Consider the following 56276-nt stretch of genomic DNA (forward strand, 5'->3'; position numbering starts at 1 on the left):
GGCGACATTCACCTCGATCTCGCGCACCAGTTGCCGCTCCGAGCGAATGCCAAACAGGTAGCCAAGGAACAGCGCCTTGAACATTAAGGTCGGATCCAGCGGTGGCCGCCCATTATCCGGGCAGTAGAGCCCGGCCACCAGATCATGGATGAACGTAAAATCAATCACAGCGTCGATCTTGCGCAGCAGGTGGTCCGCCGGGACCAGGCTGTCCAATGTAACAATCTCAAGCGCCGTCTGCGGCGAGGATGGTTTCTTCAGCATCACAACAATGAATCAAAAACCCCCGGCTTGCGCCAGGGGTTTGTCAGCAGTCTGAGGCGGCTTCCTTCGGGAAGCCGCTTTTTTCTTGCCTTACTCCACCAGGCTGACGGTCATGCCGGATGCGCGCAATTCCGCCTCATACTGGCGAACGTAGCGCTTGGCGAGGACGGCGCAGACCATCAGCTGCATCTGATGAAAAATTATAAGTGGAAGCACCACCAATCCCACCGTTGAAGCGCCAAACAGCACATTCGCCATCGGCACGCCGGTCGCCGCACTTTTCTTGGAGCCGCAGAACACGATGGCGATTTCCTCCGGTCTCTCAAATCCCAGCAGGCGGCTGCCATAGGTGGTGATGGTCAACACCACCGCCAGCAGCACGGCATTGGCAAGAATAATCTCTGCAAAGCCAGAAAGCGGCAATTGATGCCAAAGCCCGCGCATCACCGCGGCGCTGAAGGCGGTGTAAACCACCAGAATCACCGAGCCGCGATCCGTGAATTTCAGGATATGCTTGTTGCGCGCCGCCCAACCGCCAATCCAGGGGCGCAAAAGCTGTCCCACCACGAAAGGCAGCAGCAGTTCCGCGAAAATCGCTCCCACACCCCGGAAACCCTCACCGCCTGTGCTGCCCACATGAGTGTTCAGCAACAGCCCCACCGCGATCGGCGTGGCGATTACTCCCAGCAAGGTAGAGAATGTCGCGGAGCAAATCGCCGCCGGAATATTGCCGTGCGCGATGGAGGTGAACGCGATGGATGATTGCACCGTGGAAGGCAGCAGCGAGATGTATAACAGCCCCAGCATCACCACCGGGCTCAGCAGATGCGGAAACAGCGCACTGAACCCGAAAGCCAGCAGCGGAAACAGCAAAAACGTGCAGGCCAGAATGGTCAGATGCAGCCGCCAATGGGCCAGCCCAGCCACCACCGCCTCCCGCGAAAGCCGCGCCCCCTGCATGAAGAACATTGTGGCGATCGCCAAAGTCGTCAAATGGCCGAAAATCACGGCGCCGACGCCATAACAAGGGACGATGGAGGCCACCACCACCATCGCCACAATGGCCAGCGTGAACCCGTCCGGGAGGAATTGCAGGAGCTTTTTCATGCGCGCCATATAATTACCGCATCCAGGCTGCGGAAGGCAGTTTCATCCCAGATTTTGGCGGGTGAAATCCACATACTGAATTTCATCGCCAAAGCGCACCTCCGCCTCCCGCGGCACGCTGCGGGCAAGAACCTGCCCGCGCCTGATCACGAACAGCCTTTCTGCCCGCAAACGAATCGCCTCCATTTCATCCGCCGCCTGCAATATCACCAGGTCCGCCTGGCAACCTGGCGCCAGCCCGTACCCGTTCAAATTCATGATTCGCGCGGGCACTTGCGTGACCGCGTCAAAACAGGCCGCGATCTCCCGCAGGCTAGTCAGCTGCCCCACATGCAACCCCATGCTCGCCACCTCCAGCATGTCGTGGCTACCCAGGCTGTACCAAGGGTCCATCACGCAATCATGGCCAAACCCCACCAGCACCCCCGCCGCCATCAGCTCCTTCACCCGGGTCAGGCCCCTACGTTTGGGGTAGGTGTCATGCCGCCCCTGGAGGGTGATGTTGATCAGCGGATTCGCGATCGCCGCGATTCCCGCCTCGGCCATCAGCGGAATCAACTTGCTCACATAATAACTATCCATCGAATGCATGGAGGTCAGATGCGACCCTGCCACACGCCCGCCCATGCGATACCGGTAGGTCTCAGCCGTCAGCGTCTCGATATGGCGGGAACTGGGGTCGTCCGTCTCGTCGCAATGCATATCGACCATCCGCCCTTCATCGGCCGCCAGCTTCATCAGCGCCTGCACGGAAAGGCGCCCATCCTCCATCGTGCGTTCAAAATGCGGAATGCCACCCACTACATCCAGCCCCATTTTCAATGCCTTGCGGAGATTCTCCTCGGACTTGCCGTAGCGATAGAAACCGTCCTGAGGAAACGCCACTAGCTGCAGGTCGATCCAGGGGGCGATATCGCGCTTCAGTTGCACCAGCGCCTCCACCGCCAGCAGCCGGTCATCGCACACATCCACATGCGAGCGGATCGCCAGCGTGCCCCGCGCGGCGGACCAGACGCACAGCTTCCGCGCCCGCTCATAAATCGCCTCCTGCGTGAGCCGTGGCTTCAGCTCCCCCCAGAGGGCGATACCTTCCAGCAGCGTACCGGATTCATTCATGCGCGGCTGCCCTAGCGACAAGGCGGAATCCATATGCACATGCGAATCAACAAAAGGCGGCGTCACCAGCCGGTTCGTGGCGTCAATCTCCTGCCCGGCCTGCCCGTCCAAGTGCGGCTCGATGGCGGCAATCCGCCCGGCCTGCACGGCAATATCTACCGCGCGCAGCCCGCCCGGCAGATTGGCGTTACGGATGACTAGATCAAACATGAGCCACACCTCCTTTATCCGCCGAGCCAACATGGCGGCGTGCTTGTTGCCGCGCAAGCAGGCTGCGACTACATGAAACCCATGCGCCGCGCCCTTTTTCTGCTTCCCGCTCTTGCTTTGGCCTCCTGCGCCCCGCCAGGCCGCCAAAGCTTCGCCGCCAGCCCTGAGGGCGCGGATACGCAAACCATTGCCGCCGCAACGGCGTTTCAGGGCCGCATCCCACTGGTAAGCATCCAGCCCGGCACGCGGGACTTCGCCGCCCCGCTGCAACAAGCCGTGAAACAGGCCCTGGCCATCAAGCCCGACGCGGTGTTTCAGGTGATGTCCGCCACCCCCGCCAGCGGCAATCCGGACGCGGACACCAAAATCCTTGCCGCTTTAATGCCCCAGGCCGAAGCCGTCGTCGCCGCCATCATCGCCGATGGCATACCCGCCGCGCGCATCACCACCGGCGCCAAAACCGCTGGGCAGACCCCGCAAATTCTCGTTTACGTCAAATGATCCTCGCTCCGCCCTTCCTGATGCCCACCTTGCGGCGGCTGGACCCTGAACGTGCCCATAATTTGTCCCTGAAGGCCCTGCGCCTGGGGCTGGTGGGGCGCGACACCACGCCGGACGACCCGATTCTCGCCACCCGGGCTTTCGGCCGGTCTTTAAGCAACCCCATCGGCCTCGCAGCGGGGTTCGACAAAAACGCCTGTGCCGTCAACGCCTTAGGACGGCTGGGCTTTGGCTTTGTGGAAACCGGCACCGTCACCCCGCGCCCGCAGCCTGGAAACCCGCGCCCACGCCTATTCCGCCTCACGGAGGACAAAGCGGTCATCAACCGCATGGGCTTCAATAATGAAGGGCTGGACGCTTACATCGCCAACCTGAAACACGCGAACCGCAAGGCGCTGGTGCTGGGGGCGAACGTAGGCATCAACAAGGACGGTGCGGACCCGGAGCGTGACTACCCCTCTTTGGTCAAGGCCGTGGCGCCTTATGCGGACTATATCACCATCAATATTTCCTCCCCCAACACGCCCGGCCTGCGGGATTTGCAGTCAGAGGAGCGCCTAGCCGCGATTCTCTCCGGCATCGCCAGCCCGAAGCCGGTTTACGTGAAGATCGCGCCGGACCTCTCCGAGGACGGGCTGGAGGCGGTGATCTCCGTAGTCTTGCAGCATAATGTCACCGGAGTGATCGTCTCCAATACCACCATCGCCCGGCCGGAAACACTGAAAAGCCCTCTGAAGCGTGAAACCGGCGGCCTCTCCGGCGCGCCGCTTTTCGCGCCATCCACCGCCATGCTGGCCCGGGCTTACAGGCTGGCGGGCAAAAGGCTCGCCTTCATCGGCGCCGGGGGCGTGTTCACGGCGGAGGACGCGCTGGCCAAGCTGCTGGCTGGGGCGTCTCTGGTGCAGCTTTATTCCGGCTTTGCCTATCAGGGCCCGGCGATGCTGCCAAAGCTGAAAACAGAACTGGCGGCACTGCTGCGCGCGCGCGGCTTTTCCTCAATCTCCGACGCGGTGGGAGCAGGTATATGAGCGGTTTCGGCGCGCTGGCGCAGAATTATGACGGCTTCATCGTCGATCTCTGGGGCGTGGTGCATGACGGCTTCGCCCCCTATCCCGGTGTGTTGGACTGCCTGAAGCGACTGAAGGAGGCGGGCAAGCGCGTGGTGTTTCTCTCCAACGCTCCGCGCCGTTCAGCGGGCATTACCCAGTTTCTCGCCAGCATGGGCGTGACGCCGCACCTGCATGACGGCGTGATGTCTAGCGGTGAGGCGGTATATCTTGGCCTCAAGAACCGCACGGAGGAATTCGCAACCCTCGGCAAGCGCCTCTACCATCTCGGCCCGCCCCGCGACCGGGACGTGTTTGACACACTGGATTACGAGGAAGCTGCCGACCCCGCCGTGGCGGATTTCGTGCTGAATACCGGGCCGGACGATAATCTCGGCCCTCACAACGCAGACCTCTACCGCCCGGCCCTGGATGCCTGCCTGAAAGCCAGGTTGCCGATGATCTGCGCCAACCCGGACCTGGAAGTCATGAAGGGCGGCGACCGGATCATCTGCGCCGGTTATCTCGCCCAATTGTACGAGGGCGACGGCGGCACGGTCATTCAACGCGGCAAGCCGGACGCGGCGATTTATAAGCCGACCCTCGCCTTGCTCGGCACCAGCGCGGCCCGCACCATGGCGGTTGGCGACTCGCTGCGCACGGACATTACCGGCGCCAAGGCCGCAGGAATTGACAGCTGCTGGGTGCTGTCGGGCATCCATGCCCTTCACCCTGAACAAGCCCCCGCTGAGGCAGAAGCCTCCGGCCTGAACCCCACCGCCATCCTGCCGGGCTTCGCCTGGTAGCAGCCGACAAAGGAGACAGGACCATGAAGACCATTCTCGTGACCGGTGCCACTGCCGGATTCGGCGCCGCCTTCGCCCGGCGCTTCATTAAAGACGGCCACCGTGTCATCGCCACCGGCCGCCGGGTTGAGCGACTGGATGCGCTGAGACAGGAGTTGGGCGACAATCTCCTCACCGCCCGACTGGACGTGACGGACAAAGCCGCCATTGAAGGCTTCCTGCCCTCTCTTTCCGATTCCTGGCACAAGATCGACGTGCTGGTAAACAATGCTGGGCTAGCGCTGGGCCTCTCCCCCGCTTGGGAAGCTGATCTGGAGGATTGGGACACGATGGTGGCCACCAACATCACCGGCCTCATCCACATGACCCGCGCCGTGCTGCCGCAGATGGTGGAACGCGATGACGGGCAAATTCTCAATCTCGGCTCGGTCGCGGGCGAGTATCCTTACCCTGGCGGGCATGTTTATGGCGCCACCAAAGCATTCGTGCGACAATTCTCACTGAATCTGCGCGCTGATCTCGTGGGCAAGAATGTCCGCGTGACGGATATCGAGCCCGGCATGGTTGATGGCTCAGAGTTCTCCCAGGTGCGCTTTGGCGGTGATGAATCCAGAGCCCGTGCGGTTTATCAAGGCACCAAATCCCTGAACCCGGACGATATCGCGGAAACCGCCTCCTGGCTGATCTCCCTGCCGCCGCATATGAACATCAACCGCGTTGAAATGATGCCCACCTGCCAAGCCAGTGGCGCCTTCGCGGTGAAGCGCAGCTAAAAAACGTAAGGGCTATGCTCATGACGCAGCCACACTCAAGGGTGGAAAGGTTTTAGGCATCGTGCTCGTCAGTTCCTCCGCTTTTTCCGGTATCGAGGAGTAAGCCGTCAAAATACAGGTGCAGACCGCGTCCGGTCTGCCCACTTCTCTGGTGATCGCCATCCCCGGCGGCGGCAAATCCACGCCAACCGTCTACCTTCCCCGGCAAGCAATGCTGGAAAAACAAGCTAAACCGCCAGCAGCGCCTTCACGCAGCCGCAACCATAAGGCCCCATCCTGATAAAGCCGCGCGGGAAACCCCGTCCCCCGCCGCCAGTGCGGCGGCACGGTAAAAGGACGCGGCGAGCAGAAAATGCCCAATTCGCTGCTCTCTCTGCTCGGACGGCAAATAACGGTCATAACACCCGTAACAGCCGTCGAGTGCCAGAATCTTCAGCGTCATGTCGTCATAACGCTCGGCATAGAGCGCTTCGTTGAACAGCTCGTGCGGCGAAGCGCCGCGCCAGCCATGCTCGCAAAAATGATCAAAGCCCGCCCCATATTGCACGGCCCCTACTAGTTCCGCCACATCCAGGTTGCGGTCCAGATAATAAGGCTCGTCGAACAAGGCTGATGGGCTATGCCCGAGCCGCCGCCCCCCGCAGATAATCATTCAGCGCCGCTTCAGGGGCTGCTCCACGCACCACGGGCGGGCATCGGCGTAATAGTGCAGATACCAGCCCCGATCAAACACCGCCCGGGCGGGTTTAGCGGGGCAATCGGGGGCGCAGAAGCTCATAAGCTGGAAGGGACGTTTGCCTGCGAAAGTTGCGTTTTATTCACATAAATAAAATATACAACTTTTGCTTGCCGTCATTCCTTGGCCAAAACTGTCTGCATCGCCCCGGTCAGTCGTGACAATTCCTCCGGCGTGATGGTCAAAGCCGGGGTCAGATACACAATATCGCGGAAGGGCCGGATCCATACACCTTCTTTCAGCAGCTTCTGCCGCAGGCCAGGCGGGTCTTTGATGTTGTGCATCTGCACCACGCCAATCGCGCCCATCACCCGCACATCCTTCACCCCCGGCAGGCTCCGGCAGGGTTCCAGCTCTCGGGCCAGCTGCGCGGAAATGGCCGCCGCCTGCGTTAGACGCGGCTCGGTCTCGAACAAATCCAGAGCCGCATTGGCAGCCGCACAGCCCAACGCATGAGCCATATAGGTCGGCCCGTGCATCAAAGCGGTCATCGGGCTGTCTGAGAGAAACGTCTCGAACAGCCGGTCGGTAGCGATGGTCGCGGCAAGTGGGCTGGTACCCCCAGTCAGCGCCTTGGAGAGCGTGACGATATCAGGCACCACCCGCGCCTGTTCAAACGCGAACATTGTGCCGGTGCGGCCGAAGCCGGTGAAAATCTCGTCGAAAATCAGCGTCAGCCCATAATGGTCCGCCGCCGCGCGCAGGCGTTGCAGCACCTCTGGGCCATGAAAGACCATGCCGCCCGCGCCCTGCACCAGCGGCTCCACGATAATCGCGGCAAGGTTTTTATGTTCGCGCTCCAGAAAAGCCTCGAACGAGGCGACGCTTGCCGCATCCTTCGGCAACGGCACAACGGGGTTTTCCGGCAGCAGCCCGGTGAACAGGCTGTGCATCCCCTCCTCCGGGTCGCAAATCGCCATCGTGCCGATTGTGTCGCCGTGATAGCCGCCGGAAAAAGCCAGGATCTTCGTGCGCCCGCGCACGCCCTGATTAAGCCTGGATTGCACGGCGATCTTAATCGCCACCTCCACCGCCACGGAGCCGGAATCGGTGAAGAACACTCGGTTCAAATCCCCTGGCATTAGCGCCGCCAGCCGGGTGGAGAGCCGGTAGGCCGGCTCATGCGCCAGCCCGCCGAACATCACATGCGGCATGGCCTCAAGCTGCTTTGCGACAGCTTCGCTGATATGCGGGTGATTATAGCCATGGCATGCCGTCCACCAACTCGCTATGCCGTCAATCAGTTCGCGCCCATCCTCCAGAATAATCCGCGCGCCTTGCGTGCGGGCCACGGGCATCGGCAGGGGCGCGGTTTGCATCTGTGCGTAAGGCAGCCAGACATGGCGCCAGCCTTCTTCCAGCCACGTCATCAGCTATGAGCCGGTTGCAGCCCCAGCTTGCCGAATAGCGCCTCATCATGCGGCACGGTGGCATTCTTGGTCGTCAGCAGCTTCTCGCCATGGAAGATGGAATTCGCCCCAGCCAGGAAGCATAGCGCCTGGGCCTCATCGGTCATCTGTTCACGCCCGGCGGAAAGCCGCACATAGCTCCTGGGCATGGTGATACGCGCCGCCGCCACCACCCGCACGAAATCAATCGGGTCGATCTTCTCGGAGCGTCCCAGCGGCGTGCCTTCCACCGCCACCAACGCGTTGATAGGCACGGATTCCGGAGGGGTGGGCAGGCTGGCCAGCGTAGCGATCAGCCCGGCGCGGTCGCTTTCATCCTCCCCCATGCCAACAATGCCGCCGCAGCAAATATTGATCCCCGCATCGCGCACGGCATCCAGGGTGTCCAGCCGGTCCTGATAGGTGCGAGTGGTGATCACCTTACCGTAATATTCGGGCGAGGTATCCAGGTTGTGGTTGTAATAATCCAGCCCAGCCTGCTTCAGCTTCTGGCTCTGGAAGGGGTCGAGCATACCCAGCGTCACGCAGGTTTCCATACCCAGCGCCTTCACGCCCTCAATCATCTGGCAAACGGTATCGAGGTCATGCTCCTTCGGGCTGCGCCAAGCCGCCCCCATGCAGAACCGCCCGGCACCTTTTTCCTTGGCGGCGCGGGCCTCGGCCAGCACGGCCTCCACCGCCATCAGCTTCGAAGCCTTGGTGCCGGTTTCATACTCGGCGGCCTGGGGGCAATAGCCACAATCCTCCGGGCAGCCGCCGGTCTTGATGGAAAGCAGGGTAGAAATCTGTACCCTGGTCGGGTCGAAATGCTCCCGATGCACGCTCATCGCCCGGAACATCAATTCCGGGAACGGCAGCTCCAGCAGGGCCGCCACATCGGCGCGGGTCCAGCTTGGGCGAATTTCGATATGGCTTTCAGGCACCTTGGCAAACTCCAAACGCGGCAATATCGGCCAGACTACCGCCAAGGTCCTGCGGATGGAAGGGCGGCACAATCCGCCCTACATAGCGTGGCATGAATAGCTATTTCGTCACCGCCACCGGCACGGATACCGGCAAAACCTTCTGCACTACCGGGCTGCTGCGCGCCAACCCGTCCTTAAAGGCCATCAAGCCCCTGCTCTCCGGCTATTCCCTAGGGCAGGAGGCTGCGTCGGATTCCGGCCAGTTGCTCGCCGCCATGGGAAAAACGGTCACGCCGGAAGCCATCGCCGCCATCACACCCTGGCGCTACCGCGCCCCTTTATCACCGGACATGGCCGCCGCGCGGGAGGGCCAGAACATCTCTTATAATGACCTGCTTGCCTTCTGCCGGGCGGAGCTCGCCAAGGGGCCAACGCTGATCGAAGGCGCTGGCGGCGCCGCCGTGCCGTTGACGCAAACCAAAATGACCGCGGACTGGATCGCCGATCTCGGCCTGCCCGTGCTGCTGGTCACCGGCAGCTATCTGGGGAGCATCAGCCATTGCATCACCACGGCCACGTTCCTGCTGAACCGGAATATCCCCATCCACGCCATTCTGCTGAACCAAAGCCCCAACGCCCCGGTGCCGGAAGCGGAAACCAAGGCCGCCTTGGAACGCTATCTGCCCTGCCGGATTTTCCCCATCTCGCGCGACGCGGCGGCAGAGGATTTCAAAGGGCTGGCACTGTAGGGCTACTGGCTCCACCCCGCCTTGCCCGGCTGTCGCGGAAACTTCATGCAAACAGCCTTGCCGCCTTGCGCGGCATGTCTAAAGGGGGTAGCCAAGCTGGCTAAAACTGGCAGAAAATCTTGTCTTTCATAAAAATCAGATGATTGCAGTCCCGTCTGAGCCGTGAGGAATCCGTTTGTCCTTGAATAAATCCGCCGGAAGCGCAGCCATAACCAATCTGCCACTCAATATGTTGCGAGCCTATCAGGCCCCCATTTTCAGCACCGCCCTGCTTCAGGCCCTCTCGACATTCGGGCTCTACATCGCCTGCATGGTGGCGATGTATCTCAGCCTGAAACTCTCGGTCTGGATCACCCTGGCCCTGTCCATCCCGGCCAGCGGACTGATCGTGCGCATTTTCATGCTCCAGCATGATTGCGGGCATAATTCCTTTTTCCGGTCCCGGCGGCTGAACAGCATGGTTGGCCATTTGTGCAGCCTCATCACCTTCACGCCGTTTTTTTACTGGCGCCGGCTGCATGCCCGGCATCATCAAAGCTGGAACAATCTCGACAACCGGGGCATCGCCGCAGATTTTTTCTCAGACTGCGCTACCGTGGCGGAATATCAGGCCATGACGCCTTGGCAGAAGCGGCTCTACCGCCTGAGCCACCACCCGTTGCTGGTTCACTTTCTGCTGCCGCCGGTAGTATTTCTGGTGCTCTACCGCCTCCCGTTCGACATGCCACGTACCCAGAAGCGCGAGCGCCGGAGCGTGTATCTGCTCGATCTGGCACTTGTGGTGCTGTTTGGCGGGCTGATCATGGCCTTTGGCCTCAAGAGCGTCCTGCTCGTGCATCTGCCCAGCATCGTATTGGCGGCGATTATCGGTATCTGGCTGTTCTCAGTCCAGCACCGGTTTGAGGACGCGCACTGGGCCCGCAAGGCTGAATGGAATTCCGCCAAAGCCTCCCTGCAAGGAGCCTCTTATCTGAAGCTCCCGGTCGTGCTGCAATGGTTCAGCGGCAATATCGGCTTGCATCACGTGCATCATCTGCGCCCCGGCATCCCGAATTACCGGCTGCAAGCCTGTCATGATGAATGCCCAGAAGTGACCAACGGGGTCACGGTGCTGACATTAAAAGAAGCACTGAAAGCCCCCAGCTACACGCTGTGGGACGAGACCCTGAACCGCATGGTTCCCCTGCCCGCCTGAACCACGGCGCAAATAAAAAAGCGGCCTTGCAGCCGCCTTTTTATCTGGCCTGAAGCTCGCGTTTACGCGGCCTCAAGATTATCGGCAGCACTCTTGCCGCTGCGGCGGTCCTGAACCACGTCGAACTTCACCTTCTGGCCTTCATTCAGGGAGCGCATCCCTGCGCGCTCAACGGCGGAAATGTGCACAAACACATCCTGCCCGCCTTCTTCAGGGCTGATGAAACCATAACCTTTGGTGGCATTGAAAAACTTAACAGTTCCGATAGACATACAACGAATTCCTAATCACTTCCAACTTGCCTATCACAGAAAACCGCTTCTGCAACGCAAGCATTTCGATTTTTCCCGGTGGGACCGCCAGCGCGCGCCGCGCGCAAAACCGTTACAGCAGCAAGATCGATCATTGAGCCATAGAGCAGATTAGCGCTGGGCGCAAATTTATGGGCGCGAAACCGCCTTATTTACGCAGCGCCATCTGAATCGGCCCATGGGCGCGGCCATGGGTGAACTGGTCCACTACCGGGTCCGTGCTGGTGAGCAGCGCGCTAGCCGGGCCGGTCCAGGTGATCCGGCCTTGATAAAGCATCGCTGCCTTATCACCGATCCGCTGGGCGGAGGCCATGTCATGCGTAATGGCGATTGAGGTGCTGCCAAGCTTTTTCACGCAATCTACGATCAATTCATCGATCACCGCGCCCATGATCGGGTCCAGACCGGTGGTCGGCTCGTCGAAAAACATAATAACCGGGCGCGCGGCTATCGCACGGGCAAGGCCCACGCGCTTCTGCATACCGCCGGACAGTTCCGACGGAGAGAGCCTCGCCACATCCGCCCCCAGCCCCACCTGGGCCAGAACCTCCACCGCCACATCCCGCGCCTTGGCACGGCTTACCTTGTTCTGTGCCAACAGCCCGAAGGCGACATTTTCCCAAACCGGCAAAGAGTCGAACAAGGCGCCGTTCTGGAACAGCATGCCGATCTGCTGGCGCAGGGAGCGCGCCTCACGCGGGTGGGCTTTCAGCACATCCACCCCGTCAATTTCGATGCTGCCCTCATCCGGCGTGACGAGGCCAAGGATGGATTTCAGCAGCACGGATTTCCCCGTTCCCGAACCGCCAATGACCACCATGCCAGTGCCGGTTTCAATATCAAGATCGATGCCGTCCAGCACCTTTTTGGAGCCAAAATGCTTCTTCAGCCCCCGAATGCGGATTTTCACATCGCTCATTTGACGAACAGCACCTGAGTGAGAACATAATCCAGTGCCAGGATCAGGATGGAAGCCGAGACCACCGCCGAAGTGGTGGCCGAGCCCACGCCCTGCGCCCCGCCGCGCGAACGGTAGCCGTTAAAGCAGCCCATCAGCGCGATGATAAAACCGAACACCGCCGCCTTGATGAGGCCGGAGATCACATCCTGCGTCTCAAGGTTCGTGAAGGTGCTGGTGAGATACCCGCCGGAGGAAAAACCCAGCTTCTGGGTCGCCACCAGATACCCGCCCATCACGCCCAGAATATCCGCCAGCACCACCAGTAAAGGCAACGCGATGGTGGCCGCCAGCAGGCGCGGCGCCACCAGATATTTCATCGGATCGGTCGAAAGAGTGGAGAGCGCGTCGATCTGGTCTGTCACCCGCATGGTGCCCAGCTCCGCGGCCATGGCGGCCCCGGCGCGGCCGGAGACCATCAACCCCGCCAGCACCGGCCCCAGCTCACGTGCGACCGAAAGCACCACCACCGAGGCAATGGCACCCTCTGCCCCGAAGCGGGAGAAGCCGGTGTAAGACTGCAAGGCCAGCACCATGCCGGTGAACAAGGCCGTGAGCGCCACCACGGGAAGGGAGAAATAGCCGATCTCCATGAACGCCCGGCCGATCTGGCGCGGGTAATAAGGCGGGCGGAAAATGGCCAGTACGCCGGAGACCGCGAAGATCCCGAGCTCTCCCAGATATTCCACCAAACCCAGCACCGCGGCGCCAAGCCACGCTACCGCATCCAGAAAAGCCTTCATGCGCCGATATATCGCCGCTGGTAACGGCGCCCCAGAGATGTCAGGATTTCATAACCGATGGTCCCGCCTTCCCGCGCCAAATCATCCGCGCCGTGGCGGGAATCGAGCAGAACCAGCATGTCGCCGGGGTTGGCCGGTATATCGGTCACATCGAACGTGGCGAGATCCATCGAGACCCGGCCTACCAGGGGAACCGGGCAATCGTCAAAATAGGCGTTACCGTTATTGGAGAGCGCGCGTAGCAGGCCGTCTCCATAGCCAACACCAACAGTGGCGATGCGGCTGGGGCGTTGGGCCACCCAGCTGCCGCCATAGCCAACCCCCTCCCCCTGCTGAATCTCGCGAATTTGCAGCACCGGCGCGCTAAGCCGCACCACCGGGCGCATGGGCGCGGGCTGGGCCGGGCTGGTGTTCAACCCATATAACGCCGCGCCGGGTCGGGTGAGGTCGAAATGATAATCCGGCCCCAGAAACATGCCGGGCGAATTGCACAGGCTGCGCCGCGCACCGGGGAAGTGGGCCGCCATATCCAGCAGCGCGGCGCGCTGGCGGGGGTTGCGGTCATCCTCCGGGGTTTCAGCGGTGATCAGATGGGTCATCACCGTGCTGATGGTGATGCCTTCAAGCAGGGTTGGATCCTCCCGCAGGGAGGCGAACTCACGTTGCGGCAGCGCCAAGCGGTTGAGCCCGGTTTCCACATGCAAAAAGGCCGGCAGCAGGCGCTCCAGCCCGCGCGCCTCGGCCCGCCAGAGCATGATCTCTTTCAGGGAGCTTAAAATCGGAGTGATGCCATGCGCCACGAAATCCGCCGCCGCATGGGGTACCAGCCCGTTCAGCGCCAAAATCCGCGCCTGGGGCAACACCGCCCGCAGGGCTACCGCCTCGGCCAGATGGGCGGTGAAGAATGTTTTGCACCCCGCCGCTTCCAAAACTGGCGCCACCCGCGCGGCCCCCAGCCCGTATGCATCGGCCTTCACCACGGCGGCGGTCTCGCCTTTATTCATCGCCGCCAGTGTGCGCCAGTTGGCAGCCAGCGCGGTGAGGTCGATGTCGAGATGGCCAGTCAAAACGTCACATCACTCATGCAAGGTATCCAAATCAGCGAAGCGGGTGAATTCACCCTCGAAGAACAGGTCAATCTTGCCGGTGGGACCGTGACGCTGCTTGGCGATGATCAGCTCCGCTTTCTGGTAGACAGACTGCATGTCCGCCTGCCATTTCTCGTGCGCTTCTTGGAACTTATCATCGCGGTCGAAATTGGTGATCTTGGGCTCGCGCTGGGCCAGGTAATATTCATCTCGGTAGATGAACATCACCATATCGGCGTCCTGCTCAATCGAACCTGATTCACGCAGATCCGACAGCTGCGGACGCTTGTCGTCACGCGATTCGACACTACGGGACAGCTGGGACAGCGCAATGACCGGCACCGCCAGCTCCTTGGCGATGGCCTTGAGCCCCTGGGTGATCTGGCTGATTTCCAGCACGCGGCTTTCCGGCTTGGTGCCCAGAGCGGGGCGCATGAGCTGGAGATAGTCAACAATCACCAGCCCCAGCCCCTGGGTGCGCTGCAAGCGACGGCAGCGTGTGCGCAGGGCGGAGAGGGTGATGGCAGGGGTGTCGTCGATCACCAGCGGCACGTCCGCGATCTCGCGGCTGACGCGCACGAAGGTGTCGAAATCCTTGGTGGAGATTTCACCACGGCGGATCTTGTCGCCCGAGACCATCGCCTGCTCGGCCAGCAAACGGGTGGCGAGCTGGTCGGCGCTCATTTCCAGTGAGAAGATGACCACGCATTCCTTAGCCATAGCGTTCGGGTTCTCAGCCCGCGCATTGTTCAGCATGGCCTTCGCCGCGCCAAAGGCAACCTTGGTCACCAGCGCCGTTTTGCCCATGCCGGGGCGCCCGGCGAGGATGATAAGATCGGACTTATGCAAGCCGCCGGTACGTTTATTGAGGTCGCGCAGGCCGGTATCCAGCCCCGAGACAGAGCCCTGGTTGCGGAAGGCTTTTTCCGCCAGTTCGATCGCCGCGACCAGCGCGTCATGAAAGGAGACGCCTTTGCCCTCGCTGCCGCCCTTGGTGGCAAGGTTGAACAGTGACTGCTCGGATTTTTCGATCTGCGCCCGGCCATCCAACTCGGCCTCCGAGGCGTAGGCATCGTTCACCATCAGCTCACCGATATCGATGAGCTGACGGCGCAGCCAGGCGTCATGGATCAGCCGCCCATAATCCCCGGCATTAATGATGCCGACCATGGCGGAAAGCAGCTGCGCCAGATAGGCAGTGCCGCCCACCTCCTCTAGCACGCCCGCATGTTCAAGCTCGGCCCGCAGGGTGATGGGGTCGGCCACCTGATTTTGCTCGCACCGGCGGGCAATGGCCTGATAGATACGGCCATGGATCGGGTCGGCGAAATGCTCGGGCGCCAGAAAGTCAGAGACGCGCTCAAAGGCCTTGTTATTGGCCAGCAGCGCGCCCAGCAGGGCTTGCTCCGCCTGGGTGTTGCTAGGCGGCAGGCGCCGGGGAAGGCCAGATGGCGTTTGGTCGATAGAGTCCATGCGCGGGCTTCATACCCCAAAGAACCGGACCGCCGCCAGGGTATGGATCATGGAAGCAGCTCCGCGCCCGGATATATATGCAAACGGACTTGAGGAGAGACAGCATGACCACGGCGGCAAAGCGGCGATTCGACCCGGCACGCATTTTCCACCCTGACTCCATCTGCCTCAGCGGCAGCTTGACCCGGCTGGGGCAGAAGGTGCTGAGCCATCTGCGCGCCGGGGGATTTGCCGGGGTCATCGGCACCGCCGAACACGACCCGGTGCTGAATGCCGACCTCGCCTTGGTGGCGGATGACGCGCCGGATATTCCCGCCGCCCTCACGGGCCATGCGGCGCGCGGCGCGCGGGGGGCAATTGTACTGTCTTTCATGCAAGGGCCGGGACTGGCAGCGATGGCGGACGCGGCTGGCATCCGCACATTGGGGCCGCATAGTTTCGGCATGGTGCTGCCGGGACTGGGGCTGAATGCCAGCCCTTTCCCGCTAATTCCCAGCAAGGGGCGAGTGGCGCTTGTGGGGCAGTCCTCCTCCATCGCGCGCACGGTCATTGACTGGGCGGTGCCGAACAGGGTGGGGTTCAGCCATCTCATCGGCGTGGGCGGCAATGACGCGACGCTGGGGTTTGGGCTGGTACTGGACCATCTGGGCCGCGACCCGGACACTGCGGCGATCATGGTGGAGATTGACCGACTGCGCGACCCGCGAGCGTTTTTCTCGGCCGCACGCATGGCCGCAAGGCTGCGTCCGGTTGTGGCCATTGCCCCAGGGCTACGGCTGAAAGATCCGACCGGCGCCACCTATGCCGCCATGGAGGCGGCCCTGGGCCGCGCGGGCGTATTGCTGACGGCCTCGGTGGGGGAGTTTCTGGCCGCCGCCGAGACGCTGACCCGCGTGAAGCCCGCCCGCAACGAGCGCCTTGCCATTGTCACCAACTCCGTCTCTCTGGGGCGCATGGCCGCGGATGAGGTGTTGCGCAGCGGGATGAGCCTTGCCACGCTTTCACCCGAGACCGCCCAGGTGCTCAGCCTCACCACCAGCCGCCCGCCGCCGTCGACCGGGCCGATTTTTTCCGGCAAGCGCAGCCCCACCGCACTGGCGGATATTGCGGCCCTGCTCTCCTCCGCGCCGGAGGTGGGGGGAATTTTGGTGATTCACGCGCCCTCCGGCGAGGATGACGGAGCGGCCATCGCGGCGCTGACCGCCTGCGCCAAGACCGTGAAGATCCCCCTGCTGATCGCCGCCATGGGCGAGGCCACTGGGCTTGAACACCGGCATATCCTCAGCCAAGCGCGCCTCGCCTGTTTCGACAGCCCGGAAGCGGCGATCGGCGGGTTCCGGCATTTGCTGGAAAACCGCCGCAACCGCGCCCAGGCCCGGGAATTGCCCAGCAGCGCGGTGTTGAGCGTACTGCCCAACAAAGCCAGCGTGATCGGGAGGATTGAGGCGGCACGCGCCGAGGAGCACAGCCAGATGGTGCAGGATGAGGCACTGGCCGTGATCAGCGCGTACCATATCCCCGCGCTGGAGAGCCGTCATGTCTCTACCCCCGCCGAGGCCGCCGCGGCCGCCGCCACGCTGGGGTTTCCGGCGGTACTGAAACTCTCCCACCCGGATGTGCCGACGCATCTGCTCACTGGCTCGGTGGTGCTGAACCTGCCGGATCCGGGCGCGGTACTGCATGCGGGGCGGGCGATTTTAGCGCAGCTCAGCCAGCTGGGGGCGGACCCGGCCAAAGCGGGGTTTGTGGTGCAGGCCCAGGCGCCGCACGGCACCATGCTGCGAATCCGCGTAGCGGACGACCCCAGGCTAGGGCCGGTGATCGGCTTTGGCGAAGGCGGCGGGGACCCGGAGGATGTATCGCGCCTAGCCGCCGGGCTGCCGCCGCTCAACCTGCCGCTGGCCCACGCGCTGATCCACCGCGCGGGAGTAGAACGCTATCTCACCGCGCATCGCGGCCAAGCGGCGGCGGATGAGGATGCCATTGCCGCCACGCTGGTGCGGGTGTCGCAGCTGATTATCGACACGCCGGAGATTCTGGCGCTGGATATCGACCCGCTTTTTGCCTCCCCGCAAGGAGTGGCGGCGGCCAGCGCGCGTATCTGGCTGCGGCCGGAAGGGCAGACCCGCCCGCCTTTGGTGATTCCGCCCTACCCCAGCGAACTCACCCAACATTACACCGCGCGCGGGCAGAATTTTTTGCTGCGCCCTATCCGCCCGGAAGATGCGGACGCGCACGCTGCCATGCTCTCGCGCTTTACCCAGGAGGATATGCGCTACCGTTTCTTCTCCCCCATGAAGCGCCTGCCGCTTGAGCAGATCGTGCGTCTGGCGGATGTGGATTACACGCGGGAGATGGCGATCATCGCCGTGCATGAAGCCACCGGCGAGACAGCGGGCGTGGCCCGACTGGTGCGCAATGACACAGACGGCACCAGCGCCGAATTCGCCGTGGCGGTGGACCCCAGCTACAAGAAGTTCGGCCTGGGCACGGCGCTGATGCAAAGCGTGATCGAGTGGGGCAAGGCCAGGGCAGTGAAGGAGATTGTCGGGCAGATCCTTGCCGATAACACGCCGATGCTGACCTTTATCAAGCGGTTGGGCTTCAGCCTCAGCCGTATGCCGGACGAGCCGGACATCATGGAGGCGAAGCTGGAGCTGCAATCCGGCCCGTCCTCATGAAAAATCCGATTGGTACCCGGCTTTCCTCTTGAAATCCAGCGTCCAGCGTGCTTAAGCCGCGCCTTCCCTGCCGGGTGCGTGGCATCGCGCCCGGATATGCTCGCCCCAATCCCGGGGTGGTCCCGACCAGGACCGGAGCTGATCTAGCCATAGGGGGGACATATGCCGCTTTATGAAACCGTGGTGATCGCGCGCAGCGAGATCACCCAGGCGCAGGCTGACGCTGTCGCCGACGCCGCTACCCAGACCCTCGAAACCGACGGCGGTGCCGTCAAGAAGCGCGAATATTGGGGCCTGCGCCCGCTCGCGTACCGCATCAAGAAGAACCGCAAGGGCCACTACATCCTGTTGGGTCTCGATGCGCCGTCCGCCGCCGTGCAGGAAATGGAGCGTCAACTCACCCTGCATGAAGACGTGCTGCGCTTCATGACTGTGCGCGTTGAAGAGATCAACGAGGAGCCCTCCGCCATTCTGTCCCGCAAGGCTGATGAGCGTGAGCGCAACTTCCGTGGTCCGAAGCCATCTGGCCGCTTCGAGTCCGGCCGCAAACGCGGCTTCGACGAGCGTGAGGAATTCCGCGCGCGCGACGAGTACCGCGCCGATCGCGACGATTACAGCTCTGAGGAGGACGTGTAATGTCCGAAACCACCGAACCGACCCCCAGCCTGCGCCGCCCCGCTGTTGGCGCGCGTCGCCCGTTCTTCCGCCGGAAGAAGTCCTGCCCGTTCTCCGGCCCCAACGCGCCGGTGATCGACTATAAGGACGTGCGCCTGCTTTCGCGCTTCTTGTCCGAGCGCGGCAAAATCGTTCCGTCCCGCATCACCGCCGTGTCCGGTAAGAAGCAGCGCGAGCTGGCCAAGGCCATCAAGCGCGCCCGCTTCCTGGCGCTGCTCCCCTACGTGCTGAACTGAGAGGAACGGAACAATGGCAAACATTGAACTGATCCTGCTCCAGCGCGTTGAGAAGCTGGGCCAGATGGGTGAGCTGGTGAAGGTGAAGCCGGGCTATGCCCGTAACTTCCTGCTGCCCAAGGCCAAGGCCGTGCGCGCCACCAAGGCGAACAAGGAGCGCTTTGAGAAGGAGCGCGCCCAGCTTGAGGCGCAGAACCTAAAGCGCCGCGAGGAAGCGGAGCGCGTGGCGGAGCGCGTGGACGGGCTGACCGTCACCCTCATCCGTCAGGCTTCCGAGTCCGGCGCGCTGTACGGCTCCGTCTCCAGCCGCGACATCGCCGAAGCGGCGTCCGAAGCGGGCCTGGGCATCGACCGTAACCAGGTGCTGCTGGTTCACCCGATCAAGAGCCTCGGCGTTTCCGGCGTGCGCGTTGAGCTGCACCCGGAAGTGCATATCGAGATCAAGGTGAACACCGCCCGCTCTCTGGAAGAAGCGGAGAAGCAGGCCCGTGGCGAGACCATCGCGCCGGAAGAAGACGAGCAGCCGGATCTCGGCCCGCTCTTCGGACAGGAGGAAGAGCCGGCGGCCTGATAAGCCCCCTGCTTTCTCTGCCAAAAAGGAGCCCTCGCGTTTTTCGCGGGGGCTTTTTTTCTTGCACGACTACTTTTTTCAGTGATTAGTAACCAGTTATGTCCGGTCTTACGACAAGGAGACTGACATGATCTGGCTGTATCGAAAGCTGTTGGATCGCTGCCTGGTCACTCTAGTGCGGCGCGGTTCATTTCTGGTTCTCTGGCCCGACGGGTCACGAAGCGAGTATGGCGGAACTCCTGGATTCAAAGCTGGGATCCATCTTAAAACCGACGAGGCGGTTAAGAGGCTGGCTTTGAACCCCAGCCTTGCCCTTGGCGAATCCTATATGGATGAGAGCCTAACGCCGGTTGATTGCACAATCCATGACGTGCTCAGCGTGTTGATGGATAACCAAAACGACGTCTCCCTGCCGATTATAGCCATAGCCGCGAAAACCGCGCGGCTGCTGCGGCCGGTTCTTCAGGCAAACGACGCCATCCGCTCCAAAAGCAATGTCGCGCACCATTATGACCTTAATGGGCGGCTTTACTCCCTTTTTCTCGACCGTGACCGGCAATATAGCTGCGCGTATTTTGAGTCCGATGATGTGTCTCTGGACGATGCCCAACTTGCCAAGAAACGCCATATCGCCGCCAAACTGAAGTTGGACAGGCCCGGCCTGGAAGTGCTGGATATCGGCTGCGGCTGGGGCGGAATGGCCTTGACGCTGGCCAAGGAGTTTGGCGCCAAGGTCACCGGCATTACCCTCTCTGAGGAGCAGCTTGCCGCCGCCCGCGCCCGCGCGGACCAGGAAGGACTCTCTGGCCGCGTGAGTTTTGAGCTGGTGGATTACCGGGCCATGCACCGGCAGTTCGACCGGATTGTTTCGGTGGGCATGTTTGAGCATGTCGGCGCGCCGAACTACACGACTTTCTTCAAGACCGTGAAATCCTGCCTGAAGCCGGATGGTGTCGCTCTAATCCATTCCATCGGCCGGTTTGACGGACCGGGCGCCACCAACCCCTGGATTGCCAAATATATCTTCCCCGGCGGCTATTCCCCGTCTCTGTCCGAAGTGCTGGGGCCGGTGGAAAAATCCGGCCTCAAGACGACCGACATTGAAATTCTGCGGCTGCATTACGCGAAAACGCTAGCCCATTGGCGCCGCCGGTTCGCCGCCAACCGTGATGCCATCGCCTCGCTCTACGATGAGCGGTTCTGCCGGATGTTTGAGTTTTATCTCTCCGGGTCCGAGCTCGCGTTCCGGGTTTCAGACCATATGAACTTCCAGATCCAGCTTGTGCGTCAGCAAGAGGCGTTGCCGCTGACGCGTGATTATATATTCGAGGCCGAACGGAACGCCTCGCAATTTGCCTCCGCCAGTGAATGACGGCTAACTGGCGTCCATGAAGCTCCCATTTTCGCGGCCTAAGATCCCCGTTATCCAACTGCGCGGCATTATTGCCGCGCGGCCTGGCATGTTGAGCGTTGAAAGCTGCGCGCCCATGTTGGAGCGTGGCTTTGCCATGGCCAAGAAAAGTCGCAAGCTGGTGCTATCCATTGAGAGCCCCGGTGGCTCGGCCTCGCAATCGGACCTGATCGGCCAGATGATCCGCCGCAAGGCGGAGAAAGATAAGATTGAACTCACGGCGGTGATTGGCGATGTGGGAGCCTCTGGTGGGTATTGGCTGGCCTGCGCGGCAGATAAAATCTTTGCCAGCCGGTTATCCATCGTCGGCTCTATCGGCGTGGTGACGGGCGGATTTGGGCTGGACGAGTTTATCGCCCGGCACGGGATTGAGCGCCGGACCATGACGGCGGGCGTGCATAAGCGCCGGAACGATATGTTCGCCCCGCGTAAGCCGGAGGATGAAGCTTTCACCCAGGCGCTGCTGGATGAAGTGCATGAAATGTTTAAAGGGTGGGTGCGCGAACGGCGCGGCACCCGCCTGACCCAGGATGAAGCCCGGATTTTTGAAGGGGATTTCATGCTGGGTGAACGTGCCAGGACTCTGGGGCTGATTGATGGCTTCGGGGATGTAGAGCAAATCGTGAAAGAGCTGGGGGGTGAGAAGGCCAAAGCGGTCTGGCTGCGCCCGCGCCCGCCGCGCGGGCTGCTGCGGCTGATCCTGCGCAACGCCGCCGAAGCCACACTGGATGTGGCCGAGGAACGCGCCGCAACGCCAATATTGAGATAAAAATGTCCGAGACCAAAACACTTACTTCCCGGCGCGTGACCCCAGCCGACGCCCCCCTGCTGCTACAAATGAGTCGGGATTTTCATATTGAGGACGGCTCCCCGCTGGATGCGGCGGGCGAGGCCACCATTACCCATGTCTGCGAGGGTGAGCCTCTGGCCCCCGGCTATCTGCTGGAATATGACGGCAAACCGGCCGGGTTTTTTCTGCTGACGCTGGGGTACAGCATAGAGAATGGTGGCACTGACGGGTTTATCGACGACATTTACCTCCTGCCTGAGCTGCGTGGGATGGGGCTGGGCCGCACGGCCGTGCAACTGGCCATGGAGGCGGCGCGAGAAGTGGGTATCCGCGTGTTGCTGCTGGAGGTCGAGGAGCCGAATGAGCGGGCCTATAACCTTTATTTAAAAATGGGGTTCGAGGACACCAAGCGCCGTTTGCTGCGGCAGGTGATCGCGGAGGATTAACGCCAGACGGTCACGCTGGCGATCAACAGCAGAATAAACGCCGCCGCGGCCACGTTCATAAACAAGAATTTCGAGAAAAACCCCCAGCCTTTCTGGGCGTGGGTATCGAAATCCACCTCGGGCGGTGCAGGCTCTACCATATGCTCAGACTGTGCCGACATATCGTTCCCCCTCATTCTTGTTTGATGCGGGAACGATAAAAGCGAGCCTAGCCGGCTGGCAAGCTGATTTTTTGGGCCAGCGCTGCCAGCATGGCGGGGTAGAGCTTATGTTCCTGCTCCAGCACGCGGGTGGCCAGGCTATCTGGCGTGTCGCCGGGCAGCAGCTTCACGCGGGCCTGCCCCAGTACTGGGCCTTCATCCATGCCCTCTGTCACTAGATGCACGGTGCAGCCATGCTCGCTCTCACCCGCCGCAATGGCGCGCTCATGCGTATCCAGCCCCGGGAATTTCGGCAGCAGGCTGGGGTGGATATTCAGCATCCGCCCGGCCCAGCGCCCCACCAACCAGGGGGTGAGCAGGCGCATATAGCCCGCCAGGCAGACAATCTGCACGCCCCGGGCCTGGAGTTCCGCGTCGATGGCGCGCTCATGCGCCTCGCGGTCCTTGCCAAAGGGCTTGACTGGCACCGCGATGGCCTCAATACCCATGCCTCGCGCAACCTCCAGCCCCGCCGCTTCGGGCTTGTTGGACAGCACCAGAACCACCTCCGCCGGGAAATCCGATGCTTGCGCGGCCTTGACCAGCGAAACCATGTTGGAGCCGCGGCCGGAGATGAGGATGGCGACGCGGGGCTTCATCAGGCGAACAGCTTGTCCAGATTCTCGATGACGATGCCCGGCTGGTCGGTGACCTTACCCAGCAGGAAGGGCTGCTCACCCGCCGCGCGGAGGGCTTCCATCGCCTGTGCCGCGTCGCTCACGATCAGCGTCATGCCGACGCCGCAATTAAACACGCGGAGCATCTCCTCTGGCGTGACATTGGCGGTGCGGGCCAGGAAAGGGAATATCTCTGGCATGGTCCAAGGGCCGCTGAGCTTGGCACCGCATGTTTTAGGCAGGGCGCGGGGCAGGTTTCCGGGCAGGCCACCGCCGGTTATGTGGGCAGCGCCTTTCAGCAAATTCTTCTGATGCAAATCGAGCATCGGCTTCACATAGATGCGGGTCGGGGTCACCAGCACATCAGCGGCGCGCTGGCCGAAGATCTGCGAATCCCAGTTCAACCCGGCATCCTTGAAGATGCGGCGGACCAGTGAGAAGCCGTTGGAATGCACGCCAGAGGACGGCAGGCCCAGAATGGCATCGCCAGGCGCCACATCAACCGGCAGCAGGGCGGCGCGCTCGGCCGCGCCCACGGAGAAGCCCGCCAGATCGTAGTCGCCGCCAGCATACATGCCGGGCATCTCAGCAGTTTCTCCGCCAACCAGGGCACAACCGGCTTGCTGGCACCCTTCGGCAATGCCGGCGATGATGCGCTTGGCAGATTCAACCTCCAGCGCGCCAGTGGCGAAGTAATCCAGGAAGAAGAGCGGGGCAGCACCCTGCACCACCAGATCGTTCACGCACATCGCCACCAGGTCGATGCCGACATAGTCGTGAATCCCGGTTTCGATCGCAATTTTTAGCTTGGTGCCGACGCCGTCCGTGGTGGAGACCAGAACCGGGTCGACAAAGCCCGCCGCCTTCAGGTCAAACAGCGCGCCGAAACCACCCAGGCCGCCCATGACACCGGCGCGGTTGGTCGCTTTGGCAAGCGGTTTGATCGCCTCAACCAGCGCATCTCCCGCCTCGATATCAACCCCGGCATCCCGGTACGTCACGCTAGTCATGTCAGCCTCCGATGCGCTAAGCCAGCGCCATGGCGCTGCTTCAATTTTCCGGCAAAATTCTGCCGCCTTTCAACACAGGCGGCGAGGCCGCGCAATCTTCAGCGGAGGCCCGATGAACGAAAACAAGGCCGATATGCAACATTACAAGCGCGTTCAATGGCAAAGACTCACCCTTGTGGTGGTTGTGCTGCTGTTGCTGTGGCTGAGCTTCAGACTGTTTTCCTCCATCATGATGCCCTTTGTGGTGGCGGCTGGGCTGGCTTATTTCCTGGACCCGATGGTGGTGTGGATGGAGCGCTGGCGGATTCCTCGCGCCTTTGGCACGCTTCTGGTGCTGCTGGCCTTTGGCGTGGCCGTGATTTTATTCATTCTGCTCCTCTACCCGGTGATCGCGGCACAGGCAGCTGCCTTCATTATCAATCTGCCAACTTACATTCAAACCATCCAGACAGATATCACGCAACTTCTAAAGAACTTGCAGCAAAGCCTACCCACCAATCTGCGGCTCAAACTGCAGGACCTTGCCTCCAATCAGGCGGGGACCATCGTCTCTTACGCGGGCAAGGCGGCAACTAATATCATTGGTAGCGGGTTCGCGGTGGTGAATGTGCTGACCCTGCTGGTGGTGACGCCGATTGTCACCTTCTATTTTCTGCGGGACTGGCCAACCATCATCCGGCATGTGGATAACTGGCTGCCACGACCTTATGAGGGGCTGATCCGCGCGCAGGCAGTGGAGATCAATAAGATCCTCTCCGCCTGGATTCGCGGACAGGCGATTTGCTGCTTGGCGCTGGCGGCGATTTATGCGGTGGGGCTGACGATTATCGGGCTGGATCTGGGCCTGATTGTGGGCCTTACCGCCGGGCTGCTCTCATTTATTCCTTATGTCGGCACGGTACTGGGCGGCGTGGCGGGGATTTTACTGGCGCTGAGCCAGAATGCGGGCTGGCACGGGGTGATTGCGGTGCTGATCGTGTTTGCCATCGGCCAGGGGCTGAATGATTATGTCATCCAGCCCCGCTTTCTGGGCGACCGGGTGGGGCTTTCCGCTGTATGGGTAATCTTCGCATTGTTCGCGGGCGGGGCAGCGTTTGGGTTTCTGGGCATTATGCTGGCCGTGCCCGTTACTGCGACGCTGGGTGTGATTACCCGGTTCTGGTTGCGGCGGTACCTACAATCTCCGCTTTATCTGGACTCCCCGCCTGAATGAAACAGCTTGCCCTTCCATTTCTGGAATTGGCGCAGCTTTACAGCGCCGAGGATTTCTGCCCCGCCCCATCCAACGCTGCGGCGCGAGAGTGGCTGGCGCGACCGGAAGCCTGGAGCAATGGGCGGCTGGTCCTGTGGGGCGAGGCCGGATGCGGCAAGACGCATCTGCTGCACGTCTGGGCGCAGACGCATGGCGCGCGGGTAATCGAGGGCGCGGCGCTGCGCGGGCTGGTACGCCCGCTCGGGCCGGTGGCGGTGGATGATGCCGACTTGGCTCCCGAGCCCACCGCGTTGCTGCATCTGCTGAACGCCGCGGCCGAGGCCGGTGTGCCGGTGTTGTTGGCCGCGCGCCAACCGCCAATCCGCATGGGGTATAAGCTGGCGGACCTGACCAGCCGCCTGCGAGCCTCGGCCAGCGTTGAAATTCGCGCGCCGGAGGATGAACTGCTGGAGGCACTCCTCACCCGGCTGGCGGCGGCACGCCAGCTGAGCCTGCCGCTGCCGGTGCAAAATCTGCTGCTGCTCTATTTGCCCCGCGCGCCAGCCTATTACCGCGAGGCCATCGCCCGGCTGGACCGGCTGGCCATGGACCGGGGGGTGCGAATCACCCGCGCCATGGCGGCGGAGATTTTGGAAGAAATGGCCGAAGAGGCATAAATTTTACTTAATCATAACGTACGTGACCTCAAGCTGTTATTATAGTTGATTTCATGGATCAGCAGACACCCCTTCCCGACGTTCCAACAGGTCAAAAAATTGCGCTGGACGACCCGGCGCGTTTTATCAACCGGGAGCTTTCCTGGCTGGATTTCAATTTCCGCGTGGTAGAAGAAGCGCGTAATCCGCGCCATCCACTGCTGGAGCGGCTGCGGTTTGTGTCCATCAGCGCCTCCAACCTTGATGAGTTCTACTCCGTGCGCGTGGCCGGACTGATCGGCCAGGCCAGGGCGGGGGTGCGGGAGCGCTCCGCCGATGGGCTGACCCCGGCCCAGCAGCTGAATGCTATTAAAGTCCGCGCGCGGGAGCTGATTACCGCGCAACAGGCCGCATTTAAGGAAGTGCGTGCCTTGCTGGCCACGGCCGGGCTGGTAGTGCTGAATGCGGGAGAACTGACCTCCGATGATGCTGCATTCCTGGACGCCTATTTCATGGAGCATGTGTTTCCGGTGCTGACGCCACTGGCGGTGGACCCGGCGCATCCCTTCCCGTTCATCCCGAATATGGGGCTGGTGATGGCACTCTCTCTGTCGCGGGAGGAAGACCGGGGACAGATGTCCGCGCTGATCCCTCTGCCGAATCAGATCGAGCGGTTTATCCGTCTGCCCTCCGATGACGGGCCGATTCGCTTTATTATGCTTGAAGAGCTTGTGGCGATGAACATGAATCGGCTGTTCCCCGGCTTCTCGGTGCAAAGCGTCGGGCTGTTCCGGCTGATCCGCGATACGGATGTGGAGTTTGAGGAAGAGGCAGAGGATCTCGTCCGCTCTTACGAAAGCGCTTTGAAACGTCGCCGTCGGGGGGTGGCGATTAAGCTGACCATTCAGGCGGACATGCCGGCTGACCTGCGCGAGTTAGTAATCGATGCTGTGGAGGCTCCGGCAGAGGAGGTTTACCTCGAATCCGGGCTGGTGGGGCTGGTGGATGTGAAGCAGCTGATTGTCGATGACCGACCGGATCTGCTGTTTCCACCTTATACGCCGCGTTTTCCCGAGCGTATCAGAGATTTCGCAGGGGATTGCTTCGCGGCCATCCGTGCCAAGGATATTCTGGTGCATCACCCCTTCGAGAGCTTTGATGTGGTAGTGCAGTTTCTGCGTCAGGCGGCGATTGACCCGAATGTGGTCGCGATTAAGCAGACGCTTTACCGCACCAGCCGAGACAGCCCCGTCGTCAAGGCTCTGATTGAGGCCGCGGAGGCGGGCAAAAGCGTGACTGCCATGGTTGAGCTAAAGGCGCGCTTTGATGAGGAGGCGAATATCCGGCTCTCCCGCGCGCTGGAGGCTGCGGGCGTGCAGGTCGTATTTGGCTTTGTGGGGCTGAAGACCCATGCCAAGTTATCCTATGTGGTGCGGCGCGAAAGCGGCAGCTTGCGGGCCTATGCGCATTTTGGCACCGGCAATTACCATCCGATCACGGCGCGGATTTATACCGACCTGTCTTTCTTCACTTGCGACCAGTCGCTGACGCGCGACGCGGCGCGGCTGTTCAACTACATGACCGGCTATGCCACACCGGAGACGATGGAGCAGCTGGCTTTCTCCCCGCTGACCACGCGCAAGACAATTGATACCCTGATCGACACCGAGATTGCCAATGCCAAGGCAGGCAAGCCGTCAGGGATCTGGCTGAAGCTTAACTCTCTGGTGGATGCCAAGCTGATCGACCATCTTTACGATGCCAGCCGTGCCGGAGTGCCGGTACAGGCGGTGGTGCGTGGCATTTGCTGCCTGCGGCCGGGTGTACCGGGGCTCTCCGAGACGATTAAAGTGAAATCCATCGTCGGACGGTTTCTGGAACATGCGCGGATCTGCGTGTTCGCCGACGGGCACGAAATGCCATCGCGCCAGAACAAGGTGTTTATCTCCAGCGCGGACTGGATGGAGCGGAACATGGATTTCCGGGTGGAGACTTTTGTGCCCATCCATAACCCTACCGTCCATGCACAAATTCTGGACCAGATCATGGTAGTCAATTTGCGTGATGACGCGCAAAGCTCGGTGTTGCAAGCGGACGGTCATTGGGAACGAGTGATGCCCGGCGACCCACATGCCTCGGCGCATGAGTATTTCATGACCAACCCGTCGCTTTCGGGCCGTGGCTCCGCATTGCACGGCGGACTGACGACCGAGCGGGCCAAGCCAAAATATAAGCGCCGGGTGGACTAACCTTAGGCCCTGGGAAGGGCGCGAAAATTCATGCACAAGGAAGGCTGGATTTTTGTAAACCCCTATGCCATACGCGCGTCTGCCCGAGAGGCTTATGCCGTCCTAGCTCAGTTGGTAGAGCAACTGATTCGTAATCAGTAGGTCGCCGGTTCGATTCCGGCGGACGGCACCACTCCCCCTTACCGAAGCCGCGCGCCCCACACCTGCCCTGTGTGATCAAAAGAATACCAGTTGAAAGCGGATGCGGCTTATTGATCTTTGTCTTAGCCTCACGCGTGCGACAAAGGAGATCGACTATGGCTGATGCGCAACCTGTTTTACTGCTGACCGGTGCTAGCCGGGGGATTGGGCATGCCACCGTGAAGCTGTTCCAGGAACGTGGGTGGCGGTTATTGACCGTATCGCGCCAGCCTTTCTCGCCGCTTTGCCAATGGCCAAGTGCCAAAGAAAGCCATATTCAGGCAGATCTGGAAGATCTGGAGTCGATTCCAGCTCTGGCGGCGGAGGTGCGGACCCGGTTGCTGGACGGCAAGCTGCATGCGCTGGTGAATAATGCGGGCATCTCGCCCAAGGGGCCTCAGGGTGAACGGCTGGGGGTTATGGCAACGGACGCTGCACTCTGGACTAAGGTGCTGAATGTGAATCTTGTTTCCACCGCCTTGCTGGCGCGGGCGGTGCTACCAGAGCTAGAGCGGGCGCGCGGCTCGATTGTGAATGTGACCTCCATTGCCGGATCGCGCGTCCATCCGTTCGCGGGAGTGGCTTATGCGGCGTCCAAGGCGGCGCTGGCAGCATTGACCCGGGAGATGGCGCATGAATTTGGCGGGCTCGGGGTGCGGGCGAATGCCATCGCGCCGGGAGAAATTAGCACATCCATCCTATCAGAAGGGACCGATGAGCTGGTTGCGGCTGAAGTGCCGATGAAGCGGCTGGGCACTCCTGCCGAGGTAGCGGAGACGATTTATTTTCTTTGCACCTCTGCGTCATCTTACGTAAACGGCGCGGAAATCCACATTAATGGCGGGCAGCATGTGTAACAGGCAGCCCGCGTTCAGCAGCTAGCTCAGCCGCATTTGGACCAGCCGCATTGGAGGCAGCTCAGACAGCCGGCCTCGCGGACCAGCCCCGGCTGACTGCATTTGGGACACAGGCTGCCCAGGGGCGAAACAGCCGCTTCCGCCTTTTTGCCCTGCACCGGCAGCCGGTCGTTTTCCAGCGTCAGGAAGCCGGTTTCCAGCATGTGACGCTCGATCACATCACCGATTGCCGCCACCAGGGACGGCACATAACGCCCTTGCGCCCATTGTCCGCCTCGCGGGTCGAAGACCTGCTTCAGCTCCTCCGCCACGAAAGCAACCTCACCGCCGCGGCGGAACACGGCCGATATCATCCGTGTGAGCGCCACCACCCAGGCGTAATGTTCGAGGTTTTTCGAGTTCACGAAAATCTCGAAGGGACGGCGCACGCCGTCCTGCTCGATGTCGTTGATGGTGACATACATAGCGTGCTCGCTGTCAGGCCAGCGCAGCTTGTAGGTGGCTCCCACAAGGCGGTCCGCGCGGACCAGCAGGCCAGAGACATCGTCATGAATTGCCTGTGGCGCCGGCACGGCAGAGGTTTGCGGCTTAACCTCCAGCACCGAGCCGGTGACGGCGTTGGGGCGGTATGTGGTGCAGCCTTTGCAGCCACTGCGATAAGCGTCGAGGTATACCTCCTGAAATGCCTCAAAGCTAATATCTTCCGGCACGTTCACGGTTTTAGAGATGGCGCTGTCCACATGAGCCTGCACGGCAGCCTGCATGCGCACGTGCTCGGAAGGATTAAGGTCCTGAGCGGTGACGAAATAGTCCGGCAGGGCTGTGTCGGCGCCGAACTTGGCGCGCCAGAGCCGCAGGGCGTAGTCCGTGACCTCTTCCTCGGTGCGGGTGCCGTCGCGTTGCAGCACCTTACGGGTAAAGGCCAGTGCGAATACCGGCTCGACGCCGCTGGAGACGTTATCCGCCACCAGCGAAATGGTGCCCGTAGGCGCGATGGAGGTGAGCAACGCATTGCGAATGCCATGCTGGCTGATGGCGGCGCGCACGTCCTCATCCAGCCCGCTGATGGTTTCACCGGCCAGATATTTTACACGGTCATAGAGCGGAAACGCGCCTTTTTCCTTAGCCAGCTTGGCGGAAGCGAGATACGCGGCGCGCTCGACTTGCTTGGCCCAAGCCTTGGCCTGGGCTGCGGCCTCAACTGTACCATAGCGCAGGCCGCACATCATCAGAGCGTCGGCCAAGCCGGTCATGCCGAGGCCGATGCGGCGCTTGGCGTCGGCCTCCTTGCGCTGCTGTTCCAACGGAAAGCCTGAGGCGTCGATGGTGTTGTCCATCATGCGGATAGCGGTAGCGACCAACCCGGCTAGTTCTGTCTCGTCGATATGCGCGCCATCCTCAAAGGGATCACGCACCAACCGGGCGAGATTGATGGAGCCGAGCAGACAGGCGCCGTAAGGCGGCAGTGGCTGTTCTCCACACGGGTTGGTGGCGTGGATGGTTTCGCAATAATAGAGATTATTGCGCTTATTAATCCGGTCGATGAAGATCACCCCCGGCTCGGCATATTCGTAGGTGGCGCGGGTGATCTTGTCCCACAGGTCACGGGCACGCAGGGTGCGGTAGGTCTTGCCCGCGAAAACCAGATCCCAGGCGGAATCCAACTCCACCGCCTTCATGAAATCGTCCGTCACCAGGACGGAGAGATTGAAGTTGCGCAGCCGCCCTGGCTCGCGCTTGGCGGCAATGAAGTCCTCAATATCCGGGTGGTCGCAGCGCATCACCGCCATCATCGCACCACGCCGGGCGCCGGCAGACATGATGGTGCGGCACATAGAGTCCCACACGTCCATAAAAGAAAGAGGGCCGGAGGCGTCAGCACCGACGCCGCGCACCAGCGCGCCCTTGGGCCGGAGCGAGGAGAAATCATAGCCGATTCCTCCGCCCTGCTGCATGGTCAATGCGGCCTCGCGCAAATGGGTGAAGATCTGGCCCAGATCATCCTCGATATCGCCCATCACGAAGCAGTTGAAGAGCGTAACGCGACGCTCTGTGCCAGCGCCCGAGAGGATACGGCCGGCGGGGATAAAGCGGAAATCGCGCAGCGCGTCGTAGAACGGGGCTTCCCACTGGACAGGGTCTTTTTCCACATCAGCGAGTGCCCGGGCCACGCGCTGCCACATATCCTCAACCGTCTGGTCAATGGGAGCCCCAGTCTCGGTCTTCAGGCGGTATTTCGAATCCCAGATTTGGGCTGAAATGGGCGCCATCCTGTCCAGGATCGACTCACAACGCGTTTCAGAAGCGGTGAAATCCGCAGGAATATCCATATAGCTGACTCCGGTTTGGCGGCCCGCCCAGCGGCAAGACCGAGGACTCGGGGAAGCCACACCATACCAACTCCGTGCCCGCGTCGCCAACCGTCATCATCAATATCTGGATCAATATCCGAGCGCGCAACCATCCTTGCGTGGATCGGACCCGCCGATGAGAACGCCGCGCTGATGGTCAAGCTGGATCATCTGCCCGCCGCCATGCGGCAGGGCAATGTCTTCCAGCTTGTGACCCTTAGCCGCGAGCGCCGTACGGATGGAGGCTGGAATGCCACGTTCCACCTCAACCTTGCCTGCGAAGGGAAAGAGACGCGGGAGATCAAGCGCGGCTTGCGGGTCCAGCCCATATTGCAGGACGTTAGCCAGCACCCAACTCTGGCCCATCGGCTGATATTGACCGCCCATCACGCCGAATACGATCTGTGGCTTGCCATGCTGGAAGGCCATGGCAGGGATGATGGTGTGCATGGGCCGCTTGTTGGGGGCAACTTGGTTGGGGTGACCGGGCTTCGTACTAAAGCTGAAGCCGCGATTATGCATGACCACGCCGGTATTGCCCGCGACAATGCCAGAGCCGAAACTCTGGAAGATGGAATTGATAAAGCTGCAACAATTTCCGTCTGCATCCACTACAGCGATATAGACCGTGTCCTTATGCAAATGCCCGGCGGCAGGCAGAGTTTCCAAAGCCCGGTCATCCTGAATCAGCCCGCGCAGCCCAGCGATGTAATTATCGCTCAGCAGATGCTCAACCGGTACATCCACCTGGGTGGGGTCGGCCAGGAAGGCGTCGCGATCACGGTAAACCAGACGCGCTGCTTCCACATGACGGTGCAGGCGCAACGGGTCCAGCGGGTCTGTGCCGGGGGAGAAACCGTCCATAATGCCCATTAGCATCAAGGCGATGATGCCTGAGCCGTTAGGTGGGCACTCCCAAACTTCATGTCCCGCGAAAGCGTGGGAGATGGGCGTGACGAACTCGGCAACATCGAGCCCGGCTGCGAAATCTGCCTCGGTATGGAACCCGCCACGGGCACGCAGATCCTTCACGATCTCCGCCGCAATGGGGCCGGTGTAAAACGCCCTGGCGCCGTCTTTGGCGATAGCGCGCAATGTGGCGGCGAGTTGCGGATTGCGCAGTCTGGTACCCGGCTGCGGCGCCCTGCCGCCTGGCAGAAAGATGTCGGCACCATTTTGCTTCAGCTTGGCCTCGACCTCCGCCCAGTCCGCCGCCACACGCGGTGTGACGACATAGCCATCCTCCGCGAAGCGGATAGCCGGCCGCAACAGCTCATTCAGCCCTTTGCGACCGTAGGTTTTGGCAAGCTTCTCCCAAGCTGAGACACCGCCAGGCACGGTGACGGCGTGGGCGGAAGCTGCCCCATAGGCCGAGAGCCCCTGCCCTGCCAGCGCCTCAAGCGAGAGCCCTGCCGGCGTGCGGCCGGAGCCGTTGAGCGCGATGACCTTGTCGCTACCCGCCGGGGCATAGAGGCAAAACAGATCCCCGCCGACGCCGGTTGAGTGCGGCTCTACCACCGCCAGAACTGCCGCCGCGGCAATGGCGGCGTCCAGCGCGTTGCCGCCTGCTTTCATGACCTCAATGGCGGTGAGGGTCGCCTCCGGCATAGAAGTGGCCGCCATGGCGTTGGTAGCGAAAGCCGGACTGCGTCCGGCGGCGTGGAAATCCCGCATGGTCTGTGCTTCCTGAGTTTTTGTTCGGGATTTAAGACGCTTTCTTATATAGTTTCAACGCGTCCCAACTTTAGCTGCGCACCAGCCAGACACAGGCCACGCTGGCCAAAGAGGCGGCAACGCCCGTAGCAAACGCGCCCCAACTTAAATCGGCCAGGGTGATCATCACGGGCCAGACGCGCAAGGTAGCCTGGTTGGTGAGGTCGTATGTGCCATACGCTACTAGCCCGAAAGCGGCGCCGCGTAGCAGCGCCATGGCCGGTTTTTCAGACGGCAGCACAGCGAAGATGACGATGCCGGCAATATAAAGCACATAGAACAAAATAGCTGGGGCTGGGCGGACGGCGTCGGCCAGCAGCCCTTGCAGAAAAGGCTTGTAAAGCCGGGGCCCCATGAGGCTCAGCCAAACAGCATCCAACGCCAGGAACGCACAGGCGACAGTCGCATAAGCAGTAAAAAACAGCTTCATCTCGCCCCCTTAGCCCCGCAGCTCATAAAGCCCGACATCGACGCTGCCGGTGATAAAGCCCGCCTCGCAATAACAGAGATAATAATCCCATAGCCTGCGGAAGCGTGTGTCGAACCCCTGCTGCTCAAGCTGGGGCCAGGCGGCGTGGAAGCGGGTTCGCCAGTCCGCCAGAGTGCGGGCGTAGCTGGCTCCGAAATGCCGCACACGTCCCGGCCTCAGACCCGCTGCTTCCGCCTGCGCGGCCACTCCTGCCTTGGTGAGCAGCATCCCGCCTGGGAAAACATGACTCTGAATAAAATCCGCGCCGCGTCGGTAGGCAGCAAAGCGCTCGGCGGCGATAGTGATAATTTGCAGCACCGCGCGCCCGCCGGGTTTTAATCTTGCGCGCAGGGTACGGAAATAATCCGGCCAATATGCTTCGCCCACCGCCTCTATCATCTCCACCGAGACGATGCGGTCATAATGCCCGGTCTCGTCACGGTAATCACGCAACGCCAGCGAAACGTTTGAGGTAAGCTCAGCCTTGCGGATTACCTCTTGCGCATAAGCCAATTGGGCTGGGGAGATTGTCACCCCAGTCACCTGCGCGCCACCGCACCCCAGATGCCGTGCCAGAGCGCCCCAGCCGCAGCCAATTTCCAGCACCGATCCGCCAGTTGGCGTATCCAGCCAATCCGCAATCAAGGCCAGCTTGGCGGCCTGGGCAGCTTCAAGCGTTTGGGCAGCGCCTTCATACAGAGCGGAGGAATAAAGCATACTCTCGTCCAGCCAGCTCGCGAAGAAATCATTGCCGAGGTCGTAATGCGCCATGATGTTGCGCTTCGCTCCGGTACGATTGTTGGCGCGGGCTTTGTGGCGCAGCCTTTGCAAAGCCCGCAGCGGGACAGACAAAGCACTATCCGCAGCTTGGTTGAAATTCAGGGCGCAGGATTCGATCAAGGCGGTAAGATCCGGGGTACTCCAGCCTCCGGCGATGTACGCAGTGGCAAGGCCGGTATCGCCCTCCAGGAGCAGGGCTCGGAGGATCTGCCAGTCTTGCAGCACCAGCCGCGCCTGTGGGCCAGGCAGCGGGCCGCGGGCCTCATAAAGCTGCCCTTGCGGGGTGACGCAGGTGAAGTGGCCATAGCGCAGACCGGAGAGAACGCGCCGTAACAAAGCCTCGTAAAGACCGGAGCGGCGCACTGGACGGGTGACGGCCGGGTGGAGAATTTCACTCATGCAGATCTCCTGGGGCGGGCATAGCCCTGGCTGACATCCTGATCCGGGGCGGGTGGGCGCGGGCGCGGGCGGAGGCCCTTGCACCAGATTTTCAACGCTTCCCAATGAATGGCGGTGAGCACTTTGACGCCGAGCCAGGGCTGGGCGGCGACAAGACGCAGCAAGGCGGCGTCCGTCAGCGGCGCGCGGCGCCCGGCCATGGTCGCGCGCAAGATAACGCCTTGCGCATCCTCCACCGCGATATGCAACCCCAGCGAATCGCTAGGGGGATGCAGAGTGAAGCGGTAGCGCAGTCCCATATCCATGAAAGGAGAGACATAAAACACTTTTTCAGCCCCCTGGCGCAGAGGGCCGCTCGTCTCCTCCACGGGGCAGAGATAAGAGTGGCGCTGGCCGAATGTGTTATTGACCTCGTAGATCACGGCACGCAGCACCCCCGCCTCCGTGTGGCAGAGAAACAGGCTGAGCGGATTGAAACCCAACCCCAGCACACGCGGCATGGACAGCAAGGTAATGTGGGCGCTGGCGGACGCCAACCCTGCCTCGCGCAAAGTGGTATCGACCCAATTGCGCAACGTCGCCGACTTGTTGCCATGGTCTGAATCCCGGAAGCTGACGAGGTTAAAGCGGTTGCGGGAGAACAGCTTAAGACGCGGCGGGGCGTCCAGGTCCAGCAGCAGATAAGGCACTTGATAAGACAGCGCATGGGGGCGGGGGCGAATACGGGTGTGGGTAACCAGGACCGGGTAGAGCGCGTTCACCGCCTCAACTCCAGGGCAGGTGGCGCGGCGATACGGGCTGATTCACCCTCCACGCGCCAGGGACGTCGGGTCTGGCCCAACAATTCCGCCACAGCGAGCCCAGACTGCAAACCGTCCTCATGAAAGCCAGCGCCCCACCAAGCGCCGCAAAACCAAGTACGATTCGTGCCTTGCACCTCCCAGATGCGGGATTGGGCGCGCAGAGCGGCAACGTCGAACACCGGGTGGGTGAAAATCTGCTGTAACGCCACGTCACGCAAAGGACGTTCGGGGTTGAGGGTCACGAACCAGTCCTGGCCAGGGAGATTTTGCAAACGGTTCATCCAATAGGTGACGGCTACGCTATTTTGCCCACCTGTATAATTCCAGGCCGCCCAGGCGGAGCGGCGGCGGGGCATGGCGGCTTTGTCAGCATGCAGAAGAACCTCGTTGCGGGAGGTGCGGAACGCGCCAACGATCTCGCGTTCCGCTGGGGTGGGATCGCTGAGCAGGGCAAAAGCTTCATCCGCGTGGCAGGCCAGTACCACTTGGCTGAATGTCTCCTCCTGCCCGTTGGCCAATCGCAGTGTGGCGCTACCTGAGGCGCGGCGCAGGGCCGTGACAGGCACGCCAGCGCGAACCCGACCTTTGAAGGCAGCGCGCAGCCGACCAACATATTCGCGCGAGCCCCCCTTCACGCTGCGCCAGACCGGACGGCCGGAGATTTTCAACAGCCCGTGATTTTCGCAGAACCGGATAAAAGACGCAGCCGGCAGGTCCCCCGCCACCGAAGCAGGGCAGGACCAGACGGCGGCGATCATCGGGTAGAGATGGTCGCGCAAAAACGCCTCACCATAACCGCCTTGGCGGAGATACGCGGCGAGGCTCATCTCCCCCAGAGAAGCCGCGTCGCGCGGGGCATGAGCATAAAACCTTAAAATGCCGCGCAGCATGGACCAGAAGCGCGGCTTGAGGATATTGGCGGGCTGGGCGAACAGTCCGCGTAGATCCGAACCGGCATATTCCAGCGCGCCGTCCCGCAGAGAAACCGAGAAGGACATATCCGTGGGCAAGGTTTCCACCCCCAGATGCGCGAACAAGGCGGTGAGGTTGGGGTAGGCTGGTTCATTGTAGACGATAAAGCCGGTATCCACCGGCACGCCGCCCGCTTCAACCGTGTGGCTGTGGCCGCCCAACCGGGGAAGCGCCTCGAACAACGTAACATCATGGGCCTGAGAGAGCAGCCAAGCACAGGACAGCCCGGAAATGCCTGCCCCCACAACGGCAATACGGCCTCCCGGACGATGTGGCGTTAATGCGTTCATGACCAAATTACGGGGGCTTGTCGCTTTTGGATCATCCAATGATCCACTTTCACTAATATCCCGTATAGTGTTCTGTGAATGCTTCTGATGCCCCCCTTCAGCGCCGCCCCAACGGCGCCCCGCGTGCCGCTCTGGTGAATGAGGCTGGTAGCCCACCGCCCGATGGGGCGATGCTGGCCGAGCTGCTCAGCCGCGTGGCCGCCACGCGGGACCGGCAGGCTTACGCGGTGCTGTTCAAGCACTTCGCCCCCCGGGTGAAGGCTTACCTGCGTCGCGCGGGCATGGAAGCTACTGCTGCCGAGGAGGTGGCGCAGGAGGTGATGCTTTCTCTCTGGCGCAAAGCAGAGAGTTTCGACGCCAGCCGCGCCGGTGCCTCAACCTGGGTGTTCGCCATCGCTCGCAACGCGCGCATTGACCATGCGCGACGGGTACGCGGCCTGCCCTCGGAACCTGAACCCGAAGCGGAGTCTTACCCCTCCGCTGAAGCCTTGACCTTAACAGCGGAACGCGCCTCGCTGGTACGTGGCGCGCTTTCAGCTCTTGGCCCTGACCAAAGACAGATCGTGCAACTCTTTTTCTTTTCCGACAAACCTCATTCCGCCATTGCAAGCGCGCTCGACCTGCCGCTGGGCACCGTGAAATCACGCATCCGGCTGGCCACAGCCAAGCTCCGCGCGATTTTGGGAGATGCGCCATGATCCGGCATCACCCCTCCGCCGAGACGCTATTGGCCCATGCGGCGGGGCAACTCCCTGCCGGACATGCGCTGGTGGTGGCGGCCCATGCCCAGGGCTGTCCGCACTGCCGAGCTGAACTAGCCCGACTGGAGGCGCTGGGCGGCGAATTGCTGGACAGCCTGACGCCAGAGGGAATGGCGCTGGATGCCTTTACTGCTACACTCGCCCGGCTAGATGAGCCACCGCATCCACGCCGCGTCCCGGCCAAGCCGCGCCAAGCGAATTTGCGTCTGCCGCACGGGATCAGCCTGCCCTCCGTGCTGGCCGGGGCTGAGATTAGCCGCTGGCTCTGGGTTGGACCCGGCGTCCGTTACAGCCGGGTACGCCTGCCCTGGGCACCGAACGATAACGTGATGTTGCTGAGCGTCGCGGCCAACCGACGGGTGATTGCCCACAGCCATGGCGGCAGCGAGTTCACCCAGGTTCTGCAAGGCAGTTTCAGCGATGAAACCGGCCATTACGGGGCTGGTGACATGGCCGAAGAAGATAATGACACCAATCATCAGCCTCGCGCGAATGACGATGGCTGCCTCTGCCTCGCCGCACTTGAGGGAGGATTGCGCCTGCCCTGGCTGACCCGCCTGACACGGAGATTTGCATGACATCTCTTGCCGCTCGCCTCTCCAGCCTAGCTGAACGCACCCCCTTGCCGGATGCGCTGATCGGCCTCGGGATCAATCATCTTGTTGGCCGCACCCGCCGCGCTCTGGATCAGTCCGATATGCGGCCCGGCTGCTTCTCTGATGCGATGGCGTCCCGCCCCATCGCAGAATACGCAAAGGCGGCCAACCGCCAGCATTATGAAATTCCTCCCGAATTTTTCGGGCTGACTCTGGGGCCGCGACGGAAATATTCTTGCTGCCTTTACCCCACCGGACAGGAAAGCCTTGAAAGAGCCGAACTGCACGCGTTGGAGGAAACAGCCGCCCATGCGGGGCTTCAGGATGGACAAGAGATTCTGGAGCTGGGCTGCGGCTGGGGTTCGCTGAGCCTGTTCATGGCCACGCGATTTCCGCAGTCTCGCGTCGTCGCCGTGTCCAATTCCGCACAGCAGCGGCATTATATTGAGAGCCAGATCCGGGGAATGGGGCTGAGCAACCTGCGGGTTATTACAGCTGATATGAACGACTTTACCATCGACCAGCAGTTTGATCGTGTGGTGTCGGTGGAGATGTTCGAGCACATGGCCAATTGGCGAGCTTTGCTGACGCGCGTGCGCGGCTGGCTGCGGCCGCAGGGGCGGCTATTCATTCATATCTTCGCGCATGAAAACCAGCCTTACCGCTTTGATCATGAGGATGAAGCTGACTGGATCGCGCAACATTTCTTTACCGGCGGCATTATGCCTAGCCACGGGTTGATTACCGAGTTTCCCGACCTGTTCACGCTGGAGCGGGACTGGCGCTGGAACGGCAAGCATTATGAACGAACGGCACGGGACTGGTTGCGCCGATACGATTCACGACTGAGTGAAATCCGCCCGATCCTGAAGGCTGTCTATGGCGCTGACGCACCGGTGTGGGAGCGACGCTGGCGGCTGTTTTTCCTGGCCACGGCGGGGCTATTTGGCCATGCGCGTGGCAAGCCCTGGGGGGTTAGCCATTACCTCTTGGCACCGGTGCTGTGATCATCTGCCTCTATGCCGGGCTTGCGGTGACGCTGGCCATGGTAGTGTCCTGGGTCGTGCAACGCGCCGCCAACAATGCAGGCTGGGTGGATGTTTTCTGGACTTTTTCAACCGGAGTGGCCCTGGCGGCCGTGGCGCTAGCCGCCCCCGGCGTACTGTGGCGACATATTTTGCTGGCGATTTTGGTGCTGATCTGGGCAGCGCGGCTGGGTGGGTATGTCGCCTTGCGGGTGGCGACCGGGCCTGAGGATACACGTTATATCCTGATGCGGGAATCCGCGGGGCGGAATTTTCAGAAGCAGATGGCTTGGCTAATTGCCGGGCAAGGGCCGGTTTCCGGGCTGTTGGCCATCAGTGTGTATCTTGCCGCCACCCAGCCTGACCCCGCTTTGCGGTGGACCGATATTGCCGGCGTGCTGATTCTGACCTCGGCAATGGTCGGAGAAGGACTGGCGGATGCACAGTTACGCGCCTGGCGGGCCCGGCCTGGACATCAGGGCGGCATTTGTGAGGACGGGCTGTGGGCCTTTTGCCGCCATCCGAATTATCTGTTCGAGGCGCTATTGTGGCTGGCTTTTCCTGTGATGGCGCTGAGCGCGGCGCCTGTGACGTGGCTCTCCTTCATCGCGCCGGTGATGATGTTTCTGGTTCTGCGGTTTCTGACAGGCGTGCCGCCGCTGGAAGCTGCGATGCTGGCCCGGCGCGGCGCAGCGTACCGAGCTTATCAGGCTCGTACCAGCGCGATGTGGCCGCGCTTTAAGCGAAACGTCCCAGAGCCGCCCCAGCCTCCAAAAACGCGCCCGTTTTAACGGCCTGCTGGAAACATCCGGCGCGAGGCGAGGTGATGCGGACTTCCATCTTCATTGCCTCCATCACTGCGAGCAGATCTCCCTCCTGAACTTCTGCGCCATCCTCGACTTTCCAGCCTTGAAGATGGCCTGCAACCGGGGCGTATAGAGTGGAATTGTCCTGGGTTGAGGGAGGCGTTGGCGCAGGCGCGGACTGGCCGAGCCTGTTGAGCAAAGCGCGCGGCAGCCCGATTTGATGGCGTCTGCCATCAATTTCCAGCGGCAAGCGGAGCAGCGTGTCATCTTCCAACAAAGCGGGCCGAGGTGCTGGTGTGAGCGCGGGCTGGAACTCTGTCTCGATCCAGCTTGTATAAACGCCAAACCCATTCTCGCCAGTGAAGGAAGGATGTTCCAGAACAGCGCGATGGAAGGGCAGCACGGTCGCTACACCTTCGATCGTGAACTCGGCCAAAGCCCGGCGGGCACGGCGAAGGGCCTCGGCGCGAGTGCTACCCGTAACAATTAGCTTGGCCGCCAAGGAATCGTACTGGCCTGGGATGAGGGAGCCGGTGACCACACCGCTATCCAGCCGCACGCCAGGACCAGAGGGAGGCTCAAACAGCGTGATCCGCCCCGGGGTGGGCAGGAAACCCTTAGCCGCATCCTCAGCGTTGATGCGGAATTCGATCGCGTGGCCCATCGCGGGTGGGGGATTAGGGATGGACAGTTTTAGCCCCTCGGCCACGCGGAATTGTTCGATGACCAGATCAATGCCGGTTGTTTGCTCGGTAACCGGATGTTCGACTTGCAGCCTGGTATTCACCTCGAGGAAAGAGAGCGTGCCATCCTGCCCGAGCAGAAATTCCACAGTGCCGGCACTGCTATAACCCGCCGCCTGGCAGATGCGTCGAGCGGCGTCTTCAATCTCGTCGCGCTGGGAGGGGGTAAGAAACGGAGCTGGTGCTTCTTCCACCAGCTTCTGATTACGGCGCTGCAAAGAGCAGTCGCGTGTGCCCAGCACCACCACATTCCCGTGCTTATCCGCGATGATCTGCACCTCGATGTGTCGGGGCTTGTCCAGGAAGCGTTCCAGGAAACATTCGCCGCGCCCGAAGGCGGCTTCGGCCTCGCGCACGGCAGAAGCGTATTGTTCCTCCACCTCCTCCAGCACGCGCACCACTTTTAGCCCGCGTCCACCGCCGCCGTGGGCTGCCTTGATCGCAAGCGGCAGGCCGTGCTGGCGGGCGAACGCCAGCGCTGATGCTGCGGAGTCCACCGGCCCATCACTCCCCGCTGCCAAGGGCGCGCCGACGGATTGGGCGATGTCGCGGGCCGAGATTTTATCTCCCAAAGCGGCAATCACCGCCGGGTCCGGGCCGATCCAGGTCAGGCCCTCCGCCTGCACCGCGCGGGCGAACACAGCGCGTTCAGATAGAAACCCATAGCCGGGATGCACCGCATCCGCCCCCGCCCGCTTGGCGATGGCCAGTAATTTGGGGATGTCGAGATAGGTTTCCGCCGCGCTGGTACCGTGCAGGGCATAGGCTTCATCCGCCAGGCGCACGAACAATGAATCTTCATCAGGGTCGGCATAGGCGGCCACGGCGCGCAGGCCGTAATCGTGGCAGGCGCGGATGATGCGCACGGCGATCTCGCCACGATTGGCGATCAGGACTGTTTTCATAGCGCTGCCTCCGGGTTTGGTCGCTCGGGAATGATCTCCGCGAAGGGGGCGATGGGACGGAAGAGGATTTTCGCCCCCACGGGGATCTGACCGGCAAGGTCGAGATGATGCGCTGCTACCGCGCCAATGACGGGGTAGCCGCCGGTCAGCGGATGGTCTGCCAGAAATAGCAGCGGCTTGCCGTTGGCCGGGACTTCCACCGCACCAGTGATCGTGGCTTCGCTGGGGAGTTCCTCGGTACGGCAGCGCGTCAGCACGGCTTCGCCATCCAACCGCAGGCCGACGCGGTTGGAATGCGGGGTGACGAGCCAGGCCGTGCTGGTGAAGGCTGCAAGCGCTTCTTGGGTGAACCAATCCGACCTGGGGCCGAATTGCAGGTCCAACATGACGGTCTCACCGGCTTTTGGATAGTCAAAGACGGGGACTTCATGCAGCGAAACCGGAGCGAGGTACGGGGTTGGCTGAACAGTAAGCGTGCCGCCCGCCTGCACGGGCGCGGGGCCAATATGAGCGAGCGTGTCCGTCGCAGCGCTACCCAAAACAGGCTCTACCAGAAACCCGCCTCGCACGGCGAGGTAGGAGCACACACCGCGCATGGGCGGTCCGAGTGTGACCTCGTCACCTGGCTCTAATGCGATGGGGGACAGAAAAGCAGGAGATATCCGCTGGCTCGCGGCGGTGCGGATGGTGATGCTGCAAGGTGCGCCCGCGAAGCCGATAACCGCCTGCCCGTTGGCACGGAAGCTGAACCCACCCCCGGTCAGTTCCAGGCATGGGATGGTCTGGGCATTACCCACCACCCTGTTGGCAGTTTTGAAGGCCCCGCGATCCAGCGCGCCGGAGGCCGAAACGCCCTGCCTTGTCTGCCCGAAACGCCCAAGATCCTGAAATAAGGCGGGCAAAGGGGCGCTGAGCACGGAGAAGGTTGTACTAGCCGAAGCTCCCGTCGTGGCCAGCTGGTTGACGGGCGGAGTCGTAAAAATCCGCGGCTTTGCTGTGGTGCACTCTAAAAAACGCACTTTATGGCCGGGCTGGAACAAGGCAGGCGGAGACCGTGTAAGGTCCCACATTTTCAGAGGCGTAGTGCCGATAATCTGCCACCCGCCCGGACTGGCTTGCGGATAAACGCCGGAAAATTCGCCAGCGAGCCCAACAGACCCGGCGGGAATATGGGTGCGCGGGGTTTTGCGGCGGGGCACATACAAAGCCGGATCCCCCCCGGTGAGATAGCCAAAGCCCGGCGCGAACCCGCAAAACGCAACGCGGTAGTCACTGGCAAGGTGGCGGGCGATGATCTCCCGCACGCTGAGCCCGGTAAGCGCGGCAACCTCGGGCAGATCCTCGCCATTATACACAACCGGCACTTCGATGATGACGTCGGACGGCGATGGGGGGGCTTGCAGATCACGCGCCACCACCGCGCCCGCCAACAGTGACGCGCTGGTGACGGCCGGATTATAAGCGATCATCAATGTGCGCGCGGCTGGAACAAGATCGGTCATGCCGGGCAGAGGATCGGCCTGTAAGGAGGCAAAGAGCGCTTGGCTCTGCGCCAAATCCGCCAACTCTACCAGAAAGCTTGATTCGTTAAGCGGCAGGACGCGCATTCAGCACTGCTTCAGGAAAGGCCGGATGGCAATGGCGTTTTCCTCAAACAGGCGGCTGAGAGTGCGCGCCATGGTCACCGCACCGGGACTGTCTCCATGCACGCAGATGGATTGGGCCACGATGGTGATTGAGGTGCCATCCACTGCTTTCATCTGGCCGGTGCGGACGAAATTCAGCATTCGCCAAGCCACCTCGTCCGCATCATGCAGTACCGCGCCCGGCATACGACGTGAAACCAGAGTACCGTCCGGCATGTAACTGCGATCTGCGAATACTTCAGCCACCACGCCCAGCCCTTCTGCCCGTGCGAGGTCAAGAACCTGCGTACCAGCCAGCCCCATCAGCATCAGGCCAGGGTCTATCAGCTTGATGGCTTTAATGACGGCGAGGGCTTGGCGTTCATCCTGGGCGATGCGGTTATAGAGGGCGCCGTGCGGCTTCACATACCCTACGCGGGTGCCCGCCGCCTTGGCGATGCCGCAGAGCGCGCCGATCTGGTAGATAACATCGGCGGCGAGATCCTCACTGGCGATATCCATATCGCGCCGGCCGAACCCAGCCAAGTCGGGGTAGGAGACATGGGCCCCTACCGTAACCCCTCGCGCCGCCGCCAAACGCATGGTTGCCAACAACCCCGCCGGGTCGCCCGCATGAAAGCCGCAAGCAATGTTAGCGCTGGAGACCAAGTCCAGCATCGCTGTATCATCGCCCATTTTCCAGGCGCCGAAACTCTCGCCGAGATCGCTGTTCAGGTCGATGCTGGTCATGGGTCCGGCGGTCCTCTCATAAGCAGGGCAAGGTGAGACTATGTATAAGCCATGTGAGGGGCCGGAAAACAGGCTTAGCCTCCCTCTTGCGCCGCGCGGCGCATTATGCGTCAATCATGCTTAACGGTATTAACCAAAACAACCGGAGGACCCCATGCCCCTGCCCGCCTTGCTGCAAGGTCGCCTGGCTTTGCCCGCCATCGGCGCGCCGATGTTCATTATCTCGCAGCCGGAGCTAGTGATTGCCCAGTGCAAAGCTGGAGTGGTGGGGGCGTTTCCCTCGCTCAATGCCCGCCCATCGGGGGTGCTGGAAGACTGGCTGATCCGTCTACGGCGGGAGCTAACTAATCAGGATGCGCCCTTCGCGGTGAATCTCATCGTGCATAAAACCAATCCGCGCCTGCAAGAGGATCTGGCGCTGTGCGTGAAGTATCACGTGCCAATTGTCATCACCTCGCTCGGCGCCAACCGGGAGGTGAACGAGGCCGTGCATGGATATGGCGGGTTTGTGCTGCATGATGTGATCAATGACGAATTCGCCCGCAAGGCGATTGCGCGCGGCGCGGATGGGCTGGTGGCCGTGGCGGCGGGTGCCGGGGGACATGCGGGCACGCTCTCGCCTTTCGCGCTGGTGCAGGAGATCCGGGCTTGGTTTGATGGCCCGCTGGCGCTTTCCGGCGCAATCGCCAATGGTCGTTCGATTGCCGCTGCGCGGGCAATGGGGGCAGATCTGGCGTATATCGGCTCCGCCTTTATCGCCACCGAGGAAGCCCATGCCGACCCAGCCTATAAACAGATGGTGGTGGAAAGTGCCGCAAAGGATATCATCTACTCCAACCTGTTTACCGGCGTGCATGGGAATTATCTGATCCCCAGCATCGCTGCGGCAGGGCTAGACCCGGCGGCATTGGGGGAAGCCGACCCCTCGAAAATGGAATGGAGCCAAGTGGTAAACGGCACCAAGGCATGGCGCGATATCTGGGGTGCGGGCCAGGGCATCGGCGCGGTGAAGGAGGTTCTGCCCACAGCACGGCTCGTGGCGCGGCTGAGCGCGGAATATAAAGCCGCGTTGGCCGGGCTGGCGGCGGAGACTTGCGGTTAAGGTTTGCTGGCGCCGCGCACCAAGGCGCGCATCATCTCCCGGCGCAGAGTCTCAAACCCTGGTGTATCCTCTTTCAATTTGCCGGTCATTTGCAGCGAGATCAGCCCGTGCAGACCGGCCCAGAATAGGTGCCCCAGAACGTGCGGGTCGGTCTCCAGCCCGCCTTCTGAGACCATGCGTTCAACATACAGCGTCAGGTTACTGCGCGCGCGGGTGAGAGCACGGGCGAAGTCAGGGTAACCCGCTGGGTCGGGCTGAGAGAGCGAGAAGATCAGCCGGTATGCGTCTGGGTTCTCAAACGCGAAAGCGACATAAGCATCACCTACCGCACGGGAAACCTCCCACGCATCGCCGGGGCCGCGAATGGCGGCTTCCAACGTATCCGAGAGTTTATCCAGCGCCGCTGTGCGGGCGGCGGCCAGAATGGCTTCCTTATTCGCAAAATAACGGTACAGGGCGGTCGCGGACCAGCCAAGATCGCGGGCGATGGAGTGCATGGAGACATTCTCTATGCCCATCTCCACGGCTTGATGTTCCGCCACGCGGACAATGCGATCACGCGTCTCAGCGACGCGTTCTTCTGTCAGAGCTTGCGGCATTCCATCTCCGGTAAGAATCGCTGCACAACTCTCGTTTCGCTCCGTGGAGTCCCGCGGTCAAGTTTTCCGGACGCCAACCCAATGGCCAGCGCCCAGATCTATCAGGAAAGCTTGCCGTCCACCCCGGCCACCAGCGTTTGCATGCTGGTCAGGGAATCGTCGCTCATGGTCTGACCGGCAGGCACAAAGATCTTACCGCTCTGGTCGGTGAGCGGGCCGGTGAAAATCTTGTTTTTGCCGGAGGCAATATCCGCCACAGTCTGCTTCGCGGTGACGGCCACGGCGTCCGGCATGTTGCGGTAAGGAGCCATGGCCAGCATGCCATCGGCAAAGCCGCCCCAAGTGTTGGTGCTGGTCCAGGTGCCGGCCAGGGCTTCCTTGATGCGTTTGATGTAATAGCCACCCCACTCATTCACATCGGCGGTGAGTTGGTCATGCGGGGCGAATTTGATCATGTCCGTCGCCTCGCCAAAGGCGGGGATATGGCGGCTAGCGGCCACCTGCAATGGAGCTGGGCTGTCCGTGTGCTGGGTAATAACATCGCAGCCCTGGTCGATGAGCGCCTTGGCGGCGTCGCCTTCCTTGCCGGGATCGTACCAGCTGTCGATCATGATGAATTTCAGACGCGCCTTGGGGTTCACACTCTGCATACCCAGCGTCACGGCATTCATGCCGCGCACCACCTCGGGGATGGGCACGGAGGCGACATAGCCGATCTTGCCGGTTTTGGACATGTGGCCAGCAATGACGCCCTGCACGTAACGGCCCTCATAATAGCGGATATCGTAAGTGGCGAGGTTTTTGGCGCGCTTATAGCCGGTGCAATGCTCGAACATCACATGCGGGTTTTTGGCGGCAACCTTCACCATGTAATTCATGTAGCCGAAGGACGTGCCGAAGATCAGCTTATGACCAGAGGAGGCCAAGCTCTCGAACACGGATTGACACTCCGGCGATTCCGGCACGTTCTCAACGTAAGAGGTCTCGATGGCCGTCCCCAGCGCCGCCTGGGCCTGTTTGCGGGCGATGTCGTGCTGGTAGGTCCAGCCGAAATCCCCCACCGGGCCGACATAAACAAAGCCGACCTTCAGCGGCGCATCGGCCCGCGCGGCGCGCATGATGCCGGGGGCAGCCAGCGCCGAGGCTCCCAGCATGGCCGTGAAGCCACGGCGTTTGAATGAAGACATGAAGTTGCTCCTTCCGGGTTGGAAAATTCAGGACACCGCGTGGAAATATTTGCCAAGGCAAGCGGGTTGGTTGAGGCGGATGCGCCGGGCATCACGCGAAATGAGCACCAGCACCACTACCGTGCCGACATAAGGCAGCAACGAGACCAGCGGCGAGGGAACGGCGATACCGAGCCCTTGGATGTAGAGGGAAAGAAAGGTGATGCCGCCAAACAGATAAGCCCCCACCAGCAGCCAGAGCGGCCGCCAAGCGGAGAACACCACCAGCGCCAGGGCGATCCAGCCCCGTCCGGCCGTGAGGTCCTGCGACCAGAGCGGGGAGTAGAACAGCGAGAGATAGGCGCCGCCAATGCCTGCCATCGCACCGCCAAAAGCCACGGCGGCATAGCGGATGCGCAGAACCGGGTACCCCATGGCGTGGGCGGCGTCGTGACTGTCTCCCACCGCGCGCAGGATCAGCCCGGCATGGGTCTTGTTCAGGAACCAGGCAATGAGCGCCAGCATCACGAAGGAGAAGTAGATCAGGATATTCTGATCGAACAACACATGGCCAATGAAGGGGATCTGCGACAGCAGCGGGACGGGAATGGCGTGCAGAACCGGAGCAGAAATGCCGACATAGCCCGCCCCCAGTAAAGCCGCGAAGCCCTTGCCAAAAATGGTGAGCGCCAGACCCGTGGCGACCTGATTGGCCAGAAAGCTGAGCGTGAGCAGCGCGAAGATCATCGCGATCAACATACCCGCCAGGGCGGCCGCCCCCACGCCCAGCAACGCGCTACCGGTTTGGTGCGCGGTGGCAAACCCGGCGATGGCCCCCACCAGCATCATGCCTTCCACGCCCAGATTCAGCACGCCGGATTTCTCCGCAACCAGTTCGCCCGAGGCGGCGATGAGCAACGGCGTGGAGGCCGCAACGACGGAAATGGCGAGGTTGGAGACGTAAGCGAGGTTCATGCGGCCTCCGGCGCAGATGGGCGGATACGACGGAAACGGTGCAGGATCAGCACATCAGCGCCCAGCAGGTAAAACAGCAGCACACCCTGAAAAATACCGGTGATGGCGTTGGGCATGTTGAGATTGATCTGCGCCGCGTCACCGCCAAGGTAAGAAAGCGCAAGCAGCAACCCAGCGAAGATCACCCCCACCGGATGCAGCCGCCCCAGAAACGCGACGATAACCGCCGAGAAGCCATAGCCCGGCGTGATGGTGGTTGTGAGCTGGCCGATGGGGCCCGTAACCTCGATAATGCCCGCCAGCCCTGAAAGCCCGCCTGAGACCAGTAGCGCGATCCAGGTGAGGCGCGCGTTGGAAAACCCCGCGAAGCGCGCGGCGCGCGGCGCTTGCCCCACCACGCGCAGCTGAAACCCCAGCACCGAACGCGCCAATATCTGCCACAGCACCAAAGCGAGCAAAGGAGCCAGCAGGCAGCCGAGATGGATGGAGGTGGTGCCGAAATCCGGCGTGGTAGCCCCTGCGCCGAACATGGCCGATTGCGGGAAACCGAACCCTTGAGGGTCCCGCCAGGGGCCGGTGACCAACCAGACCAGGATGAGCTGCGCGATATAAACCAGCATCAGTGAAGTCAGGATTTCGTTGGCGTTGAATCTGAGCTTCAAGAAGGCAACGATTCCGGCCCAAAACATGCCGCCCAGCACCCCCAGGCACAGCACCAGCGGATATTCCCACCAGAAGGCGCCGTTGGGCAGCGCCAGCGCCAGCCCCGCGCCTGCCAGAGCGCCCAGCGTGAATTGCCCGTCGCCACCGATGTTCCAGACGTTGGCGCGGTAACAAAGGGCCAACCCGGCGCCGATCATGATTAAGGGTGCGGCGCGCACCAGCAAGGAGGACAGGCCCGAGGCGGTGCTGATGGGCGTGATCAGGAAGGTTTCAATGCCCTGGACCGGCGGTTTGCCGAGCAAGGAGAAAATCGCCATCATGGTGATAATGGTCAGGATAACCGCCAGAACCGGTGAGCCGTAGGACCAGAAAAGCGAGCGTTCGCCGCGCGGCTCAAGCCGGTAGAGCATGTGCCAACTCCTCTTTGCCTGTATGCGTACCGCCCATCAGCAGACCGATTTTTTCAATGGTTGCGTCCTTCACATTCATGGCGTCCGACAGCCGCCCGGCCGCAATGACGGCGATGCGGTCGCACAGGAGCAAAATTTCGTCCAGGTCTTGAGAGATCAGCACAATGGCCGTGCCCGCCGCAGCAAGTTGCAAAAGCGCCTCATAAATTGCCGCCGCCGCCCCAGCATCCACCCCCCAGGTGGGCTGAGAGATGACAAGCACGCCAGGCTGTTGCAGCACCTCGCGTCCGACCAGGAATTTTTGCAGATTCCCACCCGAGAGCGACCGTGCCTCAGCCAGCGGGCCTGTGGTGCGGACATCGAAGGCATGGATCACCTTGGCGGCGAATTCGCGGGTGCGTTTGGCGTTAATGAGACCAAAGCGCCCCAGCGCGCCGCGCACATGGGCGGAGAGAAAGCCGTTTTCCGCCAGGGTCATCTGCCCCACTGCGCCATGGCCGTTGCGTTCCTCCGGCAGAAAGCAGCCGCCCCGACGGCGACGGGCGCGGGGGCGCTCCTGGCCTATCGCCGCGCCATCCAGCAGAATGTTCATGGGGGAGCCAGCGGGAATTTCACCGGAAAGCGCGTCCATCAATTCGCCCTGGCCATTGCCCGCAATGCCCGCGATGCCGAAAATCTCCCCGCCTTTCACGGTGAAGGAGATGTCTTTCAGATCCGTGCCGAATTGCTGATTGGAGCGGATGGTAAGCTTGTTCACCACCAGCCGGTCGCCCCCCAAGTGGATGGTTTTGTTGGAATAATCCTGCTGCTTGAGCTTGGCACTGATCATCATCTCCGCGAGGTCACGCGCGGTTTTCTCGGCAGGGTTACAATGCGCGACGACCTTGCCCAGGCGCATGATAGTGGCGCGTTCACAAAGGGTGCGGATCTCCTCCAGCTTATGGCTGATGTAAAGAATGGAACAGCCTTCATCGCGCAGCCGCCGCAAGGTGTCGAACAGCTTGCTCACCTCCTGCGGAGTCAGCACGGAGGTTGGCTCATCCATAATCAACAGCTTGGGGTTTTGCAGCAGGCAGCGGACGATTTCGATACGCTGACGCTCCCCGACCGAAAGGTCGTGCACCGCCTTATGCGGATCCAACGGCAGGCCGTAGCGGGTGGAAATCTCAGCGATGCGGGATTCTAGATTTTCCCGGTCCTTGGGGTCATTGAGGCCAAGCGCGATATTCTCCGACACCGTCAGCGCCTCAAACAGCGAGAAATGCTGGAAGACCATGCCAATACCAAGGGCACGCGCCTGCGCTGGGCTGGCAATGCTGACAGGCTGACCGTTCCAGATCATGCTGCCCGCGTCCGGCTTCATGACACCGTAGATGATTTTGACCAGCGTGCTTTTGCCCGCACCGTTCTCACCCAGCAGCGCGTGGATTTCACCCTTGCCGATGGTCAAATCCACATGATCGTTAGCGAGGCAGCCGGGAAATTGTTTGACAATCCCGCGCAAGACAAGAAGCGGCGGCCGTTCCAGAACAGTGTTATCCAGTTCAGAATCCATACACACTCCCAAGACCTGCCAAGATCCCCACGACAAGCATAATGCAATTTTCAGGCCAGCCTACACTCAAGCCAGCAAGAGCCGTCTGCCAATTAGTCTGCCCGCTGCTCTGCACAATCCGTAGCCAGAGCACGCCGCGGCTGCAATAGAATTGACATTCTCGGGGCAGTGAAAAATCTGGCTGCAAAGGAGATTACATGAATCTGTGGATCAAGGCGCCGCTAGCGGGAATGCCCGTTGGCGCGGAAGGCGGAATTGTGGTGGCGCACGGGCGCATTGCCGAGTTGGTGCCCGACGGCGGGCGGCCCAGCCTAGCGGTAGACGAGGTGTTCGAAGCGGGCGGACATGTGGTGTTGCCTGGCCTGATCAACACCCATCATCATTTTTACCAAACGCTCACCCGGGCATTTCCTGGGGCGGTAGACCGCAAACTATTTGACTGGCTGATAGAGCTCTATCCTGTCTGGGCGAAGATCACGCCCCGGCAATTCCGCGTCGCCTGCCGGTTGGCGATGGTGGAGCTGCTGCTCTCCGGCTGCACCACTGCAGCGGATCACCATTATTTGTTCCCGCCCGGGCTGGAGGATGCCATCGACATCCAGATGGAAGAAGCCGAACGGCTAGGGCTGCGGGTAGTGCTGTGCCGGGGATCAATGGACCTCTCTGTGGAGGAAGGCGGGTTGCCGCCCAAGCATGTCACGCAAAGTCTGGATGTGATTCTGGCGGATGGCGAACGGTTGGCCAAACGCTGGCACCAGAGCGGGCCCGGGGCGATGCGCCAGCTTGCCCTGGCGCCATGCTCGCCTTTCTCCGTAACCGGGGATTTGATGCGCGAAAGCGCCAAACAGGCGGAGGTGCTGGATCTACGACTGCATACCCATCTGGCCGAAACCGAGGATGAAAACGCCTTCTGTACGGAAACATTCGGGCTGCGGCCGCTGGATTATTTGGAGAATCTCGGCTGGGTGAATGACCGCGTGTGGTTTGCGCACGGTATCCACTTCAACAAGGACGAGATGCGTCGCATGGGCCGCGCCGGGTGCTGCGTAGCCCATTGCCCGAGCAGCAATATGATCCTGGGCTCAGGCATCTGCCCGGTGGGCGAATTGGAAGCGGCGGGGGTTGGCGTAGGGCTAGGCGTGGATGGCTCAGCGTCTAACGACGCATCCAACATGGCGCAGGAGGTGCGGCAGGCATTGTTCGTGGCGCGTGCAGGACGGGGGATTGAGGCGGCAACGCATCTGGACCCGATCCGTTGGGCAACGGAAGGCTCGGCGCGCTGCCTGGGGCGGGATGATCTTGGGCGGATTGAGATCGGCAAGGAGGCGGATTTGGCCTTCTTCCGACTGGATGAGCCACGCTTCTCCGGCGCAGGCAATCCTCTGGCAGCGCTGGTAACGTGCGGCGCGCATCAAGCGGACCGTGTGATGGTGGCTGGCAAATGGCGCGTGCTGAACGGCGCTATTCCAGGGCTGGATCTGGCGGAACTTGTGGCCGCACACCAGGATGCCGCGCGGGCTCTCCGGGAGAGCCTGACGGGTTAAACCCAAGCGCCTTCGTGCAAGGCGCGGGCCTCTTCCGCCAGCAGTGGCCCCACAACCTCCACCATACGCTGCCCTGCGGCAAAAACCGTGCGGCAAGGCAGATCGAGCGTAGGGTTTTCAGCATGGTTGCCCGTAATGGCTTTCAGGTCATGCTCGCTCATGCCGTACACGACACGACCAATACCGGACCAGTAAATGGCTCCGGCGCACATGGCGCAAGGTTCGGCGCTGGAATAGAGCGTGCAATCGGCCAAAAAGGCGCTGCCATATTTAATGGAGGCACGGCTGGCGAGAATCCGTTCAGCATGGCCTGTCATGTCATGATCCGGCAGAAAGCCGTTGCCTTGCTCCATGAGCACTGCACCATCCGGCCCGGCCAACGTGGCGCCGAACGGGTGGCAGCCGTCCGCCTGGGCGCGCTTGGCGACCTCGAAACTATGGCGCAGCAAGGTTTCGTCATCAGGCTGGGTCATGGGACTCCTTTGGTAGGCTGAGAAGTTGCGCGGCCACGGCAATGGCGATCACGGCAGGCTGTTTGCCTCCCACGCCCGGCAGACCGATAGGGCAAACGAAGCGTGATGCATCAATATTCTCCCCATGCAGACGCGCAAGGAACCGCGCCCGCTTGGTGACCGACCCGATCATGCCGACAAAACCGGCCGGACCGCGCAAGGCGGCGGTGGCTAGGCGGTAATCCAGCGCGTGGTCGTGGGTGAGGATCAGCACGGCGGCAGCGGACGAGGCACTGGCCAGAACATCCTCCATGGCCTCGGCCGAGCAACAGACCAGGCCAGGCAAGACTTGCAGGTCAGGGCGCGTATCAAACCAGCCCAGTGAGAGCGGCAGCCCCGCGCAGGCACGCGCGATGGCTTGGCCCACATGGCCAGCACCAAACAGCAGCACCGGGCGGCTGGGGGCGGAAAGCGGTTCGATAATTTGCGTGCCCACCCCCGGCTTTTCTCCACGCGCGGGCAAAATGCTCGCGGCAAGGCGACCACCATAGGTGCGGTGGACGGCGCCCATGGTAAGTTCAGAGACAAGTGTTTCACCCGGCGCCACGTCCAGAAAACCACAGGCGGCGGGGCTGAGATGCTCAACGAGGAGCCGCACCCGTCCGCCACAGCATTGGCCGAGCAGCGGCCCGAGCGGGTAGTCCTGCACCGCCCAGCTGCCGGGAGCCTGAGCCAGCGCCGCACGGGCCTGGGAGATGGCGGTGAATTCCAGATTGCCGCCGCCGATGGTGCCTTGCACGGTCTTTGCCGTGACGAGCATTTTGGTGCCCGCGCCACGCGGCGCTGAACCCTCGGTCGCCAGCACACTCACCAGTGCCACGGGGCCATGGGGAAGCAAGGCGCGCAACGCAGCCAGCCACTCAGCCATGGCGAGATTTCAGCCCATTGATGGCGGCCAGAATCCGCTCCGGCGTGGCGGGGGCGTCTAATGCGGGAAAGCCAGCCTCCGGAACAGCGGCGGCAACCGCCTGGGTGAGCGCGCAGAATACCGCATTGGCCAGCATGAAAGGCGGCTCCCCCACGGCTTTGGAGCGGTGGATAGTGGGCTCCATATTCCGCCCCTGAGCCCAGAGCGCGATGTTCATGCGCGCCGGGCGGTCTGACGCGGTGGGGATTTTATAGGTGGAGGGGGCATGGGTAAGCAGACGGCCTGATTCATCGAACACCAGTTCCTCAGTAGTGAGCCAGCCCATGCCTTGAATGAAGCCGCCTTCTATCTGGCCGAGATCAATCGCGGGGTTCAGGGATTTACCAACATCGTGCAGAATATCTACCGCCAGCACCTTATGCTCGCCGGTGAGTGTGTCCACGGCCACTTCCGCCACCGCTGCGCCGTAAGCAAAGTAATAGAAAGGCCGCCCGGTATGGGTCTTGCGGTCGTAATGGATATCCGGCGTGGCATAGAAGCCGGTGGAGGAAAGCGAGACGCGGTTGAGGTAAGCCAGTTGGCAGAGCTGACCAAAGCTGATCAGTTCCACCCCGGCCTGCACGCCAGCCGGGGTGAAGCGCACCTGTGCCTCCGTTACACCAAAATGCCTGGCCGCAAACGCCACGAGGCGTTGCCTGATGGTGTCAGCCGCATTGAAGGCGGCCATACCGTTAAGGTCCGTACCGGAGGACGCCGCCGTGGCGGAGGTGTTAGGCACCTTGTCCGTCCGGGTTGAGGAAATGCGCACGGTCTCGACCGGCACGGCGAAGACGTCCGCCACCACCTGCGCTACTTTGATCATGAGTCCCTGACCCATCTCTGTACCGCCATGGTTCAGCAGGATGGAGCCGTCCGTATAAAGATTCACCAACGCTCCCCCCTGGTTGAGATGGGTGGTGGTGAAGCTGATGCCGAATTTCACGGGGGTCAGGGACATGCCTTTTTTGATGATGCGGTGGGTTTTGTTCCAATCTGCCACCGCCGCGCGGCGGGCAGCGTAATCACTGCGCTCCACCAACTCCTCGATGATCTCCGGCGCGATATTATCGGTCACCTGCATCGCGTAGGGTGTCATGTCCCGCCCTGGACCATAAAGATTGCGCTGGCGGACGAGGAGTGGGTCCAGACCCAGATCATGCGCGATATGGTCCATCACGCGCTCGGCCACGATCATGCCTTGTGGCCCGCCAAATCCGCGGAAGGCGGTGGCGGAGACCGTGTTGGTCTTGGCGCGGTGCGAGTGGATGTTCACCGACGGGTAGAAATAGCAATTATCGGCATGAAACATAGCGCGATCATTGATCGAGTAGGACAAATCCGCCGTGCAACCGCACCGTGAGGCGAGCGTGATGGAAATGGCCTGGACCTTTCCGGTTTCGTCAAACCCCACCTCGTAAACGGCTGTGAATTCATGCCGCTTGCCGGTGATCACCATGTCGTCGTCGCGGTCGGCCCGGATTTTCACCTGTTGACCGGTCCGCACAGCGGCCAGGGAAGCGGCGGTGGCGAACAGCGAGGCTTGTGTCTCCTTGCCGCCAAACCCGCCGCCCATCCGGCGGACCTCGACCGTGACCTCGGCATCGGCAAGCCCCAGCACGCGGGCGACGATATGCTGCACCTCGCTGGGGTGCTGGGTGGAAGAGAGCACATGCACCTGGCCTTCCTCCTGCGGGGTGGCGATGGCGATTTGGCCTTCCAGGTAAAAATGATCCTGCCCGCCAATCTCCAGCCTGCCTTTCACCAGGCGCGGGGCAGCAGCCAGATCCGCCGTCACATCGCCACGCCCCATGGTCTGGACAGGCTCGATCACCGACTCCGCTGCCAGCGCGTCCTCGATGGACAGCAAGGGCGGCAGTTTTTCATAATCAATCCGGCCCAGCTTTGCGGCGCGGCGTGCAGCCTGATAGCTTGTTGCCACCACCAGAAACACCGCCTGGCCGTGATAAATGACTTCACCTTCGGCAAAAAGGCGGTCATCCCCTGCGAAGGGACTGACATCGTTCCGGCCGGGAATGTCCGCAGCGGAAAACACCGCCACCACGCCGGGGGCAGCGCGTACCGCCGAAAGGTCCAGGCTGAGGATTTTCGCGTGCGCTTCATTGGACAAGCCAAACGCGCCATGCAGCATCCCGGCTGCCTCCGGCATATCGTCCGTGTAAAGCGCTCTGCCCGCCACATGGGCGCGGGCAGAGTCATGCGGTAAGGGGCGCGAGACGGCGTTGAGCGTCTGAATATCGTGGTCAGCCATGAGCCAGCTCCAGCACGCTCATCACCTCACCCTGCTGCTCAGCCCAGACCCGGCGCAGCAGATTACCTGCCACCGCCAGACGATAAGCGCTACTGCCGCGCACATCTGTCAGCGGCGCGAAGTCTTCGGCAAGCAGCGCCGCCGCTTGGTCTAAGGCCGCCTCGTTGAAAGCGGCGCCGGTTAAAGCCGCCTCCGCTGCACGGGCACGTTTGGGGGTGGCCGCCATGCCGCCAAATGCGATGCGGGCCACCCTGATATGCCCGGCCTCAACTTGTAGATTGATGGCGCCGCAAACGGCGGAGATATCGCTGTCAAAGCGTTTGGACAGTTTGCTGATCGCGATAAGGGCGGTTTCACGCGGCCGGGGAATGAAGATGGATTCAACAAACTCTCCGGGTTGGCGGTCCTGTTTTCCGTAAGCGATG

Annotated in this window: 55 protein-coding genes and 1 tRNA gene (1 of these 56 running past the window's edge); 24 read left to right on the forward strand and 32 right to left on the reverse strand. The window is 61.8% G+C overall.

Going from position 1 to position 56276, the window contains the following annotated elements; genetic code table 11:
* The 3 genes from BUB54_RS04650 to BUB54_RS04660 form a co-directional block, all read right to left on the reverse strand.
* Positions 1–264 (reverse strand): transposase (locus BUB54_RS04650; protein ID WP_139284796.1); only part of this gene is annotated, 264 nt, incomplete at its 3' end.
* A gap of 90 nt (positions 265–354) precedes the next feature.
* Positions 355–1371, reverse strand: coding sequence for a bile acid:sodium symporter family protein (locus BUB54_RS04655; RefSeq protein ID WP_217652441.1), 1017 nt, complete (start codon positions 1369–1371; stop codon positions 355–357).
* Positions 1372–1413: 42 nt separating this feature from the next.
* Positions 1414–2697, reverse strand: a complete 1284-nt coding sequence (locus BUB54_RS04660; protein ID WP_048877566.1) for an amidohydrolase family protein — start codon at positions 2695–2697, stop codon at positions 1414–1416.
* 81 nt (positions 2698–2778) lie between these two features.
* On the opposite strand from BUB54_RS04660, the gene BUB54_RS04665 reads away from it, so the two are divergent.
* Genes BUB54_RS04665 through BUB54_RS04680 form a run of 4 tightly spaced genes read left to right on the forward strand, consistent with a single transcriptional unit; the run spans position 2779 to position 5823 of the window.
* Entirely contained in the window at positions 2779–3198 is a 420-nt protein-coding gene (locus BUB54_RS04665; protein ID WP_139284797.1) for a hypothetical protein, read from the forward strand.
* Entirely contained in the window at positions 3195–4226 is a 1032-nt protein-coding gene (locus BUB54_RS04670) for a quinone-dependent dihydroorotate dehydrogenase (RefSeq protein WP_048877568.1), read from the forward strand. The genes BUB54_RS04665 and BUB54_RS04670 overlap by 4 nt, the downstream gene beginning before the upstream one ends.
* Positions 4223–5050, forward strand: coding sequence for a TIGR01459 family HAD-type hydrolase (locus tag BUB54_RS04675; RefSeq protein WP_048877569.1), 828 nt, complete (start codon positions 4223–4225; stop codon positions 5048–5050). Before BUB54_RS04670 ends, BUB54_RS04675 begins: the two co-directional genes overlap by 4 nt.
* A gap of 23 nt (positions 5051–5073) precedes the next feature.
* Positions 5074–5823, forward strand: a complete 750-nt coding sequence (locus tag BUB54_RS04680; RefSeq protein ID WP_048877570.1) for an SDR family NAD(P)-dependent oxidoreductase — start codon at positions 5074–5076, stop codon at positions 5821–5823.
* 247 nt (positions 5824–6070) lie between these two features.
* On the opposite strand, the gene BUB54_RS04685 is transcribed toward BUB54_RS04680, so the two are convergent.
* The 3 genes from BUB54_RS04685 to bioB all read right to left on the reverse strand — a co-directional run bounded on the left by BUB54_RS04685 (position 6071) and on the right by bioB (position 8891).
* Entirely contained in the window at positions 6071–6475 is a 405-nt protein-coding gene (locus tag BUB54_RS04685; RefSeq protein ID WP_048877571.1) for a hypothetical protein, read from the reverse strand.
* Positions 6476–6675: 200 nt separating this feature from the next.
* Complete coding sequence (locus tag BUB54_RS04690; protein ID WP_048877572.1) at positions 6676–7929, reverse strand: adenosylmethionine--8-amino-7-oxononanoate transaminase; 1254 nt, start codon at positions 7927–7929, stop codon at positions 6676–6678.
* Positions 7929–8891, reverse strand: a complete 963-nt coding sequence (gene bioB, locus BUB54_RS04695; RefSeq protein ID WP_241869303.1) for a biotin synthase BioB — start codon at positions 8889–8891, stop codon at positions 7929–7931. The genes BUB54_RS04690 and bioB overlap by 1 nt, the downstream gene beginning before the upstream one ends.
* A 92-nt stretch (positions 8892–8983) precedes the next feature.
* Here bioB and bioD point away from each other — a divergent pair, with 92 nt between their 5' ends.
* The gene (gene bioD, locus BUB54_RS04700) at positions 8984–9622 is read left to right on the forward strand and encodes a dethiobiotin synthase (protein WP_048877573.1); all 639 of its coding nucleotides are present in this window, start codon (positions 8984–8986) and stop codon (positions 9620–9622) included.
* Positions 9623–9803: 181 nt separating this feature from the next.
* A complete protein-coding gene (locus tag BUB54_RS04705) occupies positions 9804–10817 on the forward strand; it encodes a fatty acid desaturase family protein (RefSeq protein ID WP_241869304.1) in 1014 nt (337 codons plus the stop codon).
* A 62-nt stretch (positions 10818–10879) separates the two neighbouring features.
* Here the strand turns inward: BUB54_RS04705 and BUB54_RS04710 are convergent, their stop codons facing one another.
* The 5 genes from BUB54_RS04710 to BUB54_RS04730 form a co-directional block, all read right to left on the reverse strand.
* Positions 10880–11089, reverse strand: coding sequence for a cold-shock protein (locus BUB54_RS04710; RefSeq protein WP_048877575.1), 210 nt, complete (start codon positions 11087–11089; stop codon positions 10880–10882).
* Between the two features lie 187 nt (positions 11090–11276).
* Entirely contained in the window at positions 11277–12047 is a 771-nt protein-coding gene (locus tag BUB54_RS04715; RefSeq protein WP_048877576.1) for an ABC transporter ATP-binding protein, read from the reverse strand.
* On the reverse strand, positions 12044–12829 hold the full coding sequence (locus BUB54_RS04720) for an MlaE family ABC transporter permease (protein WP_048877577.1): 786 nt from the start codon (positions 12827–12829) through the stop codon (positions 12044–12046). Before BUB54_RS04720 ends, BUB54_RS04715 begins: the two co-directional genes overlap by 4 nt.
* The gene (gene alr / locus BUB54_RS04725; RefSeq protein WP_048877578.1) at positions 12826–13896 is read right to left on the reverse strand and encodes an alanine racemase; all 1071 of its coding nucleotides are present in this window, start codon (positions 13894–13896) and stop codon (positions 12826–12828) included. The genes BUB54_RS04720 and alr overlap by 4 nt, the downstream gene beginning before the upstream one ends.
* 9 nt (positions 13897–13905) lie before the next feature.
* Positions 13906–15390, reverse strand: coding sequence for a replicative DNA helicase (locus BUB54_RS04730; RefSeq protein ID WP_048877579.1), 1485 nt, complete (start codon positions 15388–15390; stop codon positions 13906–13908).
* Positions 15391–15494: 104 nt separating this feature from the next.
* On the opposite strand from BUB54_RS04730, the gene BUB54_RS04735 reads away from it, so the two are divergent.
* The 7 genes from BUB54_RS04735 to BUB54_RS04765 all read left to right on the forward strand — a co-directional run bounded on the left by BUB54_RS04735 (position 15495) and on the right by BUB54_RS04765 (position 22200).
* A complete protein-coding gene (locus tag BUB54_RS04735; protein ID WP_048877580.1) occupies positions 15495–18071 on the forward strand; it encodes a bifunctional acetate--CoA ligase family protein/GNAT family N-acetyltransferase in 2577 nt (858 codons plus the stop codon).
* A 162-nt stretch (positions 18072–18233) separates the two neighbouring features.
* Positions 18234–18707 carry a 30S ribosomal protein S6 gene (gene rpsF / locus BUB54_RS04740; protein ID WP_048877581.1) on the forward strand — a complete coding sequence of 158 codons (474 nt, stop codon included), beginning with the start codon at positions 18234–18236 and terminating at the stop codon, positions 18705–18707.
* The gene (rpsR, locus tag BUB54_RS04745; RefSeq protein WP_048877582.1) at positions 18707–18982 is read left to right on the forward strand and encodes a 30S ribosomal protein S18; all 276 of its coding nucleotides are present in this window, start codon (positions 18707–18709) and stop codon (positions 18980–18982) included. Before rpsF ends, rpsR begins: the two co-directional genes overlap by 1 nt.
* A 13-nt stretch (positions 18983–18995) precedes the next feature.
* The gene (rplI, locus tag BUB54_RS04750) at positions 18996–19553 is read left to right on the forward strand and encodes a 50S ribosomal protein L9 (protein ID WP_048877583.1); all 558 of its coding nucleotides are present in this window, start codon (positions 18996–18998) and stop codon (positions 19551–19553) included.
* A gap of 127 nt (positions 19554–19680) precedes the next feature.
* Complete coding sequence (locus tag BUB54_RS04755) at positions 19681–20925, forward strand: SAM-dependent methyltransferase (RefSeq protein ID WP_048877584.1); 1245 nt, start codon at positions 19681–19683, stop codon at positions 20923–20925.
* Positions 20926–20941: 16 nt separating this feature from the next.
* The gene (locus BUB54_RS04760) at positions 20942–21733 is read left to right on the forward strand and encodes a S49 family peptidase (protein ID WP_048877585.1); all 792 of its coding nucleotides are present in this window, start codon (positions 20942–20944) and stop codon (positions 21731–21733) included.
* A 2-nt stretch (positions 21734–21735) separates the two neighbouring features.
* Positions 21736–22200, forward strand: a complete 465-nt coding sequence (locus BUB54_RS04765; RefSeq protein WP_048877586.1) for a GNAT family N-acetyltransferase — start codon at positions 21736–21738, stop codon at positions 22198–22200.
* On the opposite strand, the gene BUB54_RS20690 is transcribed toward BUB54_RS04765, so the two are convergent.
* The 3 genes from BUB54_RS20690 to purM are packed head-to-tail and all read right to left on the reverse strand — an operon-like array spanning position 22197 to position 24027.
* Entirely contained in the window at positions 22197–22361 is a 165-nt protein-coding gene (locus tag BUB54_RS20690) for a hypothetical protein (RefSeq protein ID WP_158320065.1), read from the reverse strand. The two genes, BUB54_RS04765 and BUB54_RS20690, sit on opposite strands and share 4 nt — an antisense overlap.
* Positions 22362–22408: 47 nt before the next feature.
* Positions 22409–22999: a phosphoribosylglycinamide formyltransferase gene (gene purN, locus BUB54_RS04770; RefSeq protein WP_139284798.1), complete on the reverse strand. Its 591-nt coding sequence runs from the start codon at positions 22997–22999 to the stop codon at positions 22409–22411.
* The gene (gene purM / locus BUB54_RS04775) at positions 22999–24027 is read right to left on the reverse strand and encodes a phosphoribosylformylglycinamidine cyclo-ligase (protein WP_048877588.1); all 1029 of its coding nucleotides are present in this window, start codon (positions 24025–24027) and stop codon (positions 22999–23001) included. Before purM ends, purN begins: the two co-directional genes overlap by 1 nt.
* A 112-nt stretch (positions 24028–24139) precedes the next feature.
* Here purM and BUB54_RS04780 point away from each other — a divergent pair, with 112 nt between their 5' ends.
* From BUB54_RS04780 to BUB54_RS04800, 5 genes are all read left to right on the forward strand, one after another.
* The gene (locus BUB54_RS04780; protein WP_082075575.1) at positions 24140–25240 is read left to right on the forward strand and encodes an AI-2E family transporter; all 1101 of its coding nucleotides are present in this window, start codon (positions 24140–24142) and stop codon (positions 25238–25240) included.
* The gene (locus tag BUB54_RS04785; protein WP_048877589.1) at positions 25237–25896 is read left to right on the forward strand and encodes a P-loop NTPase family protein; all 660 of its coding nucleotides are present in this window, start codon (positions 25237–25239) and stop codon (positions 25894–25896) included. The genes BUB54_RS04780 and BUB54_RS04785 overlap by 4 nt, the downstream gene beginning before the upstream one ends.
* 53 nt (positions 25897–25949) lie before the next feature.
* Positions 25950–28124, forward strand: coding sequence for an RNA degradosome polyphosphate kinase (locus BUB54_RS04790; RefSeq protein WP_048877590.1), 2175 nt, complete (start codon positions 25950–25952; stop codon positions 28122–28124).
* Positions 28125–28220: 96 nt separating this feature from the next.
* A tRNA-Thr gene (locus BUB54_RS04795) sits at positions 28221–28296 on the forward strand.
* Positions 28297–28420: 124 nt separating this feature from the next.
* A complete protein-coding gene (locus BUB54_RS04800) occupies positions 28421–29161 on the forward strand; it encodes an SDR family NAD(P)-dependent oxidoreductase (RefSeq protein WP_048877591.1) in 741 nt (246 codons plus the stop codon).
* A gap of 26 nt (positions 29162–29187) precedes the next feature.
* On the opposite strand, the gene BUB54_RS04805 is transcribed toward BUB54_RS04800, so the two are convergent.
* The 6 genes from BUB54_RS04805 to BUB54_RS04830 all read right to left on the reverse strand — a co-directional run bounded on the left by BUB54_RS04805 (position 29188) and on the right by BUB54_RS04830 (position 36938).
* Entirely contained in the window at positions 29188–31491 is a 2304-nt protein-coding gene (locus BUB54_RS04805; protein WP_082075576.1) for an adenosylcobalamin-dependent ribonucleoside-diphosphate reductase, read from the reverse strand.
* 111 nt (positions 31492–31602) lie between these two features.
* Positions 31603–33186 (reverse strand): gamma-glutamyltransferase family protein, encoded by a 1584-nt coding sequence (locus tag BUB54_RS04810; RefSeq protein WP_048877592.1) that lies wholly within the window; start codon positions 33184–33186, stop codon positions 31603–31605.
* Between the two features lie 70 nt (positions 33187–33256).
* Positions 33257–33655, reverse strand: coding sequence for a DUF2177 family protein (locus BUB54_RS04815; RefSeq protein WP_048877593.1), 399 nt, complete (start codon positions 33653–33655; stop codon positions 33257–33259).
* Positions 33656–33664: 9 nt separating this feature from the next.
* On the reverse strand, positions 33665–34873 hold the full coding sequence (locus BUB54_RS04820; RefSeq protein ID WP_048877594.1) for an SAM-dependent methyltransferase: 1209 nt from the start codon (positions 34871–34873) through the stop codon (positions 33665–33667).
* Entirely contained in the window at positions 34870–35634 is a 765-nt protein-coding gene (locus tag BUB54_RS04825) for a DUF1365 domain-containing protein (protein ID WP_048877595.1), read from the reverse strand. The genes BUB54_RS04820 and BUB54_RS04825 overlap by 4 nt, the downstream gene beginning before the upstream one ends.
* On the reverse strand, positions 35631–36938 hold the full coding sequence (locus BUB54_RS04830; protein ID WP_048877596.1) for an NAD(P)/FAD-dependent oxidoreductase: 1308 nt from the start codon (positions 36936–36938) through the stop codon (positions 35631–35633). Before BUB54_RS04830 ends, BUB54_RS04825 begins: the two co-directional genes overlap by 4 nt.
* A 74-nt stretch (positions 36939–37012) precedes the next feature.
* On the opposite strand from BUB54_RS04830, the gene BUB54_RS04835 reads away from it, so the two are divergent.
* The 4 genes from BUB54_RS04835 to BUB54_RS04850 are packed head-to-tail and all read left to right on the forward strand — an operon-like array spanning position 37013 to position 40111.
* Positions 37013–37636 (forward strand): sigma-70 family RNA polymerase sigma factor, encoded by a 624-nt coding sequence (locus BUB54_RS04835; protein WP_241869305.1) that lies wholly within the window; start codon positions 37013–37015, stop codon positions 37634–37636.
* Positions 37633–38277 carry a ChrR family anti-sigma-E factor gene (locus tag BUB54_RS04840; RefSeq protein ID WP_048877598.1) on the forward strand — a complete coding sequence of 215 codons (645 nt, stop codon included), beginning with the start codon at positions 37633–37635 and terminating at the stop codon, positions 38275–38277. Before BUB54_RS04835 ends, BUB54_RS04840 begins: the two co-directional genes overlap by 4 nt.
* A complete protein-coding gene (locus tag BUB54_RS04845) occupies positions 38274–39302 on the forward strand; it encodes an SAM-dependent methyltransferase (RefSeq protein ID WP_048877599.1) in 1029 nt (342 codons plus the stop codon). Before BUB54_RS04840 ends, BUB54_RS04845 begins: the two co-directional genes overlap by 4 nt.
* Positions 39299–40111 carry a DUF1295 domain-containing protein gene (locus tag BUB54_RS04850; RefSeq protein ID WP_048877600.1) on the forward strand — a complete coding sequence of 271 codons (813 nt, stop codon included), beginning with the start codon at positions 39299–39301 and terminating at the stop codon, positions 40109–40111. The genes BUB54_RS04845 and BUB54_RS04850 overlap by 4 nt, the downstream gene beginning before the upstream one ends.
* Here the strand turns inward: BUB54_RS04850 and BUB54_RS04855 are convergent.
* From BUB54_RS04855 to BUB54_RS04865, 3 genes are read right to left on the reverse strand one after another with little or no spacing between them, the layout of a single operon-like run.
* On the reverse strand, positions 40059–41774 hold the full coding sequence (locus BUB54_RS04855; protein ID WP_048877601.1) for an acetyl/propionyl/methylcrotonyl-CoA carboxylase subunit alpha: 1716 nt from the start codon (positions 41772–41774) through the stop codon (positions 40059–40061). The two genes, BUB54_RS04850 and BUB54_RS04855, sit on opposite strands and share 53 nt — an antisense overlap.
* Positions 41771–43381, reverse strand: a complete 1611-nt coding sequence (locus BUB54_RS04860) for a 5-oxoprolinase subunit B/C family protein (protein ID WP_048877602.1) — start codon at positions 43379–43381, stop codon at positions 41771–41773. Before BUB54_RS04860 ends, BUB54_RS04855 begins: the two co-directional genes overlap by 4 nt.
* Positions 43382–44149: a LamB/YcsF family protein gene (locus BUB54_RS04865; RefSeq protein WP_048877603.1), complete on the reverse strand. Its 768-nt coding sequence runs from the start codon at positions 44147–44149 to the stop codon at positions 43382–43384.
* Between the two features lie 154 nt (positions 44150–44303).
* On the opposite strand from BUB54_RS04865, the gene BUB54_RS04870 reads away from it, so the two are divergent.
* Positions 44304–45251 carry an NAD(P)H-dependent flavin oxidoreductase gene (locus tag BUB54_RS04870; protein ID WP_048877604.1) on the forward strand — a complete coding sequence of 316 codons (948 nt, stop codon included), beginning with the start codon at positions 44304–44306 and terminating at the stop codon, positions 45249–45251.
* On the opposite strand, the gene BUB54_RS04875 is transcribed toward BUB54_RS04870, so the two are convergent.
* The 5 genes from BUB54_RS04875 to BUB54_RS04895 all read right to left on the reverse strand — a co-directional run bounded on the left by BUB54_RS04875 (position 45248) and on the right by BUB54_RS04895 (position 50619).
* A complete protein-coding gene (locus BUB54_RS04875) occupies positions 45248–45850 on the reverse strand; it encodes a TetR/AcrR family transcriptional regulator (protein WP_048877638.1) in 603 nt (200 codons plus the stop codon). The genes BUB54_RS04870 and BUB54_RS04875 overlap by 4 nt on opposite strands.
* A gap of 101 nt (positions 45851–45951) precedes the next feature.
* Positions 45952–47037 carry a BMP family ABC transporter substrate-binding protein gene (locus BUB54_RS04880; RefSeq protein WP_052948291.1) on the reverse strand — a complete coding sequence of 362 codons (1086 nt, stop codon included), beginning with the start codon at positions 47035–47037 and terminating at the stop codon, positions 45952–45954.
* Between the two features lie 27 nt (positions 47038–47064).
* Positions 47065–47991 (reverse strand): ABC transporter permease, encoded by a 927-nt coding sequence (locus BUB54_RS04885; protein ID WP_048877605.1) that lies wholly within the window; start codon positions 47989–47991, stop codon positions 47065–47067.
* Positions 47988–49064, reverse strand: a complete 1077-nt coding sequence (locus tag BUB54_RS04890; RefSeq protein ID WP_048877606.1) for an ABC transporter permease — start codon at positions 49062–49064, stop codon at positions 47988–47990. The genes BUB54_RS04885 and BUB54_RS04890 overlap by 4 nt, the downstream gene beginning before the upstream one ends.
* Positions 49048–50619 carry an ABC transporter ATP-binding protein gene (locus BUB54_RS04895; protein ID WP_048877607.1) on the reverse strand — a complete coding sequence of 524 codons (1572 nt, stop codon included), beginning with the start codon at positions 50617–50619 and terminating at the stop codon, positions 49048–49050. The genes BUB54_RS04890 and BUB54_RS04895 overlap by 17 nt, the downstream gene beginning before the upstream one ends.
* A 197-nt stretch (positions 50620–50816) precedes the next feature.
* Here BUB54_RS04895 and BUB54_RS04900 point away from each other — a divergent pair, with 197 nt between their 5' ends.
* Positions 50817–52163, forward strand: a complete 1347-nt coding sequence (locus BUB54_RS04900) for an 8-oxoguanine deaminase (protein WP_048877608.1) — start codon at positions 50817–50819, stop codon at positions 52161–52163.
* Here the strand turns inward: BUB54_RS04900 and BUB54_RS04905 are convergent.
* The 4 genes in view from BUB54_RS04905 to xdhA are tightly spaced (each overlapping or abutting the next) and all read right to left on the reverse strand, a layout consistent with a single transcriptional unit that may run on beyond the window.
* Positions 52160–52636, reverse strand: coding sequence for a nucleoside deaminase (locus BUB54_RS04905; RefSeq protein WP_048877609.1), 477 nt, complete (start codon positions 52634–52636; stop codon positions 52160–52162). The two genes, BUB54_RS04900 and BUB54_RS04905, sit on opposite strands and share 4 nt — an antisense overlap.
* On the reverse strand, positions 52623–53543 hold the full coding sequence (gene xdhC / locus BUB54_RS04910; protein ID WP_048877610.1) for a xanthine dehydrogenase accessory protein XdhC: 921 nt from the start codon (positions 53541–53543) through the stop codon (positions 52623–52625). The genes BUB54_RS04905 and xdhC overlap by 14 nt, the downstream gene beginning before the upstream one ends.
* Positions 53536–55851, reverse strand: coding sequence for a xanthine dehydrogenase molybdopterin binding subunit (gene xdhB / locus BUB54_RS04915; protein ID WP_048877611.1), 2316 nt, complete (start codon positions 55849–55851; stop codon positions 53536–53538). The genes xdhC and xdhB overlap by 8 nt, the downstream gene beginning before the upstream one ends.
* Positions 55844–56276 carry the final stretch of a xanthine dehydrogenase small subunit gene (gene xdhA / locus BUB54_RS04920; RefSeq protein ID WP_048877612.1) on the reverse strand. 995 nt of this gene lie beyond the right edge of the window, so the window shows 433 of its 1428 coding nt (coding positions 996–1428); the start codon falls outside the window, past its right edge; the stop codon is at positions 55844–55846. Before xdhA ends, xdhB begins: the two co-directional genes overlap by 8 nt.

It is taken from the genome of Acidocella aminolytica 101 = DSM 11237 (assembly GCF_900129125.1).
Classification (GTDB): Bacteria; Pseudomonadota; Alphaproteobacteria; order Acetobacterales; family Acetobacteraceae; genus Acidocella; species Acidocella aminolytica.

Excerpts from the sequence above, each read along its gene's own strand:
- BUB54_RS04830 (WP_048877596.1), bottom strand. The coding sequence starts at position 36,938 with ATGAACGCATTAACGCCACATCGTCCGGGAGGCCGTATTGCCGTTGTG.
- BUB54_RS04805 (WP_082075576.1), bottom strand. The coding sequence starts at position 31,491 with ATGGATATTCCTGCGGATTTCACCGCTTCTGAAACGCGTTGTGAGTCG.
- BUB54_RS04710 (WP_048877575.1), bottom strand. The coding sequence starts at position 11,089 with ATGTCTATCGGAACTGTTAAGTTTTTCAATGCCACCAAAGGTTATGGT.
- xdhB (WP_048877611.1), bottom strand. The coding sequence starts at position 55,851 with ATGGCTGACCACGATATTCAGACGCTCAACGCCGTCTCGCGCCCCTTA.
- BUB54_RS04880 (WP_052948291.1), bottom strand. The coding sequence starts at position 47,037 with ATGTCTTCATTCAAACGCCGTGGCTTCACGGCCATGCTGGGAGCCTCG.
- BUB54_RS04675 (WP_048877569.1), top strand. The coding sequence starts at position 4,223 with ATGAGCGGTTTCGGCGCGCTGGCGCAGAATTATGACGGCTTCATCGTC.
- BUB54_RS04765 (WP_048877586.1), top strand. The coding sequence starts at position 21,736 with ATGTCCGAGACCAAAACACTTACTTCCCGGCGCGTGACCCCAGCCGAC.
- BUB54_RS04665 (WP_139284797.1), top strand. The coding sequence starts at position 2,779 with ATGCGCCGCGCCCTTTTTCTGCTTCCCGCTCTTGCTTTGGCCTCCTGC.
- rplI (WP_048877583.1), top strand. The coding sequence starts at position 18,996 with ATGGCAAACATTGAACTGATCCTGCTCCAGCGCGTTGAGAAGCTGGGC.
- BUB54_RS04855 (WP_048877601.1), bottom strand. The coding sequence starts at position 41,774 with ATGAAAACAGTCCTGATCGCCAATCGTGGCGAGATCGCCGTGCGCATC.
- BUB54_RS04870 (WP_048877604.1), top strand. The coding sequence starts at position 44,304 with ATGCCCCTGCCCGCCTTGCTGCAAGGTCGCCTGGCTTTGCCCGCCATC.
- BUB54_RS04730 (WP_048877579.1), bottom strand. The coding sequence starts at position 15,390 with ATGGACTCTATCGACCAAACGCCATCTGGCCTTCCCCGGCGCCTGCCG.
- BUB54_RS04735 (WP_048877580.1), top strand. The coding sequence starts at position 15,495 with ATGACCACGGCGGCAAAGCGGCGATTCGACCCGGCACGCATTTTCCAC.
- BUB54_RS04865 (WP_048877603.1), bottom strand. The coding sequence starts at position 44,149 with ATGACCAGCATCGACCTGAACAGCGATCTCGGCGAGAGTTTCGGCGCC.
- rpsR (WP_048877582.1), top strand. The coding sequence starts at position 18,707 with ATGTCCGAAACCACCGAACCGACCCCCAGCCTGCGCCGCCCCGCTGTT.
- BUB54_RS04785 (WP_048877589.1), top strand. The coding sequence starts at position 25,237 with ATGAAACAGCTTGCCCTTCCATTTCTGGAATTGGCGCAGCTTTACAGC.
- BUB54_RS04815 (WP_048877593.1), bottom strand. The coding sequence starts at position 33,655 with ATGAAGCTGTTTTTTACTGCTTATGCGACTGTCGCCTGTGCGTTCCTG.
- BUB54_RS04755 (WP_048877584.1), top strand. The coding sequence starts at position 19,681 with ATGATCTGGCTGTATCGAAAGCTGTTGGATCGCTGCCTGGTCACTCTA.
- BUB54_RS04690 (WP_048877572.1), bottom strand. The coding sequence starts at position 7,929 with ATGACGTGGCTGGAAGAAGGCTGGCGCCATGTCTGGCTGCCTTACGCA.
- purM (WP_048877588.1), bottom strand. The coding sequence starts at position 24,027 with ATGACTAGCGTGACGTACCGGGATGCCGGGGTTGATATCGAGGCGGGA.
- BUB54_RS04685 (WP_048877571.1), bottom strand. The coding sequence starts at position 6,475 with ATGATTATCTGCGGGGGGCGGCGGCTCGGGCATAGCCCATCAGCCTTG.
- bioD (WP_048877573.1), top strand. The coding sequence starts at position 8,984 with ATGAATAGCTATTTCGTCACCGCCACCGGCACGGATACCGGCAAAACC.
- BUB54_RS04715 (WP_048877576.1), bottom strand. The coding sequence starts at position 12,047 with ATGAGCGATGTGAAAATCCGCATTCGGGGGCTGAAGAAGCATTTTGGC.
- BUB54_RS04790 (WP_048877590.1), top strand. The coding sequence starts at position 25,950 with ATGGATCAGCAGACACCCCTTCCCGACGTTCCAACAGGTCAAAAAATT.
- BUB54_RS04660 (WP_048877566.1), bottom strand. The coding sequence starts at position 2,697 with ATGTTTGATCTAGTCATCCGTAACGCCAATCTGCCGGGCGGGCTGCGC.
- BUB54_RS04885 (WP_048877605.1), bottom strand. The coding sequence starts at position 47,991 with ATGAACCTCGCTTACGTCTCCAACCTCGCCATTTCCGTCGTTGCGGCC.
- BUB54_RS04800 (WP_048877591.1), top strand. The coding sequence starts at position 28,421 with ATGGCTGATGCGCAACCTGTTTTACTGCTGACCGGTGCTAGCCGGGGG.
- BUB54_RS04840 (WP_048877598.1), top strand. The coding sequence starts at position 37,633 with ATGATCCGGCATCACCCCTCCGCCGAGACGCTATTGGCCCATGCGGCG.
- BUB54_RS04820 (WP_048877594.1), bottom strand. The coding sequence starts at position 34,873 with ATGAGTGAAATTCTCCACCCGGCCGTCACCCGTCCAGTGCGCCGCTCC.
- xdhC (WP_048877610.1), bottom strand. The coding sequence starts at position 53,543 with ATGGCTGAGTGGCTGGCTGCGTTGCGCGCCTTGCTTCCCCATGGCCCC.
- BUB54_RS04680 (WP_048877570.1), top strand. The coding sequence starts at position 5,074 with ATGAAGACCATTCTCGTGACCGGTGCCACTGCCGGATTCGGCGCCGCC.
- purN (WP_139284798.1), bottom strand. The coding sequence starts at position 22,999 with ATGAAGCCCCGCGTCGCCATCCTCATCTCCGGCCGCGGCTCCAACATG.
- rpsF (WP_048877581.1), top strand. The coding sequence starts at position 18,234 with ATGCCGCTTTATGAAACCGTGGTGATCGCGCGCAGCGAGATCACCCAG.
- BUB54_RS04760 (WP_048877585.1), top strand. The coding sequence starts at position 20,942 with ATGAAGCTCCCATTTTCGCGGCCTAAGATCCCCGTTATCCAACTGCGC.
- BUB54_RS04655 (WP_217652441.1), bottom strand. The coding sequence starts at position 1,371 with ATGAAAAAGCTCCTGCAATTCCTCCCGGACGGGTTCACGCTGGCCATT.
- BUB54_RS04905 (WP_048877609.1), bottom strand. The coding sequence starts at position 52,636 with ATGACCCAGCCTGATGACGAAACCTTGCTGCGCCATAGTTTCGAGGTC.
- BUB54_RS04900 (WP_048877608.1), top strand. The coding sequence starts at position 50,817 with ATGAATCTGTGGATCAAGGCGCCGCTAGCGGGAATGCCCGTTGGCGCG.
- BUB54_RS04720 (WP_048877577.1), bottom strand. The coding sequence starts at position 12,829 with ATGAAGGCTTTTCTGGATGCGGTAGCGTGGCTTGGCGCCGCGGTGCTG.
- BUB54_RS04860 (WP_048877602.1), bottom strand. The coding sequence starts at position 43,381 with ATGCGCGTCCTGCCGCTTAACGAATCAAGCTTTCTGGTAGAGTTGGCG.
- BUB54_RS04810 (WP_048877592.1), bottom strand. The coding sequence starts at position 33,186 with ATGCGGGATTTCCACGCCGCCGGACGCAGTCCGGCTTTCGCTACCAAC.
- BUB54_RS04895 (WP_048877607.1), bottom strand. The coding sequence starts at position 50,619 with ATGGATTCTGAACTGGATAACACTGTTCTGGAACGGCCGCCGCTTCTT.
- BUB54_RS04780 (WP_082075575.1), top strand. The coding sequence starts at position 24,140 with ATGAACGAAAACAAGGCCGATATGCAACATTACAAGCGCGTTCAATGG.
- BUB54_RS20690 (WP_158320065.1), bottom strand. The coding sequence starts at position 22,361 with ATGTCGGCACAGTCTGAGCATATGGTAGAGCCTGCACCGCCCGAGGTG.
- BUB54_RS04670 (WP_048877568.1), top strand. The coding sequence starts at position 3,195 with ATGATCCTCGCTCCGCCCTTCCTGATGCCCACCTTGCGGCGGCTGGAC.
- BUB54_RS04875 (WP_048877638.1), bottom strand. The coding sequence starts at position 45,850 with ATGCCGCAAGCTCTGACAGAAGAACGCGTCGCTGAGACGCGTGATCGC.
- BUB54_RS04845 (WP_048877599.1), top strand. The coding sequence starts at position 38,274 with ATGACATCTCTTGCCGCTCGCCTCTCCAGCCTAGCTGAACGCACCCCC.
- BUB54_RS04890 (WP_048877606.1), bottom strand. The coding sequence starts at position 49,064 with ATGCTCTACCGGCTTGAGCCGCGCGGCGAACGCTCGCTTTTCTGGTCC.